A 57,671-nucleotide genomic window follows, 5' to 3' on the forward strand; every position below is an offset into this window, starting at 1 on the left:
TGCCGCCAAGCGCGCACCAAAGGCCTCGGCAAGACGGGTGTGGATCGCGTCGCGTACCTGATGGATGGCATCGATATCGGCCACCTCGAACAGCTCGGCCAGGGTCGCTTCACCGGGCAGCGCCAGGATCTCCGCCTTGAGGGCCAAATCGAGATCGCTGTCGTCCAGAATGGCGACGAAGGCGGCCAGCAGGGTTTGGGAGAGCTCAAGCCCCTGCCCGTGCTGGACCCGCGCCACCCCGTCGATGACCGCTTTGTTGATCAGCATCTGGGCCGCATCCCAGCGGGCAAACTCGTTGCGGGCAAAGCGCATCAGGAAGGCGAGCGCTTCATCGCTGTAGTCATAGTGCAGCTTGACCGGCGCGGAGAAGTCCCGCAGCAGGGAGGGAACCGGTTTGACCGGCACTTGATCGAATTCGAAGGTCTGCTCCGCTTCCAGCACATCGAGCACGTTGCCGATGGCCTTGCCCTGATACTGCAGCGCAATGACGGCACCCTGCTCGTCATAGAGCTCGATATCGAGGGGGATATGCAGCGGCAGCTTTTGCGGTTGATCCTGAGTCGGCGGGGTGTGCTGGCTGACATGGAGGCGATAGATACCGCTGGCGGCATCGTACTCGTCGGTCACGGTCAGCTCGGGGGTGCCGGACTGACTGTACCAGCGGCGGAAACGGCCAAGATCGACACCGGAAGCATCCTCCATTGCCTGCACGAAATCATCGCAGGTGGCGGCCGAGCCGTCGTGACGCGCGAAGTAGAGACGCATACCGGCCTGGAAGGCATCTTCCCCCAGCAGGGTGTGCATCATGCGGATCACTTCCGACCCCTTCTCATAGACGGTCAGGGTGTAGAAGTTGTTCATCTCGATCACCACATCCGGGCGGATCGGATGCGCCATGGGGCCGGCATCTTCGGCAAACTGCGGGCCGCGGACGGTACGCACGTTGTTGATGCGGTTGACGCCACGGGAGCCCAGATCGGAGGAGAACTCCTGATCCCGGAATACCGTCAGCCCCTCTTTCAGGCTGAGCTGGAACCAGTCACGACAGGTGACGCGGTTGCCGGTCCAGTTGTGGAAATATTCGTGACCGATCACCCGTTCGATACCGTGGTAGTCGCTGTCGGTGGCGGTGGCCGGATTGGCCAGCACGAACTTGGAGTTGAAGATGTTGAGCCCCTTGTTCTCCATGGCGCCCATGTTGAAGAAGTCCACCGCGACGATCATGTAGATGTCGAGATCATACTCGAGACCGAAACGCTGCTCGTCCCAACGCATGGAGTTGATGAGGCTCTCCATGGCAAAACCGGCGCGATCGAGGTTGCCCTTGTCGACGAAGATTTCGAGGGCCACTTTGCGGCCGCTCTTGGTGGTGTAGTGGCTGCGCTCGACATCGAAATCACCGGCCACCAGCGCAAACAGGTAGCTGGGTTTGGGGAAAGGATCCTGCCACTGCACGAAGTGACGGCCGCCATCCAGATCACCGCTGTCGACCTTGTTGCCATTGGAGAGCAGGAAGGGGAACTGGGCTTTGTCGGCGGTAATGCGGGTGCTGTAGCGCGCCAGAATGTCGGGGCGGTCCAGATAATAGGTGATGCGGCGAAAGCCTTCCGCTTCACACTGGGTGCAGTAGGCATCACCCGATTTGTAAAGCCCTTCCAGCGCGGTGTTGGCGGCCGGATCCAGCAGGGTGACAATGGTCAGCACACATTCGGCCGGCAGGTTGAACAGGGTCAGACTGCTCTCGCCTTGCTCGTAGTGGTCACAGGGAATGCCATCAATAGCAACGCTCTTGAGGGTCAGCTGCTCACCATCGAGGACGAGCGGCGCATTGTGCTCGCCGTTGCGGCGAATGCGGGTGATGGCGGTGACCTGGGTCAGCGGCTCCTGCAGTTGGAAATCGAGGTCGATGGTGTCGATCCAGTAGAGCGGCGCCTGATAATCCTGGCGATATTTGGCCGTCATGGCCTGGGAGTGATCGGTCATTATTGTCTGCTTCCACGCTTGTTAAAGGCGAGAAAGAGGCTGTCACAACCAACTGGCGGGGTCAAACAATTTGCATTACGTCAGATACGCCAGACAAAAAGAAAGGGCGACAGCAGTCGCCCTTGTGCATTGGAGGTCGCCTTGTCAGCTGCGTTTGCTGACCTTGGCCAGATCCGCCGTGATATTGGCCGCTTCGATGAGATACTCATCGGGCGCTTCAAAATCAGCGGGCAGTTCATCCAGACTCTTCACCGCCGGCTTGCCAAGACGTGCCAGACGCTCGTTGGTACGTTTGAGCGCTTTCTCATCCTGTTTCGCCTGCTCTGCAACACGCTCCGCCTCGTTGAGGGAGACCGACTTCTTGTCTTTCTCCTCCTTGTAGTCGGCGATGTCCTGCATCACATATGCAAACTCGGGATCCTTGGCGATCCGGGCATCGTGCGCCGCCTGCAACTTGGGCAGCACGCTGGCGAAGTTGCCGAGTTTCTCGTAGTTGGCGGAGGCAATCTTGTCCCATGGCAACGCATTGAACTCACGGCTCTCACCCGTCTCTTCCGGAGCAACCGGTGTCGGGAAGCTGATATCCGGCGCAACGCCCTTGTTCTGGGTGCTGCCACCGTCGATCCGGTAGAACTTGGCGATGGTGTACTGCACGTGACCAAGAGGCTGCTCGTAGAAGTCATAGACCTTGGCGAGGCTGCGATGCTGCTGCACCGTCCCCTTGCCGAACGAGTTTTCACCCAGGATCAACGCACGGCCATAATCCTGCATGGCGGCAGCGAAGATCTCGGAGGCCGAGGCACTGTAACGGTCGATCATCACCGACATCGGGCCGCCGTAGTAGACGTTGCCATCGTCATCGCCATTGACCGTGATACGGCCCATGTGATCACGAATTTGCACCACGGGCCCGCTGGCAAAGAAGAGACCGCTCAGGGCGGAAGCTTCGGTCAGGGCGCCGCCGCCGTTACCGCGCAGATCAATGATCAAGCCATCGATCTTCTTCTTGTTCAGGCTGGAGAGCTCCTTGATCACGTCATCGTGCAGATTGACGTAGAAACTCGGGATCTCGATGACGCCAATCTTCTTGCCTTCGGCGTTAATCACCTTGGACTTGGCAGCCCGGTCTTCAAGGCGCACCTTGTCGCGGGTCAGCTCGATCTGCTCGGTCTTGGCGGTTGCGCCCTTGCCGCGCTGGATCTCCAGCTTGACCTTGCTCCCTTTGGGCCCCTTGATGAGCTCGACCACGTCATCAAGACGCCAGCCGATCACATCGACAATCTTGCCATCTTCCTGCCCCACCCCGGTGATCTTGTCATCGGGTTTGAGGTGGTTGGATTTGGCAGCAGGGCCACCAGGCACCAGAGAACGGATGACGGTAAAGTCATCTTCCGCCTGCAACACGGCACCAATCCCCTCGAGCGAGAGGTTCATCTCGGTGTTGAAACGATCTGCACTTCGCGGTGAGAGGTAACTGGTGTGCGGTTCGATGGCGCGAGCGAAGGAGTTCATGAAGAGCTGGAAGACATCTTCGCTCTCGGTCTGGGACATCCGCTTGATGGCGTTGTTGTAACGCTTGCCAAGCAGCTCCTTGATCTCGGGCCACTCCTTGCCGCTGAGCTTGAGGCTTAGGGCATCGAACTTGACCCGCTGACGCCACAGCTCGTTGAGCTCTGCTTCATCTTTGGGCCAAGCCGCCCCTTCCCGATCAAACACATAGTTGTCGGTCTGGGTAAAATCGAAAGGAGTATCAAGCAGTTTGAGGGCGTATTCGAACCGCTCATAACGCCGCTGCTGACTCAGGTTGAACATCTCGTAGGCGGGAGCCAGACGGCCTCTTTCGAGGTCGGTGTCAAAACCGTTACGGTACTTTTCAAAACGGCTGATATCAGAGGCCAAAAACAGGTTGCGGCTGTAGTCCAGATTCTCCAGATATTTATCGAAAATCACGGAGGAAAAGGCATCGTCCAGCTTGAACTGTTTGTAGTGCGAGCGGGTAAACAGATTGGTAATTCGCTTGCTGGCCGTAGCATGTTGGCTCTCTTGAGCCAACACAGGCAAATCACTCTCCTTGAGCACCGGCTCGATGGCCTGTGCAAGCCCGGCAAGCGCCAGGCTACAGGCAACGAGGGAAAAACGAATTACGCCATGCTTCAACATTTGTCTCCTTAGAGAACCAAGTGCTCTGATTTGACCCGCACCATCATGCCGGTCTGCAGTTGGACCTGTACATCGTCCTTGGTTACTTCCTTGATGGTTGCCGGAACCGGGAATTTACCCATAACGACGCGCACATCCTGGCCCACTTTCAGCGTAGCGGCATCCACTTTAACCAGCGGAGTGTCAGCGACCGGTGCCTTGGCGGCAGCTTTCGGCTTGGCAGCTACATCAGCTTTCTCGGTTTTGCGCACAGCAGGACGACGGGGCTTCTTGGCCTTCTCATCCTTCTCTTTGGTATTGGTACGACGGCTGGCGAATACGCGCTCTTTGCTCTCTTTCAGAGCTTGCTTGGCGTGCTCGATGTGCTCTTCGGTCAGCAGCTCGCCCGGGTTGCCATCCAGATCAACGCGAGCCTGGCCAGCTTTGAGACCGTGCAGGTAGCGCCAGCTGGAGGTGTATTGACGCAGTGCGGAACGCAGCATGGTCTTGGAGACTCTGGCATCGTCAGCAAGACGCTCGGCCAAATCCTGGAAGATGCCAATCTTGAGCGGCTTGGCCTCTCCTTCAGCAACGAAGCAGGCCGGGAATTTCTCGACCAGGTAGGCAACGATCTCTTTACTGTTCTTCAGCTTCTCAGTGTTTTCCATGTATAACCTTGGCTTTCATATAAACGCACGGGCACGTCCCGAGCACAACAAAGGCCCCATTATAGAGAGCTTGGGGCCTTTTGCGAACCATCTAGCAATGACTTAGAGCATGCTTTCCAAAATTTGCACCGTTTCTTCGAGGCCAATCCGGTCTTCCTGGTCGAAACGGTTAAAAATCGGACTGTCGATATCGAGTACCCCGATGATCTCGCCACCACGGCGCACCGGGATCACGATTTCCGAGTTGCTCGCGCCATCACAAGCGATGTGACCGTCGAACTGGTGGACATCGTCAATGAGCTGAGTTCTCCCCTCTGCCACTGCCGTACCACACACCCCGCGGCCGACCGGGATCCGCACGCAGGCCGGTTTGCCCTGAAATGGCCCCAATACCAGGGTCTCGCCCTGCAACAGATAAAAACCGACCCAGTTGATCTCCGCCAGCTCCTGGTTAAGCAGTGCGGAGAGGTTGGCCAGATTGGCAATAAGATCGGTTTCCCCCTCCAGCAGCGCCTTGGCCTGCTGGTTGAGGGTGCGATAAAACGGTTGTTTTTCAATCATGATTAAATGAACTTCACTCCCTGATGGTTTGGGGAAGGTAACGCCTGGCCGGGAAATTTCAAATATTTTTTCCACTCCCCACCTCTTGCGCCGTTATTCCCGGGCAACGGAAAGCGCCAATTGCTGGCGTTGACCATTACTCCACTCGATATTTAACAACCAGATCATGACGGGTGATGTACAACTCCCCACCTGGGTGACCCCCTGCCACTGTCCGTCTATTTCTTCAAAGCTCACCGGAATGGTGCCCATAAACATATCTTTGCCTTCGAGTGTCGCTTTCACCGGTTTGATGGCCGGATCGCCGCCGGTAATAGCGATGGCAAAGTCATGTTCAGCGCGCAGCGGTAATTCCTTGATGGCGACCGTCAGCGACTTGTCACCAATCAGCGCGCTGCAAGGGGTGTGGGAAAGATCACAAATCTGATCTTTTTTCTGGTCAGCAGAGACGCTTTGATCGGCCGAAAACCAGGTGCGATAGGCCATCAGCGCCAATAACAGCGCCAATACCAGTACGAGGTGCAAAACTTTACGTGCGGTAAGTCTCTCTTTCATCAAAAACAGCCCGATTAAGATGCAATTAAAATAGTTTTTTGTGATCTCGAACAAGGTAAAAAACTGCCATATCGAGACCGGACGGAGCCAAATATATCACTGTTTATACTGTTATTTTACCTGTCAGTTCAGTATCATTCCCATGCAGTTTTCATTTAGCCATCTTTTGCTTTTCCTTTCGTTAACAGATGTTAACAACTGGTCGGCGGTGGCTGATGAAGCCAGTCCGGTTCTCCGGATTCAAAACCAAACAACAGCAGCATCGGAAGCGGAATATAACGATGAGCCATACAACTAACCATCCTGAGTACAACTACACCGTTGTTCGCCAGTTTACCGTCATGACGATTGTCTGGGGAATTGTCGGCATGTCGGTTGGCGTACTGATCGCAGCCCAGTTGATCTGGCCTGCCCTCAACTTCGAGACCCCGTGGCTGACTTACAGTCGTCTGCGGCCCCTCCATACCAACGCAGTGATCTTCGCCTTCGGCGTCAGTGCACTGATGGCCACCTCGTTCTACGTGGTGCAGCGCACCTGTCAAACCAGACTGTTTGGTGGCCCGCTGGCAACCTTCGTCTTCTGGGGCTGGCAAGCAATCATTCTCTCTGCCGCCATCTCTCTGCCGCTGGGTTACACCTCCGCCAAAGAGTATGCCGAGCTGGAGTGGCCGATCGATATCGCCATCACTGTGGTATGGGTCGCCTATGCCATCGTCTTCTTCGGCACACTGATGAAGCGCACCACCTCCCACATCTATGTGGCGAACTGGTTCTTCGGCGCCTTCATCATCACCGTTGCGGTGCTGCACATTGTCAACAACATGGAAGTGCCGCTCTCCGGCATGAAGTCCTACTCCATGTACTCCGGCGCCATGGACGCCATGGTGCAGTGGTGGTATGGCCACAACGCGGTAGGCTTCCTGCTGACCGCTGGCTTCCTCGGGATGATGTACTACTTCGTGCCCAAGCAGGCCGGTCGTCCGGTTTACTCCTATCGCCTCTCCATCGTGCATTTCTGGGCGTTGATCTCCCTCTATATCTGGGCCGGTCCGCACCACCTGCACTACACCGCACTGCCTGACTGGGCACAGTCCCTCGGCATGGTGATGTCCCTGATCCTGTTCGTACCCTCCTGGGGCGGTATGATCAACGGCATCATGACCCTCTCCGGTGCCTGGCACAAACTGCGTTATGACCCCATCCTGCGCTTCCTGATCGTCTCCCTCTCTTTCTACGGCATGTCGACCTTCGAAGGCCCGATGATGGCGATCAAAACCGTCAACGCCCTCTCCCACTACACCGACTGGACCGTTGGTCACGTGCACTCCGGTGCGCTGGGCTGGGTTGCCATGGTCTCCATCGGTGCAGTCTATCACCTGATCCCGAACCTGTTCGGCCAGGGCCGGATGTACAGCGTCAAGCTGATCAACGTTCACTTCTGGCTGGCGACCGTGGGCACCGTGCTCTACATCGTTGCCATGTGGATTTCCGGCGTGATGCAGGGCCTGATGTGGCGTGCAGTCAACGAAGACGGCACCCTGACCTACAGCTTCGTTGAAGCGCTGCAGGCATCCTATCCCTTCTATTTCGTGCGCTTCCTGGGTGGCTGCTTCTTCGTCACCGGCATGTTGCTGATGGCTTACAACGCCTATCGCACCATCACTGCGCCCAAAGGTTCTCTGGAACCTGTCGCCCAGCCAGCATGATTGAAGAGGTCAACCCATGAGCAACAATAACCGTCACGAAATATTTGAAAAAAGCGTTCCCATGCTGGTGGTCGGCATCATCTTCGCCATCAGTTTGGGGGGCTTGGTTGAAATCACTCCGCTGTTCTTCCAAAAGCAAACCACCGAGCCGGTGGAGGGTCTCAAGCCCTACACCGCTCTGCAGATGGAAGGACGCGACATCTTCATTCGCGAAGGCTGCACCAACTGCCACAGCCAGATGATCCGTCCGTTCCGTGCCGAAACCGAGCGTTACGGTCACTACTCGGTCGCAGGCGAGAGCGTCTGGGAGCACCCCTTCCTGTGGGGCTCCAAGCGTACCGGTCCGGATCTGGCCCGTGTCGGTGGCCGTTACTCCGACGAGTGGCACAAGGTTCACCTGATCAACCCGCGCGATGTGGTACCGGAATCCAACATGCCCGCCTATCCCTGGCTTGATACCAATGTGCTGACCGGCGAGATGACCGCCAAGAAGCTGGCGCTGTTCCGCGATCACTTCGGTGTGCCCTATACCGACGCCGATATTCAGGGTGCGGGCGAAGCCGTCAAGGGCAAAACCGAGCTGGATGCGCTGGTGGCCTATCTGCAATCACTGGGTCATGCCCTGAAATAAGGAGGCGAAGATGGACTACGGCACATTTCGCGGTCTGTATACCCTGCTGTTGATGGCCATCATGATTGGCATCATCGTCTGGGCCTACAGCAAACGCCGCAAGACCTCTTTCGACGAGGCTGCCAATCTGGTTTTTGCCGATGATGAGCAACCCGGTGCTGATAAAAAGAACGCAGGAGCGAAACAATAATGAGCACTCTGTTTAGCATTTTTGTGACTGTCATCAGTCTGGGAACCATCCTCGGCTGCTTCTTGCTGCTGATGTGGTGCCGCAAGGACAAGATGGGTGTTGAAGAAGGCAAATCGATGGGTCACTCCTTCGATGGTATCGAGGAGATCAACAACCCGCTGCCGAAGTGGTGGACTTACATGTTCCTCTTCTTCATCGTCACCGGTCTGGTCTATCTGGTCGCCTTCCCGGGGCTTGGCAACTTCAAAGGCCTGCTGGGCTGGCAAAGTTCCAACCAGGACGTGCGCTCGCTGGCCGAGTCCAAGGCTGCAACCGAATCGGCCAAGGCTGAAGGTCGCGCGGTGGAGTATGACCGTGAGGTCGCCAAGGCTGACGAGATCTACGGCGCCAAGTTCCGTGAACTCACCTATGAAGCGGATGGCAAAACCTATCGTGCCATCACCGAGATCGCCAAGGATCCGGAAGCCCTGAAAGTGGGTCAGCGTCTGTTCCTGCAGAACTGCTCCCAGTGTCACGGCTCCGATGCCCGTGGTGGTCGCGGCTTCCCGAACCTGACCGACAGCGAATGGCAATGGGGCGGCCAGCCTGATCAAATCAAGACCACCATCATGGGCGGTCGTCAGGGGATCATGGCTGCCTGGGGTGAAATCCTCGGCAAAGATGGCGTTCAGGAAGTGGCCTCCTATGTGCTGAGCCTCTCCGGTCGCAAGGTCGACCTGGTGGAAGCGAAGAAAGGTGAAGCACGCTTCGCCATCTGCGCTGCCTGCCACGGGGCCGATGCCAAGGGCGGTGTTGCCGTCGGTGCGCCAGATCTGACCAACAACACCTGGCTCTACGGTGGCTCCCGCGAAGTGGTGGTGCAAACCATCACCCACGGTCGTCACGGCGTGATGCCAGCCTGGAAAGACATTCTGGGTGAGGACAAGGTTCACCTGCTGGCCTCCTACGTTTACAGCCTGTCTCATCAACAGTCTGCCAAATAAGGTTCGCCCGTAACGTTGTAACATGTGATAAACACGTGATTACACAGCAAAAAGCCTCGACTCCTCGAGGCTTTTTGTTATCTTGTGTTGCGTAAAAACCATCTTCCACGTTAATCATTCGTTTCATGGCAGTAGCAATCATGACCCAACCTCTATCCAAACCGTGGTATCGCCAATTCTGGCCCTGGTTTATCATCGCCCTCCCCACTGCCGCCGTTGTCGGCAGTATCGCCACCGCCATCATCGCCAGCAAGGATGGGGTCAATCTGGTGGCCGAGGACTATTACAAACAAGGGAAAGAGATCAATCAGGACTTGAGCAAGTTTGACCGCTCCGAAGCGCTCAATATCCGCTTTGGGCTGGAAGTTGACGGCAACGAGCTGACCCTCAAACCCATCAGCGGTGACATTCCTGCCGGGCAAGCTCTCTATCTCTCATTGTTCCACCCGACCTTGGCCGGTCAGGACAGCGAACACATGATCACCGCCGATGCGAGCGGCACCTATCGCCTCCATTTCGACAAGCCGCTGGTCGGCAAGTGGCACATTCGGGTCGATGCCTTCGATCACCAGTGGCGATTGCAAGAGACCGTCCAGCTGCCCACCCTGGCCCCTGTCGAACTCGACCCGAAAGGACGCTAAGCCATGACCGGCTGTTCTCACTGTGGCGAGCCGGTTCTCGCCACCGCCCCTGCTGCTTGCATTCTGCATTCAGGGGGGCATAACGCATGACCCCCTGCTTTCACTGTGGCGAGCCGGTACCCGCCAATAGTGGTTATGCCCTCGAGATAAAGGGGATTGTTCGCCCCATGTGCTGCCCCGGTTGTCAGGCTGTGGCAGAGACCATCATGGAGTGCGGCCTCGCCAGTTACTACGATCACCGCACCGCTCCCGGCACCAAGGGGGATCTGGTGCCCGAGGAGCTGGCCGCCCTCACCCACTACGATCTGGCAGAAGTGCAACAGGATTTTGTCACCGACAGCGGTACCCTTCGCGAAATCCAGCTGACAGTTGAAGGGCTCACCTGCGCCGCCTGTGCCTGGCTTATCGAACGCCACCTGATGACACTGACGGGCCTGCGCTACATCAATGTCAACACCACCACCCACCGGGCCCGCATCAAGTGGGATCCGGAGCTGCTCTCCCTGAGTGACATCCTCAAGGGATTTGCCCAGATCGGCTATCGCGCCTATCCGTTCCAGACCCATCAACAGGAGGCGCTCTACGCCAAAGAGGTGCGCAGCTATATGTTCCGGCTGGCACTGGCGGGGCTTGGCTCAATGCAGGTGATGATGTGCGCCGTGGCCCTCTACATGGATCTCTTCATCAGCGTTGAAGATGAGTTCATGGTCTACTTCAAGTGGATAAGCCTGCTGCTCTCCACCCCCATCATGATCTACTCGGCCCAGCCCTTTTACGTGGGTGCCTGGCGCACCCTGAAACAGGGTCACCTGTCGATGGATGTGTCGGTGTCGCTGGCGCTGATCGGGGCTTTTATCGCCTCCATGTGGGCCACCGTGTTCAATACCGGTGAGGTCTATTACGACTCCATCACCATGTTCGTCTTCTTCCTGCTGCTGGGGCGCTTTCTCGAGTTACGGGCCCGACGCAAGGCGTCGGAATCGAGCTCCAACCTGGCGCGACTGGTGCCCATCATGGCGACCCGCATCGATGATGAAGGGGAGCATGAGGTAGCGGCCAAGACCTTGCAGGTCGGCGATCGGGTGCGGGTGCTGGCCGGAGCAACCTTACCGGCGGATGGCATCATTGTCGAAGGGCAAGCCAGCCTCAACGAATCCATGCTGACCGGTGAACAGCTGCCCCTGCTCAAACAGCCCGGCGATCAGGTCTATGCCGGCACTATCAACACGGATGCTCCGCTGCAGATCAGGGTCAGCCACCGTATTGAAGAGTCGCGGATCGCCCAGATCATGCGGCTGCAGGATCACGCCCTCGATGATAAACCGGCCATCGCCCAGATGGCGGATCAGCTGTCGCGCCACTTTATTCTGGTGCTGCTGATCATTGCCGCGGCGGTCTGGACCTTCTGGCACTTCCATCAACCGGATCAGGCGTTCTGGGTCACCCTCGCCGTGCTGGTTGCCACTTGCCCCTGTGCCCTGTCGCTGGCCACCCCGACGGCGTTGACCTCGGCCACCGCCAATCTGACCCGCAACGGCATTCTGCTGCGCCGTGGTCATGTGCTGGACGTGCTGACCAAAGCCAACCGCATCGTGATGGACAAGACTGGCACCCTGACCACAGGTGAGATCAGTCTGACCGGCATAACTACCTTGGCAGAGGTGGACGAGGCGCACTGCCTCGCCATCGCTCGGGCTATGGAGGCGCAATCCGAACATCCCATTGCCCGCGCCTTCCGACTGCCCGCCGACAGCATCGCCGTACTGCCATCCGCCCGCGAGATCACCCCTGTCATCGGTCACGGCATCACAGCGCTGGTGGATGGCGTACGCTACCGCATCGGCAGTGCCCGCTGGCTTGGGCTGGATCCGGCGCAAGAACGCGGCCGCGGTCTGGCTATCTATCTGGCCGACGAGCAGCAGGTCTTGGCCCGCTTCAATCTGGAAGATACCCTGCGCCCCGATGCCAGGGCGCTGATCGCGGCATTCAAGGCGGCAGGTCTGCAAACTACCGTGCTGACTGGCGACAGCTCTCTGCAGGCAGACGAGATTGCCCGCGAGCTGGGCGTGGATGAGCTGGTCAAGGGGGTCTCGCCCGATGGCAAGCTGGCCTATCTCAAGGCTCGGGAAGCCCAAGGGGATATCAGCATCATGGTGGGCGATGGCATCAACGACGCGCCGGTACTGGCTGGCGCTCACGCCTCGTTTGCCATGGCTGGTGGCACCGATCTGGCGAAAAACAGCGCCGATGCCATCCTGCTGGCCGATGACCTGAGCCGACTGCTCGAGGCCAGAGTGCTGGCAATGCGTACCCGCAAGATCATCATCGAGAACTTCGCCTGGTCCATCGGTTACAACCTGCTGGTGTTGCCGCTGGCGGCCTGCGGCTGGCTGCCCCCCTATCTGGCGGCGGCGGGCATGTCGCTCAGTTCACTCATCGTGGTGACCAACTCCATGCGCCTCAACCGATGAGGCTGGTGGCGGAAAATTGCTGAAAATGTGGCCTGCCTCCGATGCAGGCCACATTTCTCACTGATAGCGGCTGGCCCCCTGCCCGAACAGGGTTACCATAGGGGACGCTTGCCAAGGATGAACGCCAAGGTACCTCTCATGAATATAATTTTTGTCCTGATCCCCATCGCTATCCTGTTTGTGATCATCGCCGGGGTCGTCTTCTTCTGGGCCATTCGCTCCGAGCAGTTTGAAGATCTCGACCGGCAGGGTTCCAACATCCTATTTGACGAAGAGCAACCCACCCACAAACCCGTAAAGCCTGCTGACCATGACCCACAACCTTGATCTGGCCGGCGCCCTGCTGGTCGGACTGGCAGGCTCTGCCCACTGTATCGGCATGTGCGGTGGCGTCTCCGCCGCGCTCTCCATGGCGATGCCCGCCAACAAGCAGCATTTTTGGGGGCGGCTTGCCTATCTGCTCAACTACAACTTCGGCCGGATCCTGAGCTATGTCATCGCAGGAGCCTTGGTGGGCGGCCTGCTCGCCACCACCAGCGAGCTGGGCGCAGGCAAACACGCTATTGCCGGCTTGCGTCTCGTGGCAGCGCTATTGATGATTGCGCTTGGTCTCTATCTGGCGGGCTGGTGGCAAGGGATCTTGCTGCTGGAGCGGCTCGGCGCAAGACTTTGGCCCCGTATCAAACCGCTGGCGGGCAAATTTCTCCCCTTCACCTCGCCTGTGCAGGCACTGCCCTTTGGCATGGTGTGGGGTTGGCTCCCCTGCGGGCTGGTCTACTCCATGCTGACCTGGAGTGCGGCGGCCGGTTCGGCCAGCGGCGGGGCACTGATCATGCTCTTTTTTGGTCTCGGTACCCTGCCCACCCTGTTTGCGTTGGGCGGGCTTGCCGATCGCCTGAGATACTGGCTCACCCTGCGCAGTTTGCGCCTTGGCGGTGCCCTGCTGCTCATTTTGTTCGGGGTGCATACCTTCTGGATTGGCATTGCTTCCTTTTGAAACCCTATCCAAAACGGATGAGTTGATGGTAAACTTGTTTGATATAAATCAATTATTCGTATGAGCCTATGATCCCGGAAAAGAAACCTGGCAGACGTATCCAGAGCGGTGGCTGTGCAATTCATTGCCAGGATTGCAGCATCAGTCAGCTCTGTATCCCCTTCACTCTGAACGACAACGAGCTTGATCAGCTGGACAGCATCATCGAGCGCAAGAAGCCGATTCAGAAGGGTGAAGAGCTGTTCAAGGCTGGCGATGAGTTCAAATCGCTCTATGCCATCCGCTCCGGGACCATCAAGTCTTACACCATCACCGAGCAAGGGGATGAGCAGATCACTGCGTTCCACCTCGCTGGCGATCTGGTCGGTTTTGATGCCATCAACAAGCAGGCCCACCCCTCCTTCGCCCAGGCGCTGGAAACGGCCATGGTGTGCGAGATCCCGTTTGAAGTGCTGGATGATCTCTCCGGCAAGATGCCCAAACTGCGCCAGCAGATCATGCGTCTGATGAGTAGCGAAATCATGGGCGATCAGGAGATGATCCTGCTGCTCTCCAAGAAAAATGCCGAAGAGCGCCTCGCCGCCTTCCTGCACAATCTGTCGGTACGCTTCTCCGAACGCGGCTTCTCCGCCAAGGAGTTCCGTCTCTCCATGACCCGTGGTGACATTGGCAACTATCTGGGTCTGACCGTCGAGACCATCAGTCGTCTGCTCGGCCGCTTCCAGAAGTCCGGTCTCATCAGCGTCAAAGGCAAATACATTACCGTGCTTGATCAGGTCGCGCTGGGCATGATGGCCGGTGCAACTCGCCCGCCCTGCGGCTGATTTTTCCGCTTACTCTCCTGCTTTCTCTGCCGGATCCTTTCCTCTGGAATGTGATCCGGTACGTTCCCCATACCCTCCCCCTGCGCTAAGCTGTAATGGCTAAGATTCTGCTGTCATTGGACTTTTCCAAGGAGGAGAAGATGGTCAAATATCAGAATATTCTGGTGGTTATCAATCCAGAAGAGGAGCGTCAAATCGCCCTCGAACGGGCAGTCAAAGTCGCCGAGCTGGACGAAAACGCCCATCTGACCCTGCTGCTCACCATCTATGACTTCTCGTATGAAATGACCGCCATGCTCTCGGTGGACGAGCGGCAAGAGATGCGTGATGGCGTCATTTCACAGCGACGTGAGTGGCTGGACGAGATCCTGACCCCCTATCGGGCACAGGGGATCGAGTGCGAAGTGAAAGTAGTCTGGCACAATCGTCCCTTCGAGTGTGTCATTCAGGAAGTGCTGGAGCAGCGCCACGACCTGGTGGTCAAAGCCACTCACCATCACAGCTTCCTGCAAACCTTCATCTTTACCCCCACCGACTGGCACCTGCTGCGCAAATGCCCCTGTCCGGTGCTGCTGGTCAAAGAGGGTCACTGGCAACGGGGCGGCAACATCATCGCCGCCATCAACTGCTCAAGCGACGATCCGGATCAGAAACTGCTCAACGAACGGATCACCCAGGAGGGAAGCGACATCGCCGAGCTGCTGGGCTCCAATCTCTATCTGGTCAACACCTACCCGGGCACCCCGGTCAACGTGGCCATCGAGCTGCCGGAGTTTGATCCCAACGCCTATAACGAAGCGATCCGCAAACACCACGAAAGCCTGCTGCTCAGCCATGCCGACAAGTTCGGGATCGGTCATCTCTGGACCCGGGTTGCAGAGGGGCTACCGGAAGAGGTGTTGCCGGATATGGCCGAAGAGCTCAAGGCGACCCTGATGATCATGGGCTGCGTCGGCCGTACCGGTCTTTCTGCAGCTTTGCTCGGCAATACCGCCGAACATGTGATTGACCGCCTCTCCTGCGACATCCTGATCCTCAAACCGGCGGACTACAGCTGCCCGGTCGACAGTCGTCGCAATCAATCATAAGGTGCCTGGCACCTTGCCCTCCCCCGGGACATGGCTATAATAACGCGCTTATTTGTGTCCCGGGTTTTACGAGCATGCTAGAAGAGCTGAACGCCAAAGAAAAATACAGTTTTAACAAACTGCAGAAGCGCCTGCGGCGCAACGTGGGTCAGGCCATTGCCGACTTCAACATGATTGAAGAGGGCGACAAGGTCATGGTCTGCCTCTCCGGCGGCAAGGACAGCTTCGGTATGCTCGACATACTGATGAGCCTCAAAGCCAGCGCCCCCATCCATTTCGATCTGGTTGCCGTCAACCTGGATCAGAAGCAGCCCGGTTTCCCCGAGCATGTGCTGCCCGAGTATCTGGATTCCCTCGGCATCGAGTACAAGATCGTCGAGGAAGATACCTACTCCATCGTCAAGGAGAAGGTACCGGAAGGCAAAACTACCTGCTCCCTCTGCTCACGGCTGCGTCGCGGTATTCTCTACCGCACCGCCCAAGAGCTGGGTTGCACCAAGATTGCCCTTGGCCACCACCGCGACGACATCCTCGAGACCCTGTTCCTCAACATGTTCTACGGTGGCAAGCTCAAGTCCATGCCGCCCAAGCTGGTGAGCGATGATGGCAAGAACGTGGTGATCCGCCCGCTGGCCTACTGCAAAGAGAAGGATCTGATCCGCTACGCCGACGTCAAAGCCTTCCCCATCATTCCGTGTAACCTGTGCGGCTCGCAGGAGAACCTGCAGCGTCAGGCCATCAAGCAGATGATGCAGGATTGGGATCGCCGCTTCCCCGGTCGTATCGAGACCATGTTCACCGCCATTCAGGACGTGATCCCGAGCCACCTGCTCGATCACAAGCTGTTTGACTTCAAGAGCATCAACCGCGACTCCGGCATCATCGATGGTGGCGACAAGGCGTTTGATCCACCCGAGATGCCAAAGGCGCCGCTGCTGGATATCGACGAGATGGACATGCTGGATGTGATTGAAGTGCGCTAAGCCGCGTTCACAGGGCAAACGCCACGCAATAAAAAAGGAGCGATAATCGCTCCTTTTTTGCTTTCTGGATTGGCCTGTCACTGCGGTGACAGCACCACCAGCATCAGCCTTTGTGCAACCAGGGGGTCAGTCGCAGCACGTCACCCTGCAGGCGCAGTTGCCCGGCAGCGAACGCGGCCAGTTGCTCATTGCTCAGCAGCAGGTGGCCTGCCTGCCAGGGCAGCGCCTCCTGACGGGCGCCATCAATCAGATAAGCAGTGCCGCTCTGCTGCACCAGGGTAATACGTACCCCTTCCATCTTCGGCAGGAAGTGCTTGCCGACCATGCCCGCCATCTTGTCGAGCAACGACTGCATCTGCTGCTGACTGGCCGCCAGCTCGGCCAGCGGCAGTTCGGGGCCATTCGGTGCGTCGGCCATCACCTGTACCGTCATATCGCATGTAGCGTGCTCTTCTTTCAGGCCAACCGTCACGATCCCCTTGTCGAGGTTGAGATCCTCATCAAAAGGCAGGCGCAGTTCGCTATCGACCGTTACCTCGCCCGCCACTTCCTTGCTGTCGGTTGCAACCCGGGCAAAAGTGAGGCCACAGCGCTGACCATTTTGCGGATCGGTCAGATAAAACCCCAGTCTGGCGTGACCAAACTCCCCTTTGGCAAAGGTCTTCATCTGGCTGTAGAAGGTGCTGTATTGCAGATCCAGCACCGGCTCAGCCAGTGCCAGCCCAGGCAGCAAGAGCGTGGCCAGCAGACTCTGGCGCAAAACCTTGGTCACTCCATATCGACGGGTCATTCAACGTCCTTTTGCATCATGCATTGAAATGGTTGGGGCCTTCTGCCACCTCGTTAACCTCTACCCCCACCCCGCAGAGATCCCGATAGAGGATCCCCTTGCAGTTGAAATAGAGCGGTGCCACCCAGATAAGCCCCAACCCCATGGGGATCAGAGCCAGGAAGAAGAGCGCGGTCATCACGCCGTGGAACAGCACAATGCTGGGCCAGCCGCGCGCAAAGAGCTTGAGAGAGACCAGAATGGCCTGGGGCGGCGTCAGGCCGCGCTCCAGCACCAGAGGTACGGTAAAGAGCAGCCCCATGCCGATCAGGGCCGAGGGGATGAAAGAGAGTACGGCGGGCAATCCCAGCAGACCGAACAGCGGGCCAAACAGGCTGGTGAGCAGACTGCCAAGCAGGCTCAACATGCCGAGGCGTACAAAGTGGCGGAAGAAGTCGAACACCTGGTTGGCGCGGGCGCGCACCCCGACCGACTGCTGCAACCCCAGCATATCGAGGGAGCTGGTCATGGGGGCCATCACCACCGTCATCAGCAAGCTCAGCACCATGGCCACATTCATCTGGCTGTCATCCCCCAGATAGGGCAACAGCAGCACATTGCTAAGCAGGATCCAGATCGCCGTCACCCCGACAATCGCCAGCAGCAGGCCAAATCCGGTACGGCGGGTCTGTTGCCATCCCTCCTGGATGACCCCTTTCAGATCAAGGCGGTAGCCCTGGTTCAGAGACTGCTCAAGGGAGCCGCCAATACGCATTTTATTACTCAATTGACTATCCAATATCGAAAACGACCAAATCAGGTGGCACATTATAGCGATTTGGTCTGCTATTCGTAGCCGTTTTTCCTGCGCACTTGCGGCTAATTCGGGCCAAAAAGCCTTTAATTTCATGTGTCGGCTGCATAGAATGCGGCCCTCTTTCAACACGATGGCCACTGGCTGGGGTGAGACTGGCGGATGATGAACAATCCACAGGTAATTGTCGCGCTGAACAAGATCAGCAAAAAATACGATGGCAAGGTGATCCTGAGTGACCTTGACCTTGAAATCTATGACGGTGAATTTCTTACCCTGCTGGGCCCTTCCGGCTGTGGCAAGACCACCCTGCTGCGCCTGCTGGCCGGGCTCGAATCGGTCGACGGTGGCACCATCCATCTGGCCGGTGACGAGATCACCCATATCCCCGCCGAACACAGGCACATCAACACCGTGTTCCAGAGCTATGCGCTCTTCCCCCATATGACGGTGTTTGAAAACGTCGCCTTTGGCCTCGAGATGCAGAAAGTGCCTGCCAGCGAGATCCGCCAGCGGGTCGAGGAGACCCTCGCCATGGTGCAGCTCACCGAGCTGGCCAATCGCCGCCCGGATCAGCTCTCCGGCGGTCAGCAACAACGGGTCGCCATTGCCCGCGCCGTGGTCAATAAGCCCCGTCTGCTGCTGCTCGACGAATCCCTCTCGGCGCTCGACTACAAGCTGCGCAAGCAGATGCAGAGCGAGCTCAAGGCGCTGCAGCGTCGCCTTGGCATCACCTTTGTCTTCGTTACCCATGATCAGGAAGAGGCACTCACCATGTCTGATCGCATCCTGGTGATGGAGGGGGGCAAGATCATCCAGCGCGGCACCCCGCGCGATATCTACGAATCGCCAGCCAACCTGTTCGTGGCCCGCTTTATCGGCGAGATCAACGTGATGGATGGAAAGCTGATCAGTCAGCGCGAACCCGGTATCTGGCAAGCGGAGGTAGAGGGGCGCGAGTGCCTGCTTCATACCACCTTGCCGTTCCAGCCAGACGACAAGGTGCTGGTGCTGCTGCGCCCGGAAGATCTGCGCATTCTCGATCAGGATGACGATCAGAGCGGTGCGCTACGGGGCAATATCCGCGAGCGCAACTACAAGGGGGCGACGCTGGATTCGGTGATCGAACTCGAAAGTGGCAAACAGCTGCTTATCTCCGAGTTCTTCGACGAGGATGACCCCGACTTTGACTACCGTCTGGGTCAGGAGGTGGCGATCCACTGGGTCGACAGCTGGGAGGTGGTGCTGCCCTATGAGCCTCACTAATCTGCGGGTACCGCACAGCTTTGCCCACAACGGCTTTCGCAACGGGGCCATCGCGCTGATCCTGGGCTGGCTGACGCTGTTTGTCTTCCTGCCCAACCTGATGATCATCGGCGTCAGCTTCCTGACCCGTGACGAGTCCGAGCTTATCGCGCCGCTCTTTACCCTGAGCAACTATGGCCGCCTGCTGGACCCCCTTTATTTTGAGGTGCTGCTCCACTCCCTCTGGCTGGCGCTGCTCGCCACCGCCATCTGCCTGCTGGTGGGCTACCCCTTTGCCTGGCTGCTGGCCCATCTGCCAGCACGTATCCGCCCGCTGCTGCTGTTTCTGGTGGTGGTGCCGTTCTGGACCAACTCTCTCATTCGCACCTATGCGCTGAAGGTGCTGCTCGGCACCCGGGGACTGATCAATGGCTGGCTGCTGGATCTGGGGCTTATCGAGCGGCCGCTGCAGATGATGTATACCGAGGTGGCCGTCATCATCGGGCTGGTCTATGTGCTGCTCCCCTTTATGGTGCTGCCGCTCTACTCCAGCATCGAAAAGCTGGATGGCCGTTTGCTGGAGGCGGCGCGAGATCTTGGCGCCAACGGCTGGCAGCGGCTGATGCGGATCATTTTGCCCCTCACCCTGCCCGGCATCATCGCCGGTTGTCTGCTGGTGTTCCTGCCCGCCATGGGGATGTTCTATGTCTCCGATCTGCTGGGGGGCGCCAAGCACTTGCTGATTGGCAACCTGATCAAGACCCAGTTCCTCAACAGCCGTGACTGGCCCTTCGGCGCCGCCATCAGCGTGATGCTGACGGTGCTGATGGCACTGTTGGTCTACAGCTACTGGCGGGCGGGCAAGCTGCTCAGCAAGAAGGGGGAGCTGGCATGATGCGCGCACTGAAAGCTCTGTTCCTGCTGCTGGTGTTTGGCTATCTCTATGTGCCCATCGGGGTGCTGATCGCCAACTCCTTCAACCTGTCGAAATATGGCATCGACTGGCGCGGCTTTACCCTTGGCTGGTATGAGAAGCTATTTGCCAGCGCCAGCCTAATGCAGGCGGCCCAGCACTCCCTGACCATCGCAGCCCTCACCGCCACCGCCGCCACCCTGATCGGCACCCTCACCGCCGTGGCACTGTTTCGCTACCGTTTTCGCGGCAAGCAGTACGTGAGCGGCATGCTGTTTGTGGTAATGATGTCCCCCGATATCGTGATGGCCATTTCGCTGCTGACCCTGTTTGTAGTGACCGGCATTGCGCTCGGCTTCTGGTCGCTGCTGATCGCCCACATCACCTTCTGCCTGCCGTTCGTGGTGATCACCGTCTACTCGCGGCTGTGCGGCTTCGATGTGCGGATGCTGGAGGCGGCGCGGGATCTGGGGGCTGGCGAGTGGATCATCCTGCGCCGCATCATACTGCCGCTGGCCCTGCCGGCGGTGATGGCGGGCTGGCTGCTCTCCTTTACCCTGTCGCTGGATGACGTGGTGGTGAGCTCCTTTGTGACCGGCCCGGCGTACGAGATCCTGCCGCTCAAGATCTACTCCATGGTCAAGGTGGGGGTCTCCCCCGAGGTCAACGCCCTGGCCACCCTGATGCTGGTCGCCTCCCTCGGGATGGTGCTGCTGGCGCAACTGTTACTGCGTAAACGGCAGGGTTAACCCTGCCCGTTTCGTCCCCGCCATCTTTGGCGAACTCTGTCACGGTGGGCCGCAAGGCCCCATAACCCCAAGGAGTTGTTGATGACAATCCAACACAAGGCCGGCGCCCTGCTGGCAGCCGCCCTCACCCTCACCACCCCGCTGCAGAGCCAGAGCGCTCACGCGGCCGACGACAAGGTGGTCTACTTCTACAACTGGTCGGAATATGTGCCGGACGGCCTGCTGGAGCAGTTCCAGCAAGAGACCGGTATCAAGGTGATCTACTCCACCTACGAATCCAACGAGACCCTCTACGCCAAGCTGAAAACCCATGGCGACGGCTATGACGTGGTGGTGCCCAGCACCTATTTCATCTCGAAAATGGCCAAAGAGGGGATGCTGCAGCCGCTGGATCGCGCCCAGCTGCCCAACTTCAAGCACCTCGACCCCACCCTGCTCAACCACGAGTACGACCCGGACAACCGCTACTCCATCCCCTATATCTGGGGCGCAACCGGGATCGGCACCAACACCGATATCATCGAACAGCCGGTTACCAGCTGGAAGCAACTCTGGGCACCGGAGTGGAAAGAGAGCCTGCTGCTGATGGACGATGCCCGCGAGGTGTTCCATATCGCGCTGGTGCAACTGGGTTACAGCCCCAACACCCAGGACAAGGCGCAAATTGCCGAAGCGTTCGAATACCTGAAAAAGCTGATGCCCAACGTCAAGGCGTTCAACTCCGACAACCCGGCCGACCCCTTCATCGCTGGTGAGGTCAATATCGGTATGCTGTGGAACGGCTCGGCCTACGGCGCCCAGCGCGAATACCCCTCCATCCAGATGACCTACCCCGAAGAAGGCGCCGTGCTCTGGATGGACAACCTCGCCATCCCGGCCAAGGCCAAGCATGTGAAGGAGGCGCACGCCCTGATCAACTTCCTGATGCGCCCCGATGTGGCCGCCAAGGTGGCCGAGGCGATTGGTTACCCCACCCCGGTCAAGGATGCCATTCCCCTGCTCACCCCGGCGTTTCGCAACAACCCCATGGTCTTCCCGTGCGACGAGATCAAACGTAAGGGCGAGTTCCAGTCCGATGTGGGTGATGCCTCCCGCCTCTACGAGCAGTACTTCCTGCAGTTGAAAGCCATGGTGGCCAAGGCGGGTTAAGTCGGCGGTTAATCGACCCTGACGGGCTTAATGGATTAAGGGAGCAATCGCTCCCTTTTTCATCTTCACCTCTTCGATGCCTAAACACGACAGCACACCGATCGACACATGGCGCGCCTAGTGTCTGGCCTCCATCAAGCTGGCCCATCGGCTCGAAAATCAACCCAATGTACCAGCCAGGACCACACCAGATAGTGGCTGACCACTGAGTGTTTTTTGCGTGACCTCAAGGAAGAAGATTAACGCCCAAAAATGAACATATATGTGCACATATGTATAAATGTGTACATGTGTGCGCATTTCTTCTACACTAAACTCAAGTTAACATTTCACGCGCCAGACAGCCGTCTGGCGCTGACTATAGTAAGGAGGACATATGGCCAACACTACACAAAAAGCCCTGAAAAATGGCGCCATTGACCCCAGTAAGGCACTGCCTGTGGTATTCCGTATCCTGGATAAGTGGCACTGCAATACAGATGAACAGCTGAAACTTCTTGGCATTTCATCCCGTTCAACATTGAACAAATACAAAGAGTCAAACGGCGGGATCCGTCTGACCATGGATATGCAAGAACGGATGAGCTACATCCTCAATATCCATAAGTGTCTGAGGATGCTGTTCAGTGCCGACGACAGCATCTACGGCTGGGTGCGCAAACCCAACAGCCATCCCTTCTTTGCCGGGCGCAGCGCGATGGACATTATGAACGCTGGCCGCGTGGCTGATTTGTATGAAGTGGCCACCCGTCTGCATGCCTGGCGCGGGGGTATGGCCTGATGCAAGAGCCGCCACTGATTGAACTCAAGGGGGAGCGAGCCTATCGGATCATTCCAAGCCGCTACCCCACCATCGATCTCTATGAAGACGTAGCTAATGCGGACGAACTGGAGGCCGTCTGGGCCATAGAGTCACTGACCAATGATCGCTTGAATGAAGCGGCGGGTGATCTGTCGTTGGTACCGAAAGAGGATTGGTTGGTCGGGCTAAATGGCAGCAGCTATGTGATGGCAGCCTTCACCCATATCAACCCGGAAGGAGCCCGATTCACCACTGGCGATTTCGGCGGTTACTACTGCGCCCCCCTGCTCGATACTGCCATCAAAGAGACTGTGTATCACCAAGAGCGCATGTTCGGCTACACCAACGAACCCGCTCAGAAAGTACAGATGCGGGTGCTCTATACCGAGTTCAACGCCAATCTGGTCGATATCACCAGCGCGGAATTTCTCTCCACCCCGCTTTATCACGCAACCAACTATGGTCAATCCCAAGCTTTCGCCCAAGAACAGAAAACCAAGGGGATAGACGGTATCCACTACCGTTCTGTGCGCCACAGCGGTCATAACTGCCATGTGCTCTATCGCCCCCGTCTGGTCACCAAGATCCACCAAGCCCAGCATCTGGAATACCACTGGAATGGCAGTGCCATCGCCAATGTGTTGGAAATTAAGCTATATGGGGAATAAGGTTCTGTCTTATTGATAATAATTGCGGTGCTCCCCTTCAAGCCTGAAAGGATCATCGCAAAAAGGATCTGTATTCCCGCACACGGGCATCAGTCTTCCACCTGCATGATTTCTCACAGATAGAGTGCATCGCGAGGCGGGAGCGCTATTGCCCCCCCAGTCCTTTCAGTACCAACTTGCCACCCCTCAGTCGTCAGCGATGCCATCAAGCTCAGCAACATCTGGTTCGAGGTTTTGGCCAAGGGGTTTAGGGTGTGGGCAAACAGCAAAGCGGCCAAAGTCGATTAATTCTGCACTTTTTCATCACCCCTCAGGGGTGTAGATTGGTTGGGGGCAAGCGTTGCCCCCTCTCTTTTTTCATGACCCTCCGTGGTGTTACGCGAAACAATCTTTCGCCGATATTGCGGGTGGCCTGAGCCAATCAGGAGTATTCATGTCCGATCTGACCCTCTATTTCGCTCCCGGCACCTGTGCCATGGCCGTGCAGATTGCCCTGCTGGAAGCAAATGCCCCGTTCCAACCCCGTCTCGTCAACCTCGCCGCCGGTGAGCAGCGTGATCCTGCGTATCTTGCCATCAACCCCAAAGGGCGGGTGCCTGCCCTTGTCACCGAGCAGGGCACCCTGACCGAGACACCGGCCCTGCTGCTCTATGTGGCGCAGCGCTTCCCCGCAGCCAAGCTGGCACCGCTGGACAACCCGTTCCTGCTGGCCCGCATGCAGGAGGTCAACAGTTTCCTCGCCTCCACCGTGCATGTCTCCCACGCCCACGGTCGCCGTGGCAGCCGCTGGGCCGATGACGAGCAGGCCATTGCCGCCATGCAGCAGAAAGTCGCCAGCAATATGCGTGACGGCTTTGCCCAGATTGAGCAGCACTATCTGGCAGGCCCCTGGGTGCTCGGCGAGCAGTTCAGCGTGGCGGATATCTATCTGTTCGTGGTCGCGGGCTGGCTGAAAAGCGATGGGGTCGAGATCAGTGAATTCCCCAAGGTTGCCGCTCATTATCAGCGCATGCTGAGCCGTCCGGCGGTAGCCAAGGCACTGGCTAACTAACCATAAAATCAATAGCTCGATAAATAACAAGGGTGTCAGGGCTCTGCTGACACCCTTCCTGCCTCCTCCCCTGCACTTCTTCTCCCGCCTTTGAGATCGTTTTCACATTTCCGTGGTTTTGCCGTGGCCCTTCCTTAGTAAAAAGCCTATCTTTGCGCCATGACGCAACCGGTTGCGTAACCGGTTGCCTAGCGGTTCACAGATTGACGGGCCAAGGCCTGATGAGGTGCTGTATGAAACGAGGCGTACTGCTCAATGCTCCCCTGAGTGCTCTGGTGGCACAGATGGGCCACACCGACGAGATCACCGTCTGCGATGCAGGCTTGCCCATTCCGGCCGGTCCGGAGCGGATCGATCTGGCGCTGATGGCGGGGACGCCCAGCCTCGGCACAGTGCTGACCGCCCTGCTCACCGATCTGGTGGTGGAGAAGGTGATCATGGCAAGCGAGATCAAGCAGATCAGCCCGGCTGCCCATCAGGCGCTGGTCGATCAGCTTGAGGCTCACGCAGCCGCCCAGGGCAAGCCCATCGCCATCGAATACTGCCTGCACGAGGAGTTCAAAACCCGCTCCCGCCAGAGCAAAGCAATCGTGCGCAGCGGCGAGGTGACTCCCTACGCCAACCTGATCCTCTGCGCCGGTGTGGCGTTCTGACATTCTTCAAAGAAGGCCTCTTCAAGGAAGCTGCAAATGAGCACAACCTCCCCCCTCTCACCCATTCTGGAGCTGACCGGGATCGTCAAGACCTTCCCCGGTGTGCGCGCCCTCGACGAAGCGGGTCTGCGGGTCTATCCGGGCCAGGTGATGGCCCTGCTCGGTGAAAATGGCGCCGGCAAATCCACCCTGATGAAGGTGCTGACCGGCATCTATCAGGCCGATGCGGGCAGCGTCAGCTACCGCGGTCAGTCGGTCCACTTCAAGGGCCCCCGCGACTCTCAGGATCAGGGGATCAGCATCATCCACCAGGAGCTGAACCTGCTGCCGGAGTTGTCGATTGCCGCCAACATCTTCCTCGGTCGCGAACCGCGCACCCGTTTTGGCAGCATCGACCACAAACAGTTGCGCGAACGGGCAAGTGGCCTGCTGGCGCGACTTGGTGTCAAGCATGGGCCGGATACCCGACTCGGGGATCTCTCCATCGGCGAACAGCAGATGGTGGAGATCGCCAAGGCGCTGTCGTTCGATGCCAGCGTCATCATCATGGACGAGCCGACCGATGCGTTGACCGATACCGAGACCGAGCAGCTCTTCAAGGTGATCCGCGAGCTGCGTGAGCAGGGTTGCGGCATCGTCTATATCTCCCACCGCCTCAAAGAGATCTTCGAGATCTGCGATCGGGTCACCGTGCTGCGCGATGGCAAGTGGATTGGCGAGAAGGCGGTGAGCGACCTGGATGAAGACAAGATCATCGAGATGATGGTGGGTCGCCGACTGGAAGAGCAGTACCCGCGTCTTGAGCGCGAGCTTGGCCCCGTCAGCCTGCAGGTGAAAGATCTGGCCGGTCCCGGCGTGCGCGGGGTGAGTTTCTCCCTGCGTCAGGGGGAAATTCTGGGCTTTAGCGGCCTGATGGGCTCCGGCCGTACCGAACTGATGAAGCTGATCTACGGCGCCAGCCCCATCAGCGCCGGTGAAGTGGCAGTGGACGGTCATGCTCTGGTGCCCAAAAGTCCGGCCGACGGGCTGGCCGCCGGCATCGCCTATATCTCCGAAGATCGAAAAGGAGATGGCCTGGTGCTGGAGCTGTCGGTGCGTGAAAACATGAGTCTGTGCGCCCTCGACGAGTTCATCAGCAACGGCAAGATTGACGGCAAGGCCGAGCGGCAGGCGGTGAGCGACTATGTGCGCCTGTTCAACATCAAGACTCCGAGTCAGGATCAGCTGATAAAGCTGCTCTCCGGCGGCAACCAGCAGAAGGTGGCCATAGCCAAGGGGCTGCTGACCCGGCCCAAGGTGCTGATCCTCGACGAGCCGACCCGCGGCGTCGACGTGGGGGCGAAGAAGGAGATCTATCAGCTGATCAACCAGTTCAAGAAGGAGGGGATGAGCATCATTCTGGTCTCCTCCGAGATGCCGGAAGTACTCGGCATGAGTGATCGCATCATGGTGATGCACGAAGGGCGCATCAGCGCAGAGTTCAACACCCGCGATGCCAATCAGGAGAAGCTGATGGCGGCGGCAGTCGGTAAACAGTGGCAAGCAGAGCAAGAGGCATCCCAATGACAACCCAAACCCTTTCCCGCCGTGGCGTCATGAGCAAGGCGTGGTGGATCGAGAACAAATCCCTGGTCGCGCTGCTGGTCCTGATTGGTGTGGTCTCCTTTCTGAGCCCCAACTTCTTCACCGCCGACAACCTGCTCAACATCCTGCGCCAGACCTCGGTCAACGCCATCATGGCGGTCGGTATGACGCTGGTTATCCTTACCGCCGGTATCGATCTGTCGGTCGGCTCGGTACTGGCCCTGTGCGGCGCGCTGGCGGCCACCATGGTCGCCATGGAGCTGCCGATCTGGCTGGTGGTGCCCCTCACTCTGGGGGCCGGAGCCCTGCTGGGCGGCGTCAGCGGCCTCATCATTGCCAAGGGCAAGGTACAGGCATTTATCGCCACCCTGGTCACCATGACCGCCCTGCGCGGCATCACCATGGTCTATACCGAGGGTCGCCCCATCTCCACCGGTTTCAGTGACGGTGCCGATCACTTCGCCTGGCTCGGTACCGGTTACCTGTTCGGTCTGCCGGTGCCCATCTGGCTGATGGCCATCGTCTTCCTGCTCGCCTGGTTCATGCTCAACCATACCCGTCTCGGTCGCTACATCTACGCGCTGGGCGGCAACGAGTCTGCCACCCGTCTCTCCGGTATCAATGTGGATCGGGTGAAACTGGCGGTGTATGGTCTGTGCGGCGCGCTCTCGGCACTGGCAGGGCTTATCGTTACCTCTCGCCTCTCCTCTGCCCAGCCGACGGCGGGCATGGGTTACGAGCTGGATGCCATCGCCGCAGTGGTGCTGGGTGGTACCAGCCTGATGGGCGGCAAGGGCCGCATCATGGGGACCCTGATCGGTGCCTTGATCATCGGCTTCCTGAACAACGCCCTCAACCTGCTCGACGTATCCTCCTATTACCAGATGATCGCCAAGGCCAGCGTGATCTTGCTTGCCGTGATGATCGATAACAAAAGCAATCGTTGATAAGACAAGCCACACACAAGGAATGAAATGATGAAAAAGCTCAATACCCTGCTCGCTGCCGCCATCATGTCCGTGCTGGGCACCGCCCATGCCGCCGATCAAACCCTGGCGATGGTGGTCTCCACCCTCAATAACCCCTTCTTCGTCACCATGAAAGAGGGTGCCGAAGCCAAAGCCAAAGAGCTTGGCTACGAGCTGGTGGTACTGGACTCCCAGAATGACCCGGCCAAAGAGCTCTCCAACATGGAAGATCTCACCGTACGCAAGGTCGGCGCCATCCTGATCAACCCCACCGACTCCGAAGCGGTGGGCAACGCCATCCGTCTGGCCAACCGCGCCAACATCCCGGTACTGACTCTGGACCGTGGTGCTGCGCAGGGTGAGGTCAAGGCCCATATCGCCTCCGACAACGTGGCAGGCGGCAAGCTGGCCGGTGACTTCATCACCGAAAAACTGGGTACCGGCGCCAAGGTCATTCAGCTGGAAGGGATTGCCGGTACCTCCGCCGCCCGCGACCGTGGCGAAGGTTTTGCCCTGGCCGTGGCGGCCAACAAGCTGCAAGTGCTGGCTTCCCAGCCCGCCGACTTTGACCGCACCAAGGGTCTGAACGTCATGGAAAACCTGCTGGCGGCCCATCCGACCGTACAGGCTGTGTTCGCCCAGAACGACGAGATGGCGCTGGGTGCCATCCGCGCCGTGCAGGCTGCCGGTAAAGAGGTGATGATCGTCGGCTTCGACGGCACTGACGATGGCAAAGCCGCCGTTGCCAAGGGTAAACTGGCCGCCACCGTGGCCCAGCAACCAGCCCTGATCGGTGCCATCGGCGTCGAGACTGCCGACAAGGTGCTCAAGGGTCAGCCGGTCGAGAAATCCATTCCGGTACCGCTGCAAGTGGTCAGCAAATAAATCACAAGGGGGAGGCTCGCCTCCCCTTTTCCCTCTCGTTCAGGTGCCTCCCGGCTTGGGCTCACGCCATCACAGTGTTCAAGCCAAGATGCATCAGGAGTAGTCAACATGAATCGTCTCGTCGTTCTGGGCAGTGTCAATGCAGACCATGTGCTGCGCGTACCCCACTTTCCTCGCCCGGGTGAAACCCTGACCGGCCACAGCTATCAGGTGGTGCCCGGTGGCAAGGGGGCCAATCAGGCGGTTGCAGCCGCCCGTCTCGGTGCCCCCGTCTCCTTTATCGCCCGCATCGGTGATGACGCCATAGGCCACCAGATGAAGAGCGGTTTTGCCAAAGATGGCATCGACGTCAGCGCTGTCGAACTCGATCCCAAGCTCCCGACCGGTATCGCCATCATCTATGTGAGCGATGAGGGGGAGAACAGTATCGGTATCTCCGCCGAAGCCAACGGGGCTATCACTCCGGCTGTGGTGAAAAACCACGAAGCGATGATCGCCGACGCCCACACCCTGCTGTTGCAGCTGGAAGTGCCGCTGGAGAGCGTTCATGAAGCTGCACGCCTGGCCCGCACCCACGGCACCCGGGTGGTGCTCAACCCCGCACCTGCCCGTCCGCTCTCGAGCGAACTGCTGGCACTGGTGGATCTTATCACCCCCAACCAGACCGAGGCCGAGCTGTTGACCGGCGTGAAAGTCACCGACGAAGCGAGTGCCCGCGAGGCGGCAGCCCGCTTCCACCAGATGGGCATTGCGGATGTGATGATCACCCTGGGGTCGCAGGGGGTCTATTGCAGCAACGCACAGCAGCAACAGCTGATCCCGGGCTTTCGGGTCAAGGCGGTGGATACCACTGCCGCGGGCGATACCTTCAACGGCGCCCTGCTGGCTGCGGAACTGGCGGGTGCCGATTTCCACAGCGCGGTGCGCTTTGCCCACGGGGCGGCGGCACTCTCCGTCACCCGCTTCGGCGCCCAGAGCTCCATCCCGAGCAAGCAGGAGGTAGACACCTTCCTGCTTGAGCAGACTGCACAGGGGCACTGATGGCCAATATCAAGGAGGTGGCGGCGAGGGCCCAGGTCTCCACCACCACTGTCTCCCATGTCATCAACGAGACCCGTTTCGTGGCCGAGGAGACCCGTGAGCGGGTCTTTGCGGCCATGCGCGAGCTCAACTATGCCCCGAGTCTGGTGGCTCGCAGCCTCAAGGTGAAGGAGACCAACAGTATCGGCATGCTGGTCACTACCTCCAGCAACCCCTTCTTTGCCGAAGTGGTGCGCGGGGTGGAGCGTTACTGCTTCGAGCAGGGCTACAACCTGATGCTGGGCAACACCGAGGGTCAGGCCGAGACCGCCCTCTCCTACCTCAAGATGATGCTGCGCAAGCGGGTCGATGGCCTGCTCATCATGTGTAGCGAAGGCCAACAAGAGGTCTTCAACCAGCTCGACTGGCTCAAGAGCCTGCCGGTGGTGGTGATGGATTGGGGGCTAGTCAGTGAGGATGTGGATCTTATCGCTGACAACTCCTTCCATGGCGGTTATCTGGCGACCCGCCATCTGATTGAGCTGGGCCATACCGCCATCGGTTGCATCACAGGCCCCAGCAGCCGCGCCCCCGCCAACCAGCGCCAAGCTGGCTTTGAGCAGGCGTTGCAGGAGGCAGGTCTCACGCTCAATCAAGATTGGATCCAGGAGGGTGATTTTGACTGCGCCAGCGGCCATCAGGCGATGACCCGTCTGCTGGCATTGCCCGAGCGGCCCACTGCCCTCTTTGTCTGCAACGACATGATGGCGATGGGGGCCATCAGTGCCGCCCATCAGGCGGGGCTGGTGATCCCGCGCGACCTATCCATTGTAGGCTACGACAATGTGGCGCTGGCTGAATTTATGTCGCCGCCACTCACCACCGTCAACCAACCCAAAGAGGAGCTGGGACGCCTCGCCGTCACCCGCCTGCTGGCGCGGATCAACGGCGAAGCGGTGGAGAATCACCTGATCACCGTCGACCCTGACCTGGTGATCAGACAATCTTGCGCGCCCTGCCCCTGACGTTCAGGGGCAATAAACGAAACAAGGCGACCCCGAGGTCGCCTTGTTTCGTTTTATCTCTGCCGTGCAATACCGCTTTTGCCCTCAGGCCAGCGACCGGGTCTCCCTGGCTGCCAGCACTTGCAGTGGCACCAGCCCCAATCGTCTGGCCAGAGGTTGCAGCAACTCGCCATCATCATCACCCTGCGGCAGCCAGTAGCGAACAGGCCAGCCGGCTACCAACTGTGCCGCGGTGGTGCTGCCAATCTCTCTGAGCGCCAGAGTACAACCCTGCTGCCGCAATCCCGCCAGCAGGGCACCATCCGGCTGCAGCGTCGGTATCAGCAGCACCAGCGGCGTACGGGAAGCCTCCGGCAGATAGGCCAGTAGATGGGTCAGCTGGGCCTGGTTGTCGAGCGGGACCAGCAGTGCCTGACCATCGGCATACTGCGCCTCGTGCGTTTGCAGCACACGGGCCAACACGGGCCCAAGCACACCGCACTCCTGCAGCCAGCGCATATGGCAAGGCACTCCCTGCTCACGCCACTCAAGCGCCAATTGCCACATCTCGTTGCCCTGCCCGTCCGTCAGCTCCTGCAATGCCACTCGCAGCGGTGCAGGCTCGCGCCCCGCCAGCCACTCTCGCAGCTGATGAAGCTGCTGCTGACTCAACTGCAACTGCTGCAGCATGGCTGGCTCAAACCAGCTGATCGCCCCCTCCTGGCTACGCTTGGCCTGGTTGAGGGCCAGGATGGCCTGATCCAGCAACCGGGCGGCATCCTGTTGCTGCGCCTTGGCGACCCCGAGTCGACAGGCCAGATCGAAGCTGCACTCCCGGGTCACGAACTCGAAATGGAGCAGATCCACCAGCTCATGAATGGCGGTTTCCAGCGCATCATCCGCCTTGGTCAGCACCACGGCAAATTCATCACCACCGAGCCGGTAAGCGTGACTGCCATTGGCCTGTTGCAGCTTGTTGGCCACCATCTGCAACAACCGATCACCGACCTGATAACCCAGCAGATCATTGACCTGCTTGAAGCGCTTGAGATCGAGCACCACCAAAGCGCTCACCTCGCCGGCATGCAGAGCGCGAGAGAGCTGCTCCTGCAGGGCACGGCGGTTGCCAAGCTGGGTCAGAGGATCGAGCAGGGCAAGCCGACGGTTCGCCAGATTGGCGCGAATGAGGGCAGCGACCAGAGCGCCACCGGTCAGCAACAGGATCAGTTGCCAGATCTGCAGCCAGAACAGGCTGTTGCGGATCTGGCTGACCGAATGCTCCCGCTCCTGGCCGGAGAGGATCTGATCCCCTATCTGTTCGATGAGACGGGTCTGGCTGGCGATCGCCTCCTGCAAGCGGGCAAGCTCAGCCCCCTCGCGCAGCGCACCGGCCTCCATCTGGGGTTCGAGCTGCTTGATCTGCTCGAACAGGGTGGCCAGCACTTTGCCGAGCCCGTGCCGCTGGCGCATCTCGGCGGTTTCACTGCTGATGAGGAAGATGTCGAGCCGGTTCCACAGCAGATCGTAATCAAGGCTCAGGGTCTCCATCGACTGTCTGCCAGCCCGATAGAGCTGCAGGTCGTAGAGGAAACGCTGGGATTCGAGCATCACCTGGCTGATGTTCCAGTGGACATTGCGGTAGAAAGTATCGACCAGCTGCTCCTGCCGATACTGCAGATAGAGGCTGCTGCCAGACGAGAGCAGAAACAGCAGCGACACCGCAACCAACAGCAGATTTTGGCGGGATAGCCCCATCAATCGACGATCTCGATGCGGGTCACCTGCCACACCATGCAGTTGTGAATGGCAGGCACGTCCAGCTTGGGATAGGTGGTGAACGGGATGAGCAGCCAGAGCGGTCCCTTGTTGCGCCGGGTCAGCGGTTTGCCGTCTTCCTGACGCACCAGGGTCAGCGGCACACCGTCGAACAGGGCCAGATCCACCACCTGCTGATAGCCGTTGAGGGCCGAGACGGCGATCTTGCGAGCATCCGGGATCCCTTGCGCCGCCAGCACGGCTGACAGGGTCGGCCCGCGATAATGGTGGGCGCCCTGAGTCCAGGGGGTAGTGGTAGTGAATTCGGTCTGTGGCAAGGCGGAGAGGGCCGCCTCATCGAGGGTCACCTGCTGGCCATCTGGCAGTATCAGGGTCATCAGGGGGATGGAGGCCGATGCACTGGCACTGGCCAGCACCAGGAGAAAAAAAGCGATCCATTGCTTTACTGCGGTCATGGTAATTTGCGCCAACTGCGTCCCATTTTTTTAATGGTTGCCAGTGTGGCGATTTCACCGAACCATTGCAACTGTCCCGTCGCACACTAGCTCAGGGACCGCGCATCTCCATCCAGTTGTGCCCCTCGACTTGCCTCGGTTGATGAATGCCGCACGCCTCCAGCAACTCATCGACATAGGCGGGCACCAGCAGGGAGGCAGGGCCATAGCGTTTTTCGTCAAACTGGCTACCCACCTCGCTCGGTTCGAGATTGAGCTCGATGGTGTGGGCTCCGTTCAATCCCGCTTCATGGACAAACCCGGCGGCCGGATAGACAGCGCCAGAGGTGCCGATGGAGATAAAGAGATCGCACTGGGCAAGCGCGCTGTAGATGCGATCCAGCCCGAGCGGCATTTCGCCAAACCAGACCACATGGGGACGCATCGGCTGGGGGAACTGGCAGCAGGAGCAGAGCTCGTCCTGATGGAGATCGCCACGCCATTCGATCACCTGACCGGACTCGGGGCAGCGGGCCTTGAGCAGCTCGCCGTGCATATGGATAAGGTTCTTGCTGCCAGCGCTCTCGTGCAGATTGTCGATGTTCTGGGTGACCAGCGTCACCGAACCGGGCAGCAGTCGTTCGAGGCGGGCCAGCGCATAGTGGGCCGGATTGGGGTGAACCTGGGGCTGTTGCAGCTGTTTGCGGCGGGAGTTGTAAAAGCGCAGCACCAGTTCGGGATCCCGGGCATACCCCTCGGGAGTCGCCACATCCTCGACCTTGTGCTCTTCCCACAAACCGTCGCAGGCACGAAAAGTCTTGATGCCGGATTCGGCAGAGATCCCCGCGCCGGTCAGGATCACGATATGTTTATATGACTGCGCCATAAGCTGCTCCGTCTATCCCCGCACAATAAATGTGACCTTAGCACAGGGAAAAAAGTGTCACTATTCGCCCTTGGTCTTAAGCGGCGCCGCTGGCAACACGGGTAACCAGGCATCCAGTACCGACAGATCCAGCCTGACAAAGACCATCTCCCGCCCGGTCACCAGGGTCAGCGGCAAGCCAAGGCGCTTGAGCAGAGTCAGCATCGGCCGGTTCTGGGCCAGCACTTCCGCCGTCCACTCCCGGATCCCGTCCGCCCTGGCCAACAGTGCCAGCGCCAGCAGAATGCGCCTCCCCGCCCCCTTGTGCTGGAAGTGATCCGCCACGATGCAGGAGAACTCCGCCCGATCGGGATGAAGGCGGCGGCGGATTGATTGCGCCTGAGCCAGCGGCTCACCGGCAAGATCGGTCAGCAACAGCGAAATCTGTTGTTCGGGATGGTAATTGAGAAATTGGGCCACCTGTTCCGGTGGCGGCGTCCGTTTCGGACGCATAAAGCGCAGATAGATGCTCTCTTCACTCAATGCATCGTAAGCAGCCAGCATGCGGGCAGGCGCCACCCCATGCAGCTCGCGCAGCAGGCAAGGCACCCCGGAGACCTCCATAGCCAGTGGCAGCGCGGCCCGGGAAACCGGATGGGGCCAGCCATCCAGCCCTTTGCCAAGGCGCTCCCGGTGCATGGGCCAGCAGAGGTAGCGCGGCATGGCCTACCAGCGCCCCGTCATACCGCGCTCTCGCCACACCTCGACGTCGAGCAGGTTGTAAGGATCATCCAGATAGACGGCGATCCCCAGCTCCCGAACCCGGGCCATAAAGCGTCCCAGCAGGGAGTCACCGGTCAAGGACTCCATCTCCGGCAAGATCCCCTGCCCCAGCAGCAAGGCTTGCAGCGGCAAACGCTCCAGCAGATCGAATGGCAGATGCTGGCTGTTATCGAGCAGCAGCGCCAGCTTGCTCCCCGCCAAACTGGCTTGCAGCACCAGCGCGAAGCGATCGGCATTGCCGAGCAGGTGGTCTCGACGGTGGATCAGCAGGGTCAGTTCGGCTGGGGTGCGCGACTGCTCCGTCAGCCAATCCTTGAGCGCCTCCCAGCGGCTGGGCAAACCCGTCACCGCCAGCCAGACCGGATGAGGGGTCGCGGGACTGGAGAGCAGCCCTAGCTGACCCTGCACCTCCCCCTGCCACCGGCGGATGGTGCGGCGCTGGCCGCTCAAGCGCTGTTGACGCAGCGGGCCCAGATAGAGTCGGCGCAGCAACCTGAGAAGTTCGTCGCAATCAAGCGGCTTGGCCAGTGCTGCAAGAATGTTGAAACCGGCATCGTGCAGCAGGCGGCGGGCACCGTCGATCAGCGTCTGCTCATGGGCCGAAAGCAGCACGATGGGCAGACCGGCCTCCTGCAACTGGGGCTGGTTCATCAGCAGACTGATGGCATCTTGCTCCACTAGGCTGAGATCGCACACCAGCAGGCTGATGTCGCCCGCCGACAATGCCGCAAGACAGGCCGATTCATCCTGTACCCACTGACAGGAGAGCCCCAACCCGGCGATGGTCTGTTGCAGCTGCATTCCCTGAAACGGGTGATCCTCGAGCAGCAGCACCTTGTTAGCGGCCAGCCAGTTGCACCAGTCACGATAACTGGCGGCAAGCCCACCCAGCCAATCCTCGCCAATGGCGTAAATCCCCTCATGCTGCTGCAACTGGGGGAAGTAGTCCGCCTGCTGATGAGCGGCGGGGTCGTAAAGGGCAATGGCACCTGCCGCAAACAACCCTTCCCACTGCCAGCAGGCATCCGGTCGGGTACGGTGCAGCGTGACATAGGAGGGCAATGTCATGGTGCTGGCCAACTCATGGGCGGAGCTGTCGAGGGCATAGAGCACAATGGGGCAAAATCCTGCCGCCTCATGCTCTTCCGAATCGAGCAACGCCAGTAATTCTTCATCAGTGATGATCATCTTGAGCCCTCTTTGAAAACTGCTGGCTGAACTCATCCAGTGCCCGGTTCAATCTGGCTTGCAGCATCGGATGGGGCGCCTGTTGCCACTCTTCAATGACCGCCACCAACGCAGTCGCCCCTACCATTCTGGCGGCCCCTTTCAACTTGTGTAAAGCAGCATTCACGCCAACTTCATCTTCTTCTGTGCTGCAGCGCTCAAGTTCGGCCAAATCATCACGGGTAGCCTTGAGATAAAGGGCGGCCAGTTCATTGGTCAGCAGCGAGGCGACCGGTGTCGGGGCGACAACATTGCTCCCCTCTTTGGCAATATGGCGCAGCAAGGTCGCCAGCTCCTTGAGGGCGACCGGCTTGTCCAGATGGCCATCGCAACCGCAGGATTGCAGCTCCCTTGCCGCCTGATCACTGAGATCTGCGGTGATCACATAGACCGGCAGACGGGCCCAACGGGCGGATTGGCGCAATTGCCTGCACAGCTCGGCCCCGTTCATCACCGGCATCTGCAGATCGGTCAGCACAAAATCCACCTCTTGCTGCGCCAGCATCTCCAGCGCCAGCTGCCCGTTGGCGGCAGTGATAACGCTGGCACCAAGTTGCCCCAGTTGCAGGCTGATCAGCTCGCGATTGACATCGTGATCTTCAACCAGCAGTACCCGCATGCCAAGCCCTGGTTGGGTGCCGGCGACCGGTTGATCCGGGGTCAACCGTGGTTGCAGCAGGGTGATGATGGTCCCGGGCACCCAGGACTCCCCTTGCCAGGCCCAATAGTAGAGCCCCTTCTCGTCCACCTCCGCTTGCAGCGTATCAACGGCGTTGCTGACGGTGGCGATCCCCAAGCGACTGAGCCAGGGCGAGAGCGCTTGCGCCTCATCGTGGGGTAAAGAGAGTGCCAGCTGCCGCACATTGGGCTGCCAGTCCGGCTCCTGCTGCACCCGCTTCAGGGGCAACTCGCAATAGAAGCGGCTACCGCCACCGACACGCCCCTCGACATCGATAAGCCCCCCCATCTGCTCGACCAGCTGCTTGCAGATCGCCAGACCAAGACCGGTGCCCGGCGCCCGCAGCTGCCCTTCAACGGCAAACTGCTCGAACGGCATAAAGAGCGTGGTGCGCATCTTGGCGGTGATCCCCGGTCCCTGATCATCCACACCAAAGCGCAAGGTCGATGCGACCACCTCGGCCCACAGCACCACTTCCCCACGCAGGCTGAACTTGATGGCATTGGAGAGCAGGTTGTGGAGCACTTGCCGTACCCGGTGAGGGTCGAGGGTCTGCAGGGCTGGCAGAGCTGGATCCAACTTAAGGCGCAGTTGCAATCCCTTGGCCCGCGCCTTGGTCCAGTGCACTGCCGCCACGTGCTCGCACAGCTCGGCAAAATCGGTGGGTTGCGGCGAGAGGGAGAGTTTGCTGTTTTCGTTGCGGCTAAAGTCGAGCACATCGTTGAGCAGGCCGAGCAGCTCATCCCCCGCCTGACGCACCCGCGCCAGCGCCGAATCCTGCTCTCTCGACAAAGGGGTGCTGGCCAGCCACTCCAGCAAGCCGAGCATGGCGTTCATCGGCGTGCGGATCTCGTGGCTGATGGCGGCCAAAAAGCGCCCCTTGGCCAGAACTGCCTGTTGCGCCTGCTCATGGGAGTGCTGCAATGCCTGATCCTGCTCGACCCTGGTAGTGGCATCCTGCATCACCGCATAAATTCGCCAACCCTGCGGTTGACTGCGGCCACGGCCATAGAGCTGCAACCAGCGCAGACCCTTGGTCGGATGGTAATAGCGCATGGTGAACGCGAAGGGTTTGCCAGCCTGCAACATGGCGAACATCTCACGGCTTACCCGACGACGATCCTCGCGCTCCAGCATAATGAGCACACGTTTGGGCTCACGACGGATCTGCTGACTCGCCAGCCCCAGCAGCTCGTAACAGCCCCGGCTGATAAACTCGATCCCCCCTACCCGTCCCTGCTCGAACATAAACTGCAGCACCACGCCGGGGACGGTATTGGTCAGGGCGCGCAGGCGGCGCTCTGCCTGACGCAGGAAACGGGCCTGCTCACGCAGCACACTGATATCCGACAGGGCGATGAGATCGGTGGCAGGTGCCTGCTTGTCCAGTCGCAGCGGATGTTGGGCATAGGCGAAGACCTGATCCCCCAGCACCAGCTCCCCTTCACTCTTCTGGGGCTGTACCGGTGGCAGCATCAACTGCTGCGAATAGCGCAGGGCCAGACGTCGCCCCTGTTTATTGGATTTGATCACCTTGCCCTGGCTATTGCGCAGATAGACGGGCACCGGCAACGCCTGAAACATGGTTTCCCGCAACTCGCTCTCGATGGCCAGCGCCTTCTCGGCGGCGTGACGCTGGGCCACTTCCCGTGCCAGTTGCTGGCGAGAGCGCCAGATCCCGCCGATGACAATGCCGCTGATCAACAGTGCCATGGCAATGGAGCCAAACCAGGCGGCGTAGCTCACGCCGGGCTGCTGCACGACGAGCAAGCGGCGCCAGCGCTGGTTAAGTTCGTCGATCTGGGTGCTGGTCAGGGCCATCAGGTTGCGATCCATCACCCCGGCCAGTTCGGTCTGACTCTTGTTGATGGCAAAGCCAAGACTGAAACGATCTTCCAGCTCCTCGATATCGAACCCTTCCAACAAATTGGTACGCTGGGGATATTGCAGCTGATAAAGCTCGCTCAGCATGGCGTCAGCCTTGCCCTGTTTGATCGCGGCAAGCCCCTGCTCAATGCCGTCGGTGCGAAGCCACTCCTGATCACCGAGCAGGGCGAGCAAGGAGGGATCGTAGAGGGATTCCGGCACCAGAATACGCTGCCGTTTGAGTTGGGTAATGCGATCGGCAGCCAGCTTGCGCTTGCTGATCAAGGCAAACCGGTTGGTGGAGATCGTCCGACTGAAAATGAACTGATCCGTCAATGCCGGGGATTCCGGCAAGCCGGCCATCATATCCGCCTCACCACGGCGCAGCTTTTCTACTGCCTCCGCCTTGCTGGCGGCAGGCACCAGCTTGTATTTCAGGCCGGTCTCTTGGGTGACCCAGCGCAGCACATCCGCGCTCCACCCTTTCGCCTCCCCCAGATCATTGACGCCGCTATAGGGCATCAACTCGGGATTGACCACCAGGCGAATGGTGCGACCGCGGCCGGATAACCAGGCCTGCTCGGTATCGCTGAAGTGGGGCTGGTTGACATATAGCGACCCCTGATCGAGATAGCGAGCCAGATCGGTATAGATAGTACCGGCGGGCATATGACGGATCAGGGTGTCCACCAGATTGGCCAACTCCGGCTGATCACGCATCATCAGGCGATAGCTGATGATCCGATCCTCACCAAACAGGCGGCGCAGGCGCAAACCATCGGCCGGAAACTCGCGCATCAGATAGCGCAGTTGCAGATAGTCACCCAGATAGGCATCCCCCTTGCCGCTCTGCAGCGCGTCGTAGACCTTCTCTCCGCTTTTTAGGGAAATAATACGTGCCTGGGGATAGAGCTCGTGCAGCAGGCGGGCAGAGTCTGCCACCGAGTAGACCAGAAAGCGGGCCTGTTTGAGATTTTCACCCTTGTAGAGGATGGCGGCATCGGTCTCCATCATCGGACGGCTTAACCGCATACCCTCCACGGCCTTCTTGCGGGTTCCGACATAGGGAATGATGTCGCATTCCCCCTCTGCGAGCCCGTTGCGCAATGTCTGCCAATCGGGCAACTCTTTGAGCACCAGCGGAATCGGGAACAGCTCCTGCAACCGGGCAAGACGATCCTTGAGCAGTCCCCCCTCGGCCATCAGGTATGGTGGAGGAAGCGTCGCAGGATAGCAGAGCGAAAGCTGACTCAGTGAATTTACATAAGCCTGGGTCGCCGGCGCCAACGGCAGCACTGTGGTCTGCAAAGGCTTGGCGTACAACGGCAGTGCCAGCACGGCACCCAGAAGAAAAACGGGGAATTTGGTCATCTGAAAACAAAAGCCAGGCATCTGCCTGGCTTTTTATCACTCGTTGGGTTCAACATTTTCTACCCTGGCCTTGAGCTTCTGGCCAGGCCGGAAGGTCACCACGCGGCGGGCGCTGATCGGAATATCCTCGCCCGTCTTGGGGTTGCGTCCGGGACGCTGATTCTTCTCACGAAGGTCAAAGTTACCGAAGCCTGAAATCTTGACTTGTTCACCACGCTCAAGCGCCTGTCGGATTTCCTCAAAGAAGGCTTCCACCATATCTTTGGCTTCACGCTTGCTCATCCCGAGCTGGGTGAACAGGTGCTCTGCAATGTCGGCTTTGGTAAGCGCCATAGATCAATCCCTCAAGGATGCATTCAACTCTTCACCAAGGGCCCGCACGACATTGTCTACGGTCTCGGCAATCTCTTTCTCCTCCAGGGTGCGCTGGGTGTCTTGCAATACAAGACTGATGGCCAGGCTCTTCTTGTCCTCTGCCATACCAGCACCCTGGTATACGTCAAACAAGTTTATTCCAACTACCTGATTTCCGCCAACTTTTTTAATTACCGCAAGCACATCACCTGCCAGAACCTGACGATCGACCACGACGGCGATGTCGCGACGGTTCGCCGGGAACTTGGAAACTTCGGCTGCCACAGGCACCTTGGCCGGGGTCAGCTTGTCCAGCTCCAGCTCAAACATCACCGCGCGGCTCTTGAGGCCCAGCTTCTTCTCGAGGCTCGGGTGGATCACACCGATGTGGCCGATGATCTCGCCATTACGCAGGATGGCTGCGCTCTGGCCCGGGTGCAGGGCGCTGTGCTCGGTGCGCTCGAAGGTAAAGGTGGCCCCTTCGGCGGTCAAGTCCAGCACCGCTTCCAGATCCCCTTTCAAATCAAAGAAGTCGGCTGCGCGGGTTTTGATGTCCCAGTGCTCGTCGCTCTGGTTGCCAGTGATGATACCGGCCAACATCGGCTCCTGACGGATGCCGTTCTCGGCGCTTTCATCCTTGATGAAACGCAGACCCTGTTCAAACAGACGCACGCGCGGCTGCTGACGGTTCTGGTTGTAAACAACAGCTTGCACCAGACCCGGGAACAGAGAGACACGCATGGCGGACATCTCGACCGAGATCGGGTTCGGCAGCACGATGGCATCGCTCTGCGGGAACAGGGTTTGCTGGGTCTTGGGATCGACGAAGCTGTAGGTGATCGCTTCCTGGAAACCGCGGTCAACCAGCAGGTCGCGTACGCGCTTCAAGGTCACCTGCCCTTCTGCCTGCTCCACCATCGCCAGAGAGGCGGCCGGTTTCAGGTTCGGGATGTTGTTGTAGCCGTAGATGCGAGCCACTTCCTCGATGAGGTCTTCCTCGATGGCGATATCGAAACGCCATGAGGGTGCCAGCGCGGTCCAACCGTCAGCATCCACAGTCACCTGCATGCCGAGGCGAGTCAGGATCTCGACCACCTGAGCATCCGCCACGCTGATACCGATCACCTTGTCGAGCTTGGCGCGACGCAGCTTGATGGGGGCCGCTTTCGGCAGATGGGCATCGGATTTGACCTCGATGACCGGACCCGCTTCGCCGCCGCAGATATCCAGCAGCAGACGGGTGGCTCTGTCCATCACCTTGGCTTGCAGCTGCGGATCCACCCCGCGCTCGAAGCGATGGGAAGAGTCGGTGTGCAGACCGTAGGCACGGGCACGGCCGGTGATGGAGAGCGGCGCGAAGAAGGCGCACTCCAGCAGGATGTCGGTGGTGGTCTCGGATACACCGGTGCGGTTGCCACCGAAGATACCGGCCATGCAGGCAGGGCCTTTGGCATCGGCAATCACCAGGGTGGTCTCTTTGAGCTTCACTTCGTTGCCGTCGAGCAGGGTCATCGGCTCATCGGCGTGGGCGCGACGCACCACCAGTTCCCCTTCCAGGGTAGCCAGATCGAAGGCGTGCATCGGCTGACCGTATTCCAGCAGCAGGTAGTTGGTAATGTCGACAATAGCGTCGATGGAGCGGATGCCACCACGGCGCAGCTTCTCTTGCATCCAGAGCGGGCTCTGGGTCTGCAGGTTCAGCCCCTTGATGACGCGCCCCAGATAACGGGGGCAATCGGCGGTTGCTTCAACCCGGATCGGGAAGGTTGCATCAATGGTGGCAACAGCTGGTGCCCAGGTCGGCTCGACCACGTCGACGCTGTTGAGCACGCCGATTTCACGGGCCAGACCCGCGATACCGAGGCAATCGGCACGGTTCGGAGTCAGATCCACATCGATGGAGACGTCGTTCAGATTGAGGTAGTCGCGAATATCGGTACCGATGGGGGCATCGGCCGGCAGCTCGATGATGCCATCTGCTTCAACGTCGATACCCAGCTCACTGAACGAGCAGAGCATGCCGTGAGACGGCTGGCCACGCAGCTTGGCTTTCTTGATGGTGAAATCACCCGGCAGGGTCGCCCCTACTTTGGCCACACATACTTTCAAGCCCTGACGGCAGTTCGGCGCGCCACAGACGATGTCCAGCAGCTCGGCTTCACCCACGTTGACCTTGGTCACCCGCAGCTTGTCGGCGTCAGGATGCTGGGCGCACTCGACCACTTCACCCACAACCACATTGTTGAACTGGCCAGCCACCGCTTCCACGGCGTCCACTTCCAGACCGGCCATGGTGATCTGCTCGGCCAGCGCGTTGTCACTCAACTCGGTGCGGACCCACTCCATCACCCAGGATTTACTGAATTTCATGTTCTCTCGCCCTTACTTGAACTGCTTGAGGAAGCGCAGGTCGTTTTCGAAGAAGGCACGCAGGTCGTTGACCCCGTAACGCAGCATGGTCAGGCGCTCAACGCCCATGCCGAAGGCAAAACCGGAGTATTTTTCCGGATCGATGCCGACCGAACGCAGCACGTTCGGGTGCACCATGCCGCAGCCTAGCACTTCCAGCCACTTGCCGTTCTTGCCCATCACGTCTACTTCGGCGCTCGGCTCGGTGAACGGGAAGTAGGAAGGACGGAAGCGAATGGTCAGGTCTTCCTCGAAGTAGTTGCGCAGGAAGTCGTGCAGAATGCCCTTCAGCTCGGTAAAGCTGGCATGCTCGTCAACCAGTAGACCTTCAACCTGATGGAACATCGGGGTGTGGGTCATGTCGTAGTCGTTACGATAGACGCGGCCCGGTGCAATGATGCGGATCGGCGGCTGCTGATGCTCCATGGTACGGATCTGCACGCCCGAGGTATGGGTACGCAGCATCAGATCAGGATTGAAGTAGAAGGTATCGTGATCGGTACGCGCCGGGTGATGAGCCGGAATGTTCAGCGCATCGAAGTTGTGGAAACCATCTTCAATCTCGGGACCACGGGCAACCTTGAAGCCCATCTCGCCAAACAGGCGCTCGATACGCTCGATGGTACGGGTCACCGGGTGCAGGCCACCATTCTCGATGCGGCGGCCAGGCAGGCTGACGTCGATGGTCTCGGCAGCCAGCTTCTGGTTCAGCACAGCGACTTCGAGGGCTTCACGGCGCTCGTTCAGCGCATCCTGAACCTGCTGTTTGGCCTGGTTGATCACGGCGCCCGCGGCGGGACGCTCTTCAGCAGACAAGGCACCCAGGCCCTTCATCTGCTCGGTAAAAAAGCCCTTTTTACCCAGATATTTGACCCGGATTTCGTCGAGGGCGGCGATGTCGCTCACGCCCTCAATTTCGGCTCTGGCTTGGCCGACTACTTCTTCAAGCTGTTGCATGTCTTCCTCGTCACCACTCCCGGTACAGGAGCCTTTAGGCTAAATAAGGTCAAGAGGGGAATAATACAAAAAAAGCCCCTTCGCTGACCATAGCTAAGGTTGGCTTTTCTCCCTACAAATCATTTTGTTATATCAAGCGAGTCTTATCGGTTCACCACCACTCCTTAAATAGTGGAATAAACATCTTGCTTGTTGGCATATAAACCATTTGTAGAACAGGTTATCTCGCACATATCACCTTGTGTGGAGAAAACTGTAGCGCGTGTAGAACAGTGGACAGAATATGGATGGGACAAAGGGAAAAGTAATGTAAAACCGCAAATGACAGATACAAAAAAGGAGGCCTGAGCCTCCTTTTAGCGTTTATAACAGGACTGGATTAAACCAGAGCTGCTTTAGCTTTTTCAACCAGGGCGGTGAAAGCCATTTTGTCGTGAACGGCGATATCGGACAGGATCTTGCGATCGATCTCGATAGAAGCCTTCTTCAGACCGTTGATCAGACGGCTGTAGGACAGACCGTTCTGACGGGCTGCAGCGTTGATACGCGCAATCCACAGCTGACGGAACTGACGCTTTTTCTGGCGACGGTCACGGTAGGCATACTGACCAGCTTTGGTTACCGCTTGTACCGCTACGCGGTAAACACGGGAACGGGCGCCGTAGTAACCTTTGGCGGCTTTCATTACTTTCTTGTGACGAGCTCGAGCAGTCACACCACGTTTAACTCTTGGCATTTTTCACATCCCCCCTTATGCGTACGGCAGACAAGCGACAACACGTTTGTGGTCGGCAGCAGAAACCATGAATTTCGGTCCCAGCTGACGCTTACGCTTGCTGCTCTTCTTGGTCAGGATGTGACGCAGGTGGTTGTGCTTGCACTTGAAGCGACCCGAGCCAGTCTTTTTGAAGCGCTTTGCAGCACCCCGGTTGGTTTTCATCTTCGGCATTTCATACTCCGCATTGTGAGTGACAACAAAATCGCAAGGCGAACCGACTCATGGGGCGAGCCCCATGAGTCAATTTCTTGTGGGCCTTAAGATTTCTTCTTAGGTGCGAGGACCATCACAGCTTGACGGCCTTCGACTTTCGGGAACGATTCGACTACGGCCAACTCTTCCAGATCGTTCTTGACGCGCTCGAGAACCTTGATACCAAGGTCTTGGTGGGCCATTTCACGACCACGGAAGCGCAGGGTGACCTTAGCCTTGTCCCCGTCTTCCAGAAAGCGAACCAGGTTGCGTAGTTTTACCTGATAGTCGCCTTCGTCAGTGCCAGGACGGAATTTGATTTCCTTAACCTGGACGACTTTCTGCTTTTTCTTCTGTTCTTTGGTTGTTTTGCTCTTTTCGTAGAGGAATTTGCCGTAATCCATGATCCGGCAAACGGGCGGCTCAGCATTTGGACTGATCTCGACCAGATCAACTCCGGCCTCTGCGGCCAAGTTCAGAGCATCCTGAATGGAGGTAATGCCAATGGCTTCACCATCCAGACCAGTCAGACGAACTTCTTTCAGACGGATCTCTTCATTGATCCGGTGAGCGCGGGCTTGCGGTTGCTTGCCCAGTTTTTTTCCGCCTTTTATAGCTTATTCCTCCACTTTCTTTTGTCCGCGGGTCTGAACTTCCTGGGTCAACAGAGCGATGAACTCTTCAACAGGATAAGTGCCCAGGTCAGCCCCTTTACGAGTCCGTACTGCAATCTTACCGGCTTCAACTTCTTTATCGCCGCAGACCAGCATGAAAGGTACTCGCTTCAAAGTATGCTCGCGGATTTTAAAGCCAATCTTCTCATTTCTCAAGTCCGCTTTTGCGCGAAGGCCCGCATCATTCAATGCTTTGGCTACTTTCACCGCATAATCGGCCTGATTATCCGTAATATTCATGACCACAGCCTGAGTCGGTGCCAACCAGGTCGGGAACAGACCGGCGTACTCTTCAGTCAGAATACCGATGAAACGCTCGATAGAACCCAAGATGGCCCGGTGGATCATCACAGGTACGTGGCGATCGTTGTTTTCGCCCACATAAGTGGCACCCAGACGACCAGGCAGGGCAAAGTCGAGCTGCACGGTACCACATTGCCACGCACGATCAAGGCAATCGTGCAGGGTAAATTCAATTTTGGGACCGTAGAACGCCCCTTCACCCGGCTGCAGATCGTACTTCAGACCGTTGAGTTCCAGCGCTTCGGCCAGGGCTTTCTCGGCGCGATCCCACATCTCGTCGGAGCCGATACGCTGCTCGGGACGAGTGGAGAGCTTGACCACGATATTCTCGAAGCCAAAGGTACCGTAGACGTCATAGACCATACGAATACAGCCGGAGACCTCTTCCATGATCTGCTCTTCGGTACAGAAGATGTGCGCGTCATCCTGAGTGAAGCCGCGCACCCGCATCAGACCGTGCAGGGAACCGGACGGCTCGTTGCGGTGGCAGGAACCAAACTCGGCCATACGCAGCGGCAGATCGCGGTAGGACTTCAGACCCTGGTTGAAGATCTGGACGTGACCCGGGCAGTTCATCGGCTTGATGGCGTACTCGCGGTTTTCGGACTGGGTGGTGAACATGGCCTGGGCATACTTCTCCCAGTGACCTGAACGCTCCCACAGGACGCGGTCCATCATGAACGGACCTTTCACTTCCTGATAGTCGTACTCTTTGAGCTTGCCGCGGATAAAGGTTTCCAGCTCACGGAAGATGGTCCAGCCATCGTTGTGCCAGAACACCATACCGGGTGCTTCTTCCTGCATGTGATACAGGTCGAGCTGCTTGCCGATCTTGCGGTGGTCACGCTTGGCGGCCTCTTCCAGGCGCTGCAGATAGGCCTTGAGCTGCTTCTTGTCAGCCCAGGCGGTACCGTAGATACGCTGCAGCATCTTGTTGTTGGAGTCGCCACGCCAGTAGGCGCCGGACATCTTCAGCAACTTGAAGTGGTGGCAGTGACGCATGTTGGGCACGTGCGGGCCGCGACACATGTCGATGTACTCTTCGTGATGATAGAGACCTGGCTGGTCATCACGGGCAATGTTCTGATCCAGGATTTCGACTTTGTAAGACTCGCCGCGCGCCTCGAATACATCGCGCGCTTCTTGCCAGGAGACTTTCTTCTTGATGACGTCGTAATCCTTGGCTACCAGCGCCAGCATGCGCTCTTCCAGGGCAGCCAGATCTTCATCGGTCAGGGTACGGTCAAGATCAACGTCATAGTAGAAGCCGTTGTCGATGACAGGACCGATGGCCATCTTGGTCTGGGGCCAGAGTTGCTTGATAGCATGACCCAGCAAGTGGGCGCAGGAGTGGCGCAGGATGTCCAGACCTTCTTCGTCTTTGGCGGTGATGATGGCCAGCGAGGCATCGGCTTCGATCAGCTCGCACGCATCCACCAGTTCACCGTTTACCCGACCGGCAATGCACGCTTTGGCGAGACCGGGACCGATGTCCGCAGCCACATCCATAACGGAAACAGAGTGGGCAAATTGACGTTGGCTGCCGTCAGGCAGAGTAATGATTGGCATTATTTGTTTCCTTATACAGTGGTGACCCCTACCAAAGGTCACATGCGGGATGGAAAAGAGATTCAAAAAGGTGATGTTCTGGTTCTCCACAGCACTTTGCGAAGACGGCCTGACACGTAAACCACATGTCTAACGTGACAAACCAAGCCAAAACGGTCCCATGCTACCAGAAGTCGGGCGTGCTGTATCGGATTTGCAGATATTTTCTACAGTCAAATGAGTCGCCTGCCGACTATTCACCAAGCAGGGATTGCCAGTTGAAGTCAAAGTCACTGCTCCCCTCCTCTGCCAGCGCCAGCTCTTGCAGCACCTGAAGCGCCAGCTTGTTGCCCTTTTGTGCCGCCTGATAGAGCCACTGTTTCGCCTGAGGCAGATCGACCCTGCCGCTGACCCCCATCAGATGAAGGACGCCGACTTTCAGCATGGCCGGGACATCACCATTGCGGGCAGCCTGATCCATCCAGTGAAAGGCTTGGCGCAGATCTCGCTTGACCCCAACACCGCGCAGATAGAGCTCTGCCAGCCGATATTGGCCGAAGGGATCCCCTGCCTGCGCCGACTGGCGATAGAGGCTGATGGCCTGATGGATATCCTGCTCGCTCCCCTGCCCCACTTCATGGCTCCAGCCCATCAAGGCTTGCGCCCGAGGTTGGCCTTGATCGGCCAGTGGCGACCAGATCCGGGTCGCCTCATCGAAGTGACCGGTACGCCAGGCACGGTTGGCAGCAGCCATTTCCTGCTCGGTGGAGAGCGGAAGCAGACGCCAGATAACCAGCGCAATCAGACCGATAAATAGCCAACGGGAAGTGGTGGGGCTCATGATAATTTCCGTGATCCAGTTCTCATTTCGTCTATGTAAACGAAATGTAGCGCCGCGATCAAGCTAGAGATCCCTACGACAACCCTTTTTGCACCCGGTCTATCAGCAGTAGTTGTCATTTATCCGGGGCACCTGCAAAATAACTGTATGTATAAACAGTATAGGTGCGCACCATGGCAGGACGAGGCAGTCCCCACAATATCGATCACCGTTTTAGCGGCCCCCTTGTCGAAGCGGTTGATGACGGCTGGCAATCGTCCGATTGGGATGCCGCTTTCACTCCTTCTGTGCCTGGCACCGAGGTGCGGGAGATCGATGCACGCAGCATCATCAGCTACAACAGCTCGCCGGATGTCCCCTTTGGGCGCTCCATCAACCCCTATCAGGGGTGCGAACACGGCTGCATCTACTGCTATGCCAGACCCAGTCACGCCTATCTGGAGCTCTCCCCTGGCCTCGATTTCGAGAGCAAGCTGTTTGCCAAACGCAATGCAGCCGACCTGTTGCGCCGGGAGTTTGCCAAACCGGCCTATCAGCCACAGAACATCTTCATTGGCGCCAATACCGACCCCTATCAACCCATCGAGCAGCGCTATCGCCTCACCCGCCAGTTGTTGGAAGTGATGCTGGCACACCGCCACCCGGTCGGACTCATTACCAAGAGCGCCATGATCTTGCGCGACCTCGATCTGTTGACCGAGCTGGCCAGGGAGGGGCTTTGTCAGGTAATGGTGTCGGTGACGACCTTGAACGAAACCCTGCGCCGACAGCTGGAGCCCCGCGCCAGCACGGGTGCAGGCCGCTTGAAAGTGATCGAGAAGCTGGCCAACGCTGGCGTGCAGGTGGGGGTACTGGCCGCCCCCATGATCCCGCGGCTCAATGAGCCGGAGCTGGAGCAGATCATCAAATCGGCTGCCGAGGCAGGCGCCAGCTGCGCCGATTACATCCTGCTGCGGTTACCCCACGAACTGGCGCCGCTATTTGGGGACTGGCTCGATACCCACTACCCGGGCCAGAAGGAAGCTATTTTAAATCAGTTGCGAGCCAGCCGCGGTGGCGGGCTCAACAGTACCGCCTTCGGTACCCGCATGCGCGGTGAGGGGCACTTTGCCGATCTGCTGGCCCAGCGCTTTCGCCTCATCAGCAAGCGCCTCGATCTGGGCAAACGTCATATTCAGCTCAGGCTGGATGGGTTTATCCGCCCCGGGGAGCAGCTGTCGCTCTTCTAATCCCCCTCTCATGCACTGCATATATCAGGTGCACAGTCCTTGCCTGCCAAGAGGTCTATAGGAAGGATTGTCGCGACAGGATCGCGCTATCCGGTAAAGACAGGGCTAACGCCTTAGCCAGCGCGCTGATCCCGACCCTGTTGCACCATTTCAACCGGTAGTCGCGAGGGTTCATGAGCCACTTCGTGCTCATCCTCTTCATACAGCGGCACCTCTGACTCGCCCCATACCCGGCTCCACCAAATTTCCCACGTGATCCAACTGGTCATATGCAGCTCCTGACGGTGAAGGTGATGGCAACAACGCACCACTCGCCCGGCAGGATAGCGACTGGGAATGACAGGGAAATGACAAAAAAATCACTTGTAAAAAGGCAACTGGCGGTGGCGAGGAAAAGCCGAAACAGTTCACATATTCGGCGAAATCACTCTGAAAGCGGTCACAAATCTGCAGGTTGTGGATTGTAGCTCACTCTGTTCCCGCCAAAGCTGGGTTGCCCATTCAGGCATCTATAAAAACAGGGACACAATAATGAAACACACAGCGGGAATATGGGCGATCGCAGGCATGCTGATCGTCCCCTTGGCGCACGCCGACGTCATACTGCACGCCTTCAACTGGAAGTACAGTGAAGTGACCGCCAAAGCCGACCTTATCAAGTCGGCCGGTTACAAACAGGTACTCATCTCGCCGCCTCTCAAGTCATCCGGCAACGAGTGGTGGGCCCGTTACCAGCCGCAGGATCTGCGTCTTGTCGACTCCCCTCTTGGCAACAAGCAGGATCTCGAGCAGCTGATCGCCGCCATGAAGGCGCGGGGCATCGCCGTCTATGCCGATGTGGTGCTCAACCACATGGCCAACGAAAGCTGGAAACGCCAGGACCTCAACTATCCCGGCAACGAGCTGCTGCAAAGCTACGCCAGCAACCCGGCCTATTTCGAGCGCCAGAAACTGTTTGGCGATCTGGGGCAAAACTTCCTCTCCGGTCAGGATTTTCATCCCGAAGGGTGCATCAGCGACTGGAGCGATCCGGGTCATGTCCAGTATTGGCGTCTCTGTGGCGGTGCCGGTGACAAGGGGCTGCCGGATCTGGATCCCAACAACTGGGTGGTAAGCCAGCAACAGGCCTATCTCAAGGCACTCAAGGGGATGGGGATCAAGGGTTTTCGGGTAGATGCGGTCAAACACATGAGCGATTACCAGATCAATGCCGTGTTCACCCCCGAAATCAAACAGGGGATGCACGTGTTTGGCGAGGTGATCACCACAGGGGGGGCTGGCAGCACCGATTACGAGCGCTTTCTCAAACCCTACCTCGACAGCAGCGGTCAGGGAGCCTATGACTTTCCGCTGTTTGCCTCCCTGCGTGGCGCGCTGGGGTATGGCGGCAGCATGAACCTGCTGGCGGATCCGGGCGCCTATGGTCAGGCGCTACCGGGCAATCGCGCCGTCACCTTTGCCGTGACCCACGACATCCCCACCAACGACGGCTTCCGCTATCAGATCCTGACCCAGACTGACGAGAAGCTGGCCTACGCCTACCTGCTCGGCCGCGATGGTGGCTCGCCGCTGGTCTATTCGGATCACGGCGAGACCCAGGCCAAGGATGGACTGCGCTGGCAGGATTACTACCAGCGCGCCGATCTCAAGGGGATGATCCGCTTTCACAATGCGGTGCAGGGCCAACCGATGCAGCTGGTCGGCAACGGTGACTGCTTCGTGCTATTCAAACGGGGCAAACAGGGGCTGGTCGGCATCAACAAGTGCGACTATGAGCAGGAGTATTGGCTCGATACCGCCAAATTCGAGATGAACTGGTATCGCAACTATCGTGACGTGCTCGACCAAGGAGCCGTGGTCAACGTGCAGAGCCAGTGGGTACGGGTCGCCATTCCCGCCCGCAGCGCCAGAATGTGGCTGCAGGAGTGATCCAGCCGTAAGATCAGCGGAGAGTCATAAAAAGCAGACTAATAAAAAGAGCGACCACCAGGGTCGCTCTTTTTGATCAGAGACGTTGCTCGGGTAACTGATGACGATTACTCGTCGCCCGCTTCCCCTGCATCGGCCGCATCAGTGCCGGTCGCGGTATCGGTACCTTCAGATACCTCACCGTCAACGGCCAGCGCGTCGTTCTCGTCTTCGTCGCTCTCGGCGATGCGCTGCAGGCCAACCACGGTCTCGTCTTCACCGGTACGGATCAGACGGACACCGCCGGTGTTACGGCCAATGACACTCACCTCGGCAACACGGGTACGCACCAGGGTGCCGCCGTTGGTGATCAGCATGATCTGGTCGGTATCTTCGACCTGGATCGCATCGATCACCTTGCCGTTGCGCTCATCCACCTTGATGGAGATAACGCCCTGGGTACCACGGCTCTTGGTCGGGTACTCGTCGAGTGCGGTACGTTTGCCGTAACCGTTCGCGGTGGCGGTTAGGATAGCACCTTCGCCGCGCGGAACGATGAGGGAAACCACCTTGTCACCGGCGCCCAGCTTGATGCCGCGCACACCGGCCGCGGTACGACCCATGGGACGCACACCCTTGAAGGTACCCTTGGTTTCGGTGCCTTCGCCGTTGTCGCTGCCATCATCGTCGTTACCGGCGTCATCGTCGGTTTCAACGTCATCGCTGACATCCGCATCGGCGCGACCGCTGCCTTCGGCGAAGCGAACGACTTTGCCCGCGTCGGAGAAGAGCATGATCTCGTTGCTGCCATCGGTGATATCCACCCCGATCAGCTCATCACCCTCTTTGAGGTTGATGGCGCGGATACCGGAGGAGAGCGGACGGCTGAAGTCAGAGAGGCTGGTCTTCTTCACGGTACCATTGGCGGTGGCGAAGAAGACATACTTCTCGGCGTCATACTCCTTCACCGGCAGGATAGCGGTGATACGCTCACCCTCTTCCAGCGGCAGCAGGTTGATGATCGGACGACCACGGGCGCCACGGGACGCCTCCGGCAGCTGGTAAACCTTGAGCCAGTAGACCTTGCCACGGGTGGAGAAGCACAGAATGGTGTCGTGGGTGTTGGCCACCAGCAGACGCTCCACAAAGTCCTCTTCCTTGATCCGGGTGGCCGACTTGCCACGACCACCACGGCGCTGGGCCTCGTAGTCGGAGAGCGGCTGATACTTCACATAGCCCTGGTGAGACAGGGTAACCACCACGTCTTCCGGGGTGATCAGATCTTCGATGTTGATCTCGGCACTGGACATGCTGATCTCGGTACGACGCTCGTCGCCATACTGCTCACGCACAGCCAGCAGTTCATCACGGATCACTTCCATCAGACGAGCCGGGCTCGCCAGGATGTGCAGCAGCTCGGCGATGAGATCCAGCAGAGATTGGTACTCTTCCAGGATCTTCTCGTGCTCGAGGCCGGTCAGCTTGTGCAGACGCAGGTCAAGGATGGCCTGGGCTTGTTGTTCGGTCAGGAAGTATTGGCCTTCACGGATACCGAACTCTGGCTCCAGCCACTCTGGCCGTGCCGCGTCGTCGCCCGCTTTTTCCAGCATGGCGGCCACGTTGCCGAGTTCCCAGCCCTTGGCAACCAGGCCCGCTTTCGCGTCGGCCGGGGTCGCGCTGTGGCGGATCAGCTCGATGATGGGATCGATGTTGGCCAGCGCAACCGCCAGACCTTCCAAAATGTGTGCCCGATCCCGCGCCTTGCGCAGTTCAAACACGGTCCGGCGAGTCACCACTTCACGGCGGTGCAGCAGGAACGCATCCAGGATCTCTTTAAGGTTCATCACCTTGGGCTGGTTGTTATCGAGCGCCACCATGTTGATGCCGAACGTGGTCTGCATCTGGGTGTGCTTGTAGAGATTGTTCAGCACAATCTCGCCGGACTCGCCGCGCTTGATCTCGATAACGATGCGCATGCCGTCTTTGTCAGACTCATCGCGCAGGGCACTGATGCCCTCGATCTTCTTCTCTTTGACCAGCTCGGCGATCTTTTCGATCAGTCGAGCCTTGTTCACCTGATAGGGGATCTCGTGAACGATGATGGTCTCGCGACTGGTCTTCTCGTCCACTTCCACTTCAGCTTTGGCCCGCACATAGATGGAGCCACGACCGGTACGGTACGCCTGCACGATGCCGGAACGACCGTTGATAATGCCGCCGGTGGGGAAATCCGGGCCGGTGATGTAGGTCATCAGCTCGTCAATGGTGAGGTCGCCGTTTTCGATCAGCGCCAGGCAGCCATTGACAATCTCGGTGAGGTTGTGAGGCGGAATGTTGGTCGCCATGCCCACCGCGATACCGGAGGAGCCGTTGACCAGCAGGTTGGGAACCTTGGTAGGCATGACCGCCGGGATCATCTCGGTGCCGTCATAGTTCGGCACCCAGTCCACGGTCTCTTTGTCCAGATCGGCCAGCAGCTCGTGGGAGATGCGGGCCATCCGCACTTCGGTATAACGCATCGCCGCGGCGCTGTCGCCGTCGACTGAACCGAAGTTGCCCTGACCATCGACCAGCATGTAACGCATGGAGAAATCCTGCGCCATCCGGACAATGGTGTCATACACAGCGACATCGCCGTGCGGGTGATATTTACCGATTACGTCACCGACCACACGGGCCGATTTTTTATAGGGCTTGTTCCAGTCGTTCCCCAACTCGTTCATAGCAAACAGAACGCGGCGGTGAACCGGTTTCAAGCCATCACGCACATCCGGCAGAGCTCGTCCTACGATCACGCTCATGGCGTAATCAAGATAGGAACTCTTGAGCTCTTCTTCGATGTTGACCGGCGTGATCTCTCTGGCCAGATCGCTCATAGAAAGCCTTATCCCTAATTAGTTGTTCTTTGGCTTAAACAGCGCGACATGGTAACACACTGAGCCAAATACCTTAAGCCACAAATCGGGTATCAGATCGGGCTGGTGTGACAAAGTCCGTCCGTTATAATGCCCGCCAGGACAATAGATTGCGCCCATGACTCAGAAGCGGGCGCCCTGCCACAGGATCTTCGAAAAATGAACAGTGATGCCAATGTCGATCTGACAGAAATCGCCAAGTTTGAAGCCATCGCCTCCCGCTGGTGGGACATGGAAGGTGAATTCAAACCCCTGCATCAAATCAATCCGGTACGCCTTGACTGGATCACCGACAAAAGTGGCGGTCTGTTTGGCAAGCGCATTCTCGATATCGGATGTGGTGGCGGCATCCTCTCCGAGAGCATGGCCCGCCGTGGCGCCAAGGTCACCGGCATCGACATGGGCAAGGAGCCCCTCGGCGTCGCCCGCTTGCACGCCCTGGAGCAGGGTGTCGAGCTCGAGTACCGCCAGATCACCGCCGAAGCCCATGCCGCCGAAGTGCCAGGCCAGTATGACGTAGTCACCTGCATGGAGATGCTGGAGCATGTGCCGGACCCAGCCTCCGTGCTGCGCGCCATCGCTACCCTGGTGCGCCCGGGCGGCCGGGTGTTTGTCTCCACCATCAACCGCAACCCCAAATCCTATCTGATGATGATCATCGGGGCCGAATACCTGATGAAGATGGTGCCCAAGGGTACCCACGATCACAAAAAATTCATTACCCCGGCCGAACTGTGTCGCATGGGGGAAGCAGCTGGCCTGCTGGTGCGGGACATGAGCGGCGTCCACTACGCCCCCCTCACCAACCAGTTCAAGCTCGGCAAAAATGTCGACGTCAACTATATGGTGGAGTTTGTCCGCCCGGAGCACGGCTGATGAACGCCTCTCGCCCTCTTCCCCTGCGCGGTGTGCTGTTCGATCTGGATGGCACCCTGCTCGACACAGCCCCGGATCTGGGTGCCGCCGTCAACCACGTGCTGATCAGCGAAGGCTTTGCGCCGCTCTCTGACGACATCATTCGTCAGACCACCTCCCACGGAGCGCTCGGGCTGCTGAAAGCGGGCCTCGGTGATGAACTGCTTGAAGAGCTGGGGGCCACGCGCCTGCGCAATGCCCTGCTCGACTACTACGCGGCCAATCTCTGCGTCGGTACCCGTCCCTATGAGGGAATGGTGGATCTTATCGAGTGGCTCGACGAGAAACAGCTCCCCTGGGGCATAGTCACCAACAAGCCGGGCTTTCTCACCGAGCCACTGCTGGCAGCCCTGCCAGAGCTTGCCAGCTGCGGCGTCACTGTCAGTGCCGATACCCTGCCGGTACGCAAGCCCGACCCCGCCCCCATGTTCTTTGCTTGTGAGAAGCTGGGGGTCGAAGCAGCTCACTGCCTCTATGTGGGGGATCATGTGCGGGATATCGAAGCGGGCCGCAACGCTGGCATGCGTACGGCCGTCGCTGGCTGGGGCTATCTCAATGATGAGGAAGATCCCGCCCAGTGGGGCGCCGATCTGCACTTTGATACCGTGCAGGCCCTGCACCACTGGCTGCGCTACGAGTTGACGGCCAAGGTGTAACGCACAGCCTTACCGGCTGACATGCGATAACGGGGCGAAGAGACTCTTCGCCCCGTGCATCTCTTCCTTTACGCTCCCGCGTCCTGCGCCACCATCACTCGTCTATTCATGGATAATAAAGGCAGCTTTCTGTCTGTTGGATACCCATTTGACAAGCTCGCAACCGTCACAAAACGGCCACAAACCACCATCATCTAATGCAAAGCCCTTGCCACGCTGAGCCCGCGGCTGCGACAACTGGACAGCTTTTGACCCTTGTTGCATAAGGGATAATCAGCCGCCGTTTGCTAGTAAAAAGCCCCCCATTTCGCAAGCAAAAAAAGTTATTTAAATTTTCCATCTTCGATCGGGAGACTTGCATTTAGCGGAGTGGACGAATGAAAACCCGCTCACTGTGAGCGGTCACTAACTGATGGGGCAAGACTCACAATTTATCCACAGCTCGTCACTTATCCACACATTGCAATGGCGGGCTGACCTCACTATCTTGTAGCTCGAACTTAAAATAACACTACATCTTGTGATTCATCGCACAATCTCTACCCAACTCCCGCATACCGCCGGAGCCTGGGTGGCGCCATTGTGCGATGGTTTTTCGGGAATCAACTGAAGGTCATCAGCCAATGAACTTGTTTGTGACGAAGCGTAACGGACACAAAGAACCCATCGATCTGGATAAAATTCACCGCGTGCTGGACTGGGCCGCCGAAGGGCTCGACAACGTGTCGGTCTCCCAGGTAGAGCTCAAATCCCACATCCAGTTCTATGACGGTATCCGTACCGCCGACATTCACGAAACCATCATCAAGGCGACGGCTGACCTCATCTCCGAGCAGACCCCGGACTACCAGTACATGGCAGCCCGTCTGGCCATCTTCCACCTGCGCAAGAAGGCCTACGGCCAGTTCGAACCGCCCCACCTCTACCAGCACGTGGCTCGTCTGGTGGACATGGGCAAGTACGACAAGCACCTGCTGCAAGACTACACCCAGGCCGAATTCGAAGAGCTGAACACCCATCTGGATCACTGGCGCGACATGGATTTCTCCTACGCGGCAGTCAAACAGCTGGAAGGCAAGTATCTGGTCCAGAACCGCGTCACCGGCGAGATCTACGAGAGTCCGCAGTTCCTCTACATCCTGGTAGCGGCCTGCCTCTTCTCCAAGTATCCGAAAGATACCCGTCTGGACTACATCAAGCGCTTCTATGATGCGGTCTCAACCTTCAAGATCTCCCTGCCGACCCCAATCATGAGCGGCGTGCGCACCCCGACCCGCCAGTTCAGCTCCTGCGTGCTGATCGAGTGCGACGACAGCCTGGACTCCATCAACGCCACCGCCAGCTCCATCGTGCGTTACGTTTCCCAGCGCGCCGGTATCGGCATCAACGCTGGGCGCATCCGCGGTCTGGGCAGCCCCATCCGTGGTGGCGAAGCGTTCCACACCGGTTGCATCCCCTTCTACAAATACTTCCAGACTGCCGTGAAGTGCTGCTCCCAGGGCGGCGTGCGCGGCGGTGCTGCGACCCTGTTCTACCCGCTGTGGCACACTGAAGTGGAAAGCCTGCTGGTGCTGAAGAACAACCGCGGCGTGGAAGAGAACCGTGTCCGTCACATGGACTACGGCGTGCAGATCAACAAGCTGATGTACCAGCGCCTCATCAAGGGCGGTGACATCACACTGTTCTCCCCGTCCGATGCGCCGGGTCTGTACGATGCCTTCTTTGCCGATCAGGACAAGTTTGAAGAGCTCTACGTCAAGTACGAGCAGGATCCGGCTATTCGCAAGAAGACCCTCAAAGCTGTCGATCTCTTCTCCCTGATGATGCAGGAGCGTGCCGGTACCGGTCGCATCTACATCCAGAACGTCGATCACTGCAACACCCACAGCCCGTTCGACCCGAGCGTGGCGCCGGTACGCCAGTCCAACCTCTGCCTCGAAATTGCGCTGCCGACCAAGCCGCTCAACAACATCGACGACGAGAGTGGCGAAATCGCCCTGTGCACCCTCTCCGCCTTCAACCTCGGTGCCATCGAGAAGCTGGAAGATCTGGAAGAGATGGCCGATCTGGCCGTGCGTGCCCTCGATGCCCTGCTCGACTATCAGGACTACCCGATTGCCGCCGCCAAGAAGGGCAGCATGGGTCGTCGCACCCTGGGGATCGGCGTTATCAACTACGCCTACTACCTGGCCAAAAATGGTGCCCGTTACTCCGACGGCTCCGGTCTGGCGCTGACTCACCGTACCTTCGAGGCCATTCAGTACTACCTGCTGAAAGCCTCCGTGCAGTTGGCCCGC

General features: G+C 58.6%; 52 protein-coding genes (2 of these 52 cut by a window edge). 29 read left to right on the plus strand and 23 right to left on the minus strand.

What is annotated here, in order from left to right:
* The 5 genes from pepN to AB5Y86_RS02510 form a co-directional block, all read right to left on the minus strand.
* Positions 1-1,983, minus strand: the 5' portion of a protein-coding gene (gene pepN / locus AB5Y86_RS02490) for an aminopeptidase N (protein WP_368192004.1). It extends 642 nt beyond the left edge of the window; the window shows 1,983 of its 2,625 coding nt (coding positions 1-1,983); its start codon is at positions 1,981-1,983; the stop codon falls past the left edge of the window.
* Between the two features lie 144 nt (positions 1,984-2,127).
* Positions 2,128-4,143, minus strand: a complete 2,016-nt coding sequence (prc, locus tag AB5Y86_RS02495; protein ID WP_005351922.1) for a carboxy terminal-processing peptidase — start codon at positions 4,141-4,143, stop codon at positions 2,128-2,130.
* Positions 4,144-4,151: 8 nt separating this feature from the next.
* On the minus strand, positions 4,152-4,790 hold the full coding sequence (proQ, locus tag AB5Y86_RS02500) for an RNA chaperone ProQ (protein ID WP_042055001.1): 639 nt from the start codon (positions 4,788-4,790) through the stop codon (positions 4,152-4,154).
* A 102-nt stretch (positions 4,791-4,892) separates the two neighbouring features.
* Positions 4,893-5,351, minus strand: a complete 459-nt coding sequence (locus tag AB5Y86_RS02505; protein WP_100653748.1) for a GAF domain-containing protein — start codon at positions 5,349-5,351, stop codon at positions 4,893-4,895.
* 93 nt (positions 5,352-5,444) lie between these two features.
* A complete protein-coding gene (locus AB5Y86_RS02510; protein WP_368192006.1) occupies positions 5,445-5,906 on the minus strand; it encodes a hypothetical protein in 462 nt (153 codons plus the stop codon).
* Between the two features lie 281 nt (positions 5,907-6,187).
* Here AB5Y86_RS02510 and ccoN point away from each other — a divergent pair, with 281 nt between their 5' ends.
* From ccoN to ttcA, 11 genes are all read left to right on the plus strand, one after another.
* Positions 6,188-7,612: a cytochrome-c oxidase, cbb3-type subunit I gene (ccoN, locus tag AB5Y86_RS02515; RefSeq protein ID WP_005336616.1), complete on the plus strand. Its 1,425-nt coding sequence runs from the start codon at positions 6,188-6,190 to the stop codon at positions 7,610-7,612.
* A gap of 16 nt (positions 7,613-7,628) precedes the next feature.
* On the plus strand, positions 7,629-8,243 hold the full coding sequence (gene ccoO, locus AB5Y86_RS02520) for a cytochrome-c oxidase, cbb3-type subunit II (protein ID WP_005336618.1): 615 nt from the start codon (positions 7,629-7,631) through the stop codon (positions 8,241-8,243).
* 10 nt (positions 8,244-8,253) lie between these two features.
* Positions 8,254-8,433 (plus strand): CcoQ/FixQ family Cbb3-type cytochrome c oxidase assembly chaperone, encoded by a 180-nt coding sequence (locus tag AB5Y86_RS02525; protein ID WP_005336620.1) that lies wholly within the window; start codon positions 8,254-8,256, stop codon positions 8,431-8,433.
* Complete coding sequence (ccoP, locus tag AB5Y86_RS02530; RefSeq protein ID WP_021230094.1) at positions 8,433-9,416, plus strand: cytochrome-c oxidase, cbb3-type subunit III; 984 nt, start codon at positions 8,433-8,435, stop codon at positions 9,414-9,416. Before AB5Y86_RS02525 ends, ccoP begins: the two co-directional genes overlap by 1 nt.
* Positions 9,417-9,556: 140 nt before the next feature.
* The gene (locus AB5Y86_RS02535; protein ID WP_005345427.1) at positions 9,557-10,057 is read left to right on the plus strand and encodes a FixH family protein; all 501 of its coding nucleotides are present in this window, start codon (positions 9,557-9,559) and stop codon (positions 10,055-10,057) included.
* Between the two features lie 86 nt (positions 10,058-10,143).
* Positions 10,144-12,528: a heavy metal translocating P-type ATPase gene (locus AB5Y86_RS02540; protein WP_368192008.1), complete on the plus strand. Its 2,385-nt coding sequence runs from the start codon at positions 10,144-10,146 to the stop codon at positions 12,526-12,528.
* Between the two features lie 138 nt (positions 12,529-12,666).
* Complete coding sequence (ccoS, locus tag AB5Y86_RS02545; RefSeq protein WP_076491668.1) at positions 12,667-12,855, plus strand: cbb3-type cytochrome oxidase assembly protein CcoS; 189 nt, start codon at positions 12,667-12,669, stop codon at positions 12,853-12,855.
* Positions 12,839-13,525, plus strand: a complete 687-nt coding sequence (locus AB5Y86_RS02550) for a sulfite exporter TauE/SafE family protein (protein WP_368192010.1) — start codon at positions 12,839-12,841, stop codon at positions 13,523-13,525. Before ccoS ends, AB5Y86_RS02550 begins: the two co-directional genes overlap by 17 nt.
* A 68-nt stretch (positions 13,526-13,593) precedes the next feature.
* Complete coding sequence (locus tag AB5Y86_RS02555; protein ID WP_005351934.1) at positions 13,594-14,349, plus strand: FNR family transcription factor; 756 nt, start codon at positions 13,594-13,596, stop codon at positions 14,347-14,349.
* A 140-nt stretch (positions 14,350-14,489) separates the two neighbouring features.
* Positions 14,490-15,437, plus strand: coding sequence for a universal stress protein UspE (uspE, locus tag AB5Y86_RS02560; protein ID WP_005345417.1), 948 nt, complete (start codon positions 14,490-14,492; stop codon positions 15,435-15,437).
* Positions 15,438-15,511: 74 nt separating this feature from the next.
* Positions 15,512-16,420 (plus strand): tRNA 2-thiocytidine(32) synthetase TtcA, encoded by a 909-nt coding sequence (ttcA, locus tag AB5Y86_RS02565; RefSeq protein WP_005336634.1) that lies wholly within the window; start codon positions 15,512-15,514, stop codon positions 16,418-16,420.
* A 103-nt stretch (positions 16,421-16,523) separates the two neighbouring features.
* On the opposite strand, the gene AB5Y86_RS02570 is transcribed toward ttcA, so the two are convergent.
* Both AB5Y86_RS02570 and AB5Y86_RS02575 read right to left on the minus strand, forming a co-directional pair.
* A complete protein-coding gene (locus AB5Y86_RS02570) occupies positions 16,524-17,210 on the minus strand; it encodes a DUF2987 domain-containing protein (RefSeq protein ID WP_368192012.1) in 687 nt (228 codons plus the stop codon).
* Positions 17,211-17,226: 16 nt separating this feature from the next.
* On the minus strand, positions 17,227-17,964 hold the full coding sequence (locus tag AB5Y86_RS02575) for a hypothetical protein (RefSeq protein WP_368192051.1): 738 nt from the start codon (positions 17,962-17,964) through the stop codon (positions 17,227-17,229).
* A 201-nt stretch (positions 17,965-18,165) separates the two neighbouring features.
* On the opposite strand from AB5Y86_RS02575, the gene potA reads away from it, so the two are divergent.
* From potA to AB5Y86_RS02640, 13 genes are all read left to right on the plus strand, one after another.
* Positions 18,166-19,269 carry a spermidine/putrescine ABC transporter ATP-binding protein PotA gene (gene potA / locus AB5Y86_RS02580; protein WP_005351940.1) on the plus strand — a complete coding sequence of 368 codons (1,104 nt, stop codon included), beginning with the start codon at positions 18,166-18,168 and terminating at the stop codon, positions 19,267-19,269.
* The gene (gene potB, locus AB5Y86_RS02585; RefSeq protein WP_368192014.1) at positions 19,256-20,143 is read left to right on the plus strand and encodes a spermidine/putrescine ABC transporter permease PotB; all 888 of its coding nucleotides are present in this window, start codon (positions 19,256-19,258) and stop codon (positions 20,141-20,143) included. The genes potA and potB overlap by 14 nt, the downstream gene beginning before the upstream one ends.
* Positions 20,140-20,910, plus strand: a complete 771-nt coding sequence (potC, locus tag AB5Y86_RS02590; RefSeq protein ID WP_005336644.1) for a spermidine/putrescine ABC transporter permease PotC — start codon at positions 20,140-20,142, stop codon at positions 20,908-20,910. Before potB ends, potC begins: the two co-directional genes overlap by 4 nt.
* Positions 20,911-20,991: 81 nt before the next feature.
* Positions 20,992-22,059, plus strand: a complete 1,068-nt coding sequence (locus AB5Y86_RS02595; RefSeq protein WP_368192016.1) for an extracellular solute-binding protein — start codon at positions 20,992-20,994, stop codon at positions 22,057-22,059.
* Between the two features lie 376 nt (positions 22,060-22,435).
* Entirely contained in the window at positions 22,436-22,840 is a 405-nt protein-coding gene (locus tag AB5Y86_RS02600; RefSeq protein WP_368192018.1) for an antitoxin Xre-like helix-turn-helix domain-containing protein, read from the plus strand.
* On the plus strand, positions 22,840-23,529 hold the full coding sequence (locus tag AB5Y86_RS02605) for an RES family NAD+ phosphorylase (RefSeq protein ID WP_005336650.1): 690 nt from the start codon (positions 22,840-22,842) through the stop codon (positions 23,527-23,529). The genes AB5Y86_RS02600 and AB5Y86_RS02605 overlap by 1 nt, the downstream gene beginning before the upstream one ends.
* Positions 23,530-23,962: 433 nt before the next feature.
* Entirely contained in the window at positions 23,963-24,580 is a 618-nt protein-coding gene (locus tag AB5Y86_RS02610) for a glutathione S-transferase family protein (RefSeq protein WP_368192020.1), read from the plus strand.
* A gap of 233 nt (positions 24,581-24,813) precedes the next feature.
* Positions 24,814-25,233, plus strand: coding sequence for a D-ribose pyranase (gene rbsD / locus AB5Y86_RS02615; protein ID WP_368192022.1), 420 nt, complete (start codon positions 24,814-24,816; stop codon positions 25,231-25,233).
* A gap of 36 nt (positions 25,234-25,269) precedes the next feature.
* On the plus strand, positions 25,270-26,799 hold the full coding sequence (gene rbsA / locus AB5Y86_RS02620; protein ID WP_058057685.1) for a ribose ABC transporter ATP-binding protein RbsA: 1,530 nt from the start codon (positions 25,270-25,272) through the stop codon (positions 26,797-26,799).
* Positions 26,796-27,764 (plus strand): ribose ABC transporter permease, encoded by a 969-nt coding sequence (rbsC, locus tag AB5Y86_RS02625; RefSeq protein ID WP_005336670.1) that lies wholly within the window; start codon positions 26,796-26,798, stop codon positions 27,762-27,764. The genes rbsA and rbsC overlap by 4 nt, the downstream gene beginning before the upstream one ends.
* Positions 27,765-27,794: 30 nt before the next feature.
* A complete protein-coding gene (gene rbsB, locus AB5Y86_RS02630; protein WP_005351947.1) occupies positions 27,795-28,670 on the plus strand; it encodes a ribose ABC transporter substrate-binding protein RbsB in 876 nt (291 codons plus the stop codon).
* 108 nt (positions 28,671-28,778) lie between these two features.
* Positions 28,779-29,711, plus strand: coding sequence for a ribokinase (gene rbsK, locus AB5Y86_RS02635; protein ID WP_201932032.1), 933 nt, complete (start codon positions 28,779-28,781; stop codon positions 29,709-29,711).
* Positions 29,711-30,715, plus strand: a complete 1,005-nt coding sequence (locus AB5Y86_RS02640; RefSeq protein WP_047435008.1) for a substrate-binding domain-containing protein — start codon at positions 29,711-29,713, stop codon at positions 30,713-30,715. The genes rbsK and AB5Y86_RS02640 overlap by 1 nt, the downstream gene beginning before the upstream one ends.
* Before the next feature lie 84 nt (positions 30,716-30,799).
* On the opposite strand, the gene AB5Y86_RS02645 is transcribed toward AB5Y86_RS02640, so the two are convergent.
* From AB5Y86_RS02645 to AB5Y86_RS02710, 14 genes are all read right to left on the minus strand, one after another.
* Positions 30,800-32,449, minus strand: coding sequence for a diguanylate cyclase (locus tag AB5Y86_RS02645; protein ID WP_368192024.1), 1,650 nt, complete (start codon positions 32,447-32,449; stop codon positions 30,800-30,802).
* Complete coding sequence (locus tag AB5Y86_RS02650) at positions 32,449-32,925, minus strand: hypothetical protein (protein ID WP_368192026.1); 477 nt, start codon at positions 32,923-32,925, stop codon at positions 32,449-32,451. Before AB5Y86_RS02650 ends, AB5Y86_RS02645 begins: the two co-directional genes overlap by 1 nt.
* Before the next feature lie 91 nt (positions 32,926-33,016).
* Positions 33,017-33,790 (minus strand): Sir2 family NAD+-dependent deacetylase, encoded by a 774-nt coding sequence (gene cobB / locus AB5Y86_RS02655; RefSeq protein ID WP_005336680.1) that lies wholly within the window; start codon positions 33,788-33,790, stop codon positions 33,017-33,019.
* 60 nt (positions 33,791-33,850) lie between these two features.
* Positions 33,851-34,492, minus strand: a complete 642-nt coding sequence (locus tag AB5Y86_RS02660; RefSeq protein WP_139429180.1) for a GNAT family N-acetyltransferase — start codon at positions 34,490-34,492, stop codon at positions 33,851-33,853.
* A gap of 3 nt (positions 34,493-34,495) precedes the next feature.
* Positions 34,496-35,740: a response regulator gene (locus AB5Y86_RS02665; RefSeq protein ID WP_368192028.1), complete on the minus strand. Its 1,245-nt coding sequence runs from the start codon at positions 35,738-35,740 to the stop codon at positions 34,496-34,498.
* Entirely contained in the window at positions 35,727-39,716 is a 3,990-nt protein-coding gene (locus AB5Y86_RS02670; protein ID WP_368192030.1) for a transporter substrate-binding domain-containing protein, read from the minus strand. The genes AB5Y86_RS02665 and AB5Y86_RS02670 overlap by 14 nt, the downstream gene beginning before the upstream one ends.
* Before the next feature lie 15 nt (positions 39,717-39,731).
* The gene (ihfA, locus tag AB5Y86_RS02675; RefSeq protein ID WP_005300715.1) at positions 39,732-40,028 is read right to left on the minus strand and encodes an integration host factor subunit alpha; all 297 of its coding nucleotides are present in this window, start codon (positions 40,026-40,028) and stop codon (positions 39,732-39,734) included.
* 3 nt (positions 40,029-40,031) lie between these two features.
* A complete protein-coding gene (gene pheT / locus AB5Y86_RS02680; protein ID WP_323890065.1) occupies positions 40,032-42,419 on the minus strand; it encodes a phenylalanine--tRNA ligase subunit beta in 2,388 nt (795 codons plus the stop codon).
* A gap of 12 nt (positions 42,420-42,431) precedes the next feature.
* On the minus strand, positions 42,432-43,415 hold the full coding sequence (gene pheS, locus AB5Y86_RS02685) for a phenylalanine--tRNA ligase subunit alpha (protein WP_016350663.1): 984 nt from the start codon (positions 43,413-43,415) through the stop codon (positions 42,432-42,434).
* A 379-nt stretch (positions 43,416-43,794) separates the two neighbouring features.
* Positions 43,795-44,151, minus strand: coding sequence for a 50S ribosomal protein L20 (gene rplT, locus AB5Y86_RS02690; RefSeq protein WP_005336687.1), 357 nt, complete (start codon positions 44,149-44,151; stop codon positions 43,795-43,797).
* 15 nt (positions 44,152-44,166) lie between these two features.
* Positions 44,167-44,364, minus strand: coding sequence for a 50S ribosomal protein L35 (gene rpmI, locus AB5Y86_RS02695; protein WP_005336688.1), 198 nt, complete (start codon positions 44,362-44,364; stop codon positions 44,167-44,169).
* 86 nt (positions 44,365-44,450) lie between these two features.
* Complete coding sequence (infC, locus tag AB5Y86_RS02700) at positions 44,451-44,981, minus strand: translation initiation factor IF-3 (protein ID WP_196783562.1); 531 nt, start codon at positions 44,979-44,981, stop codon at positions 44,451-44,453.
* A 21-nt stretch (positions 44,982-45,002) separates the two neighbouring features.
* Positions 45,003-46,931, minus strand: coding sequence for a threonine--tRNA ligase (gene thrS, locus AB5Y86_RS02705; RefSeq protein ID WP_064336042.1), 1,929 nt, complete (start codon positions 46,929-46,931; stop codon positions 45,003-45,005).
* Positions 46,932-47,163: 232 nt separating this feature from the next.
* On the minus strand, positions 47,164-47,751 hold the full coding sequence (locus AB5Y86_RS02710) for a tetratricopeptide repeat protein (RefSeq protein ID WP_181281609.1): 588 nt from the start codon (positions 47,749-47,751) through the stop codon (positions 47,164-47,166).
* Positions 47,752-47,924: 173 nt separating this feature from the next.
* Between AB5Y86_RS02710 and AB5Y86_RS02715 the strand changes: the two genes are divergently transcribed.
* On the plus strand, positions 47,925-48,980 hold the full coding sequence (locus AB5Y86_RS02715; protein WP_368192033.1) for a PA0069 family radical SAM protein: 1,056 nt from the start codon (positions 47,925-47,927) through the stop codon (positions 48,978-48,980).
* Between the two features lie 113 nt (positions 48,981-49,093).
* Here the strand turns inward: AB5Y86_RS02715 and AB5Y86_RS02720 are convergent, their stop codons facing one another.
* Positions 49,094-49,249: a hypothetical protein gene (locus AB5Y86_RS02720; RefSeq protein ID WP_005345370.1), complete on the minus strand. Its 156-nt coding sequence runs from the start codon at positions 49,247-49,249 to the stop codon at positions 49,094-49,096.
* A gap of 262 nt (positions 49,250-49,511) precedes the next feature.
* Between AB5Y86_RS02720 and AB5Y86_RS02725 the strand changes: the two genes are divergently transcribed.
* Positions 49,512-50,909, plus strand: a complete 1,398-nt coding sequence (locus AB5Y86_RS02725) for an alpha-amylase family protein (protein WP_270818225.1) — start codon at positions 49,512-49,514, stop codon at positions 50,907-50,909.
* Between the two features lie 107 nt (positions 50,910-51,016).
* Here AB5Y86_RS02725 and gyrA read toward each other — a convergent pair whose 3' ends face one another.
* The gene (gene gyrA, locus AB5Y86_RS02730; protein WP_368192034.1) at positions 51,017-53,764 is read right to left on the minus strand and encodes a DNA topoisomerase (ATP-hydrolyzing) subunit A; all 2,748 of its coding nucleotides are present in this window, start codon (positions 53,762-53,764) and stop codon (positions 51,017-51,019) included.
* A 198-nt stretch (positions 53,765-53,962) separates the two neighbouring features.
* On the opposite strand from gyrA, the gene ubiG reads away from it, so the two are divergent.
* The 3 genes from ubiG to nrdA all read left to right on the plus strand — a co-directional run.
* Entirely contained in the window at positions 53,963-54,679 is a 717-nt protein-coding gene (gene ubiG / locus AB5Y86_RS02735) for a bifunctional 2-polyprenyl-6-hydroxyphenol methylase/3-demethylubiquinol 3-O-methyltransferase UbiG (RefSeq protein ID WP_005352120.1), read from the plus strand.
* Entirely contained in the window at positions 54,679-55,374 is a 696-nt protein-coding gene (locus AB5Y86_RS02740) for an HAD family hydrolase (protein ID WP_368192036.1), read from the plus strand. Before ubiG ends, AB5Y86_RS02740 begins: the two co-directional genes overlap by 1 nt.
* Before the next feature lie 623 nt (positions 55,375-55,997).
* Positions 55,998-57,671: the 5' portion of a class 1a ribonucleoside-diphosphate reductase subunit alpha gene (nrdA, locus tag AB5Y86_RS02745; protein WP_201995285.1), read on the plus strand. 594 nt of this gene lie beyond the right edge of the window; only the first 1,674 of its 2,268 coding nucleotides appear in the window; its start codon is at positions 55,998-56,000; the stop codon falls past the right edge of the window.

Source organism: Aeromonas sp. s8, assembly GCF_040907785.1.
Lineage (GTDB): Bacteria > Pseudomonadota > Gammaproteobacteria > Enterobacterales > Aeromonadaceae > Aeromonas > Aeromonas veronii.

What these genes read in the sequence shown, in the direction of transcription:
- prc (WP_005351922.1), bottom strand. Translation starts at nt 4,143, where the DNA reads ATGTTGAAGCATGGCGTAATTCGTTTTTCCCTCGTTGCCTGTAGCCTG.
- proQ (WP_042055001.1), bottom strand. Translation starts at nt 4,790, where the DNA reads ATGGAAAACACTGAGAAGCTGAAGAACAGTAAAGAGATCGTTGCCTAC.
- AB5Y86_RS02505 (WP_100653748.1), bottom strand. Translation starts at nt 5,351, where the DNA reads ATGATTGAAAAACAACCGTTTTATCGCACCCTCAACCAGCAGGCCAAG.
- AB5Y86_RS02510 (WP_368192006.1), bottom strand. Translation starts at nt 5,906, where the DNA reads ATGAAAGAGAGACTTACCGCACGTAAAGTTTTGCACCTCGTACTGGTA.
- ccoN (WP_005336616.1), top strand. Translation starts at nt 6,188, where the DNA reads ATGAGCCATACAACTAACCATCCTGAGTACAACTACACCGTTGTTCGC.
- ccoO (WP_005336618.1), top strand. Translation starts at nt 7,629, where the DNA reads ATGAGCAACAATAACCGTCACGAAATATTTGAAAAAAGCGTTCCCATG.
- AB5Y86_RS02525 (WP_005336620.1), top strand. Translation starts at nt 8,254, where the DNA reads ATGGACTACGGCACATTTCGCGGTCTGTATACCCTGCTGTTGATGGCC.
- ccoP (WP_021230094.1), top strand. Translation starts at nt 8,433, where the DNA reads ATGAGCACTCTGTTTAGCATTTTTGTGACTGTCATCAGTCTGGGAACC.
- AB5Y86_RS02535 (WP_005345427.1), top strand. Translation starts at nt 9,557, where the DNA reads ATGACCCAACCTCTATCCAAACCGTGGTATCGCCAATTCTGGCCCTGG.
- AB5Y86_RS02540 (WP_368192008.1), top strand. Translation starts at nt 10,144, where the DNA reads ATGACCCCCTGCTTTCACTGTGGCGAGCCGGTACCCGCCAATAGTGGT.
- ccoS (WP_076491668.1), top strand. Translation starts at nt 12,667, where the DNA reads ATGAATATAATTTTTGTCCTGATCCCCATCGCTATCCTGTTTGTGATC.
- AB5Y86_RS02550 (WP_368192010.1), top strand. Translation starts at nt 12,839, where the DNA reads ATGACCCACAACCTTGATCTGGCCGGCGCCCTGCTGGTCGGACTGGCA.
- AB5Y86_RS02555 (WP_005351934.1), top strand. Translation starts at nt 13,594, where the DNA reads ATGATCCCGGAAAAGAAACCTGGCAGACGTATCCAGAGCGGTGGCTGT.
- uspE (WP_005345417.1), top strand. Translation starts at nt 14,490, where the DNA reads ATGGTCAAATATCAGAATATTCTGGTGGTTATCAATCCAGAAGAGGAG.
- ttcA (WP_005336634.1), top strand. Translation starts at nt 15,512, where the DNA reads ATGCTAGAAGAGCTGAACGCCAAAGAAAAATACAGTTTTAACAAACTG.
- AB5Y86_RS02570 (WP_368192012.1), bottom strand. Translation starts at nt 17,210, where the DNA reads ATGACCCGTCGATATGGAGTGACCAAGGTTTTGCGCCAGAGTCTGCTG.
- AB5Y86_RS02575 (WP_368192051.1), bottom strand. Translation starts at nt 17,964, where the DNA reads ATGCGTATTGGCGGCTCCCTTGAGCAGTCTCTGAACCAGGGCTACCGC.
- potA (WP_005351940.1), top strand. Translation starts at nt 18,166, where the DNA reads ATGATGAACAATCCACAGGTAATTGTCGCGCTGAACAAGATCAGCAAA.
- potB (WP_368192014.1), top strand. Translation starts at nt 19,256, where the DNA reads ATGAGCCTCACTAATCTGCGGGTACCGCACAGCTTTGCCCACAACGGC.
- potC (WP_005336644.1), top strand. Translation starts at nt 20,140, where the DNA reads ATGATGCGCGCACTGAAAGCTCTGTTCCTGCTGCTGGTGTTTGGCTAT.
- AB5Y86_RS02595 (WP_368192016.1), top strand. Translation starts at nt 20,992, where the DNA reads ATGACAATCCAACACAAGGCCGGCGCCCTGCTGGCAGCCGCCCTCACC.
- AB5Y86_RS02600 (WP_368192018.1), top strand. Translation starts at nt 22,436, where the DNA reads ATGGCCAACACTACACAAAAAGCCCTGAAAAATGGCGCCATTGACCCC.
- AB5Y86_RS02605 (WP_005336650.1), top strand. Translation starts at nt 22,840, where the DNA reads ATGCAAGAGCCGCCACTGATTGAACTCAAGGGGGAGCGAGCCTATCGG.
- AB5Y86_RS02610 (WP_368192020.1), top strand. Translation starts at nt 23,963, where the DNA reads ATGTCCGATCTGACCCTCTATTTCGCTCCCGGCACCTGTGCCATGGCC.
- rbsD (WP_368192022.1), top strand. Translation starts at nt 24,814, where the DNA reads ATGAAACGAGGCGTACTGCTCAATGCTCCCCTGAGTGCTCTGGTGGCA.
- rbsA (WP_058057685.1), top strand. Translation starts at nt 25,270, where the DNA reads ATGAGCACAACCTCCCCCCTCTCACCCATTCTGGAGCTGACCGGGATC.
- rbsC (WP_005336670.1), top strand. Translation starts at nt 26,796, where the DNA reads ATGACAACCCAAACCCTTTCCCGCCGTGGCGTCATGAGCAAGGCGTGG.
- rbsB (WP_005351947.1), top strand. Translation starts at nt 27,795, where the DNA reads ATGAAAAAGCTCAATACCCTGCTCGCTGCCGCCATCATGTCCGTGCTG.
- rbsK (WP_201932032.1), top strand. Translation starts at nt 28,779, where the DNA reads ATGAATCGTCTCGTCGTTCTGGGCAGTGTCAATGCAGACCATGTGCTG.
- AB5Y86_RS02640 (WP_047435008.1), top strand. Translation starts at nt 29,711, where the DNA reads ATGGCCAATATCAAGGAGGTGGCGGCGAGGGCCCAGGTCTCCACCACC.
- AB5Y86_RS02645 (WP_368192024.1), bottom strand. Translation starts at nt 32,449, where the DNA reads ATGGGGCTATCCCGCCAAAATCTGCTGTTGGTTGCGGTGTCGCTGCTG.
- AB5Y86_RS02650 (WP_368192026.1), bottom strand. Translation starts at nt 32,925, where the DNA reads ATGACCGCAGTAAAGCAATGGATCGCTTTTTTTCTCCTGGTGCTGGCC.
- cobB (WP_005336680.1), bottom strand. Translation starts at nt 33,790, where the DNA reads ATGGCGCAGTCATATAAACATATCGTGATCCTGACCGGCGCGGGGATC.
- AB5Y86_RS02660 (WP_139429180.1), bottom strand. Translation starts at nt 34,492, where the DNA reads ATGCCGCGCTACCTCTGCTGGCCCATGCACCGGGAGCGCCTTGGCAAA.
- AB5Y86_RS02665 (WP_368192028.1), bottom strand. Translation starts at nt 35,740, where the DNA reads ATGATCATCACTGATGAAGAATTACTGGCGTTGCTCGATTCGGAAGAG.
- AB5Y86_RS02670 (WP_368192030.1), bottom strand. Translation starts at nt 39,716, where the DNA reads ATGCCTGGCTTTTGTTTTCAGATGACCAAATTCCCCGTTTTTCTTCTG.
- ihfA (WP_005300715.1), bottom strand. Translation starts at nt 40,028, where the DNA reads ATGGCGCTTACCAAAGCCGACATTGCAGAGCACCTGTTCACCCAGCTC.
- pheT (WP_323890065.1), bottom strand. Translation starts at nt 42,419, where the DNA reads ATGAAATTCAGTAAATCCTGGGTGATGGAGTGGGTCCGCACCGAGTTG.
- pheS (WP_016350663.1), bottom strand. Translation starts at nt 43,415, where the DNA reads ATGCAACAGCTTGAAGAAGTAGTCGGCCAAGCCAGAGCCGAAATTGAG.
- rplT (WP_005336687.1), bottom strand. Translation starts at nt 44,151, where the DNA reads ATGCCAAGAGTTAAACGTGGTGTGACTGCTCGAGCTCGTCACAAGAAA.
- rpmI (WP_005336688.1), bottom strand. Translation starts at nt 44,364, where the DNA reads ATGCCGAAGATGAAAACCAACCGGGGTGCTGCAAAGCGCTTCAAAAAG.
- thrS (WP_064336042.1), bottom strand. Translation starts at nt 46,931, where the DNA reads ATGCCAATCATTACTCTGCCTGACGGCAGCCAACGTCAATTTGCCCAC.
- AB5Y86_RS02710 (WP_181281609.1), bottom strand. Translation starts at nt 47,751, where the DNA reads ATGAGCCCCACCACTTCCCGTTGGCTATTTATCGGTCTGATTGCGCTG.
- AB5Y86_RS02715 (WP_368192033.1), top strand. Translation starts at nt 47,925, where the DNA reads ATGGCAGGACGAGGCAGTCCCCACAATATCGATCACCGTTTTAGCGGC.
- AB5Y86_RS02720 (WP_005345370.1), bottom strand. Translation starts at nt 49,249, where the DNA reads ATGACCAGTTGGATCACGTGGGAAATTTGGTGGAGCCGGGTATGGGGC.
- AB5Y86_RS02725 (WP_270818225.1), top strand. Translation starts at nt 49,512, where the DNA reads ATGAAACACACAGCGGGAATATGGGCGATCGCAGGCATGCTGATCGTC.
- gyrA (WP_368192034.1), bottom strand. Translation starts at nt 53,764, where the DNA reads ATGAGCGATCTGGCCAGAGAGATCACGCCGGTCAACATCGAAGAAGAG.
- ubiG (WP_005352120.1), top strand. Translation starts at nt 53,963, where the DNA reads ATGAACAGTGATGCCAATGTCGATCTGACAGAAATCGCCAAGTTTGAA.
- AB5Y86_RS02740 (WP_368192036.1), top strand. Translation starts at nt 54,679, where the DNA reads ATGAACGCCTCTCGCCCTCTTCCCCTGCGCGGTGTGCTGTTCGATCTG.